Origin of the sequence: Frigoribacterium sp. CFBP 8751, assembly GCF_014841545.1 — a bacterium.
Taxonomy (GTDB): domain Bacteria; phylum Actinomycetota; class Actinomycetes; order Actinomycetales; family Microbacteriaceae; genus Frigoribacterium.
In genome coordinates this window covers 506,068-562,890 of the sequence record NZ_JACYUB010000001.1, presented here as the reverse complement: position 1 = coordinate 562,890, position 56,823 = coordinate 506,068, and the positions used below count along the sequence as shown (strand labels likewise).

General features: G+C 68.3%; 59 protein-coding genes (2 of these 59 cut by a window edge). 2 read left to right on the top strand and 57 right to left on the bottom strand.

Translation table 11 applies throughout. The features are described 5' to 3' along the window. The 9 genes from rplM to infA all read right to left on the bottom strand — a co-directional run. Positions 1–24, bottom strand: the 5' end (the start) of a protein-coding gene (gene rplM / locus IFT88_RS02815) for a 50S ribosomal protein L13 (RefSeq protein ID WP_043593314.1). Its footprint begins 423 nt before the window's first position; only the first 24 of its 447 coding nucleotides appear in the window; its start codon is at positions 22–24; the stop codon falls past the left edge of the window. Between the two features lie 209 nt (positions 25–233). Beyond that, positions 234–1,133 (bottom strand): tRNA pseudouridine synthase A, encoded by a 900-nt coding sequence (locus IFT88_RS02810; protein ID WP_342212056.1) that lies wholly within the window; start codon positions 1,131–1,133, stop codon positions 234–236. 112 nt (positions 1,134–1,245) lie between these two features. Then, positions 1,246–3,963: an ExeM/NucH family extracellular endonuclease gene (locus IFT88_RS02805; RefSeq protein WP_192118757.1), complete on the bottom strand. Its 2,718-nt coding sequence runs from the start codon at positions 3,961–3,963 to the stop codon at positions 1,246–1,248. Between the two features lie 258 nt (positions 3,964–4,221). After that, a complete protein-coding gene (gene rplQ, locus IFT88_RS02800) occupies positions 4,222–4,788 on the bottom strand; it encodes a 50S ribosomal protein L17 (protein ID WP_043593320.1) in 567 nt (188 codons plus the stop codon). Positions 4,789–4,836: 48 nt separating this feature from the next. Continuing rightward, complete coding sequence (locus tag IFT88_RS02795) at positions 4,837–5,832, bottom strand: DNA-directed RNA polymerase subunit alpha (protein ID WP_043593322.1); 996 nt, start codon at positions 5,830–5,832, stop codon at positions 4,837–4,839. Positions 5,833–6,020: 188 nt separating this feature from the next. Beyond that, a complete protein-coding gene (gene rpsK, locus IFT88_RS02790) occupies positions 6,021–6,419 on the bottom strand; it encodes a 30S ribosomal protein S11 (RefSeq protein ID WP_043593323.1) in 399 nt (132 codons plus the stop codon). Positions 6,420–6,464: 45 nt separating this feature from the next. After that, positions 6,465–6,839 (bottom strand): 30S ribosomal protein S13, encoded by a 375-nt coding sequence (gene rpsM, locus IFT88_RS02785; RefSeq protein WP_043593325.1) that lies wholly within the window; start codon positions 6,837–6,839, stop codon positions 6,465–6,467. A gap of 190 nt (positions 6,840–7,029) precedes the next feature. Beyond that, positions 7,030–7,146 (bottom strand): 50S ribosomal protein L36, encoded by a 117-nt coding sequence (gene rpmJ / locus IFT88_RS02780; protein WP_043593327.1) that lies wholly within the window; start codon positions 7,144–7,146, stop codon positions 7,030–7,032. A 68-nt stretch (positions 7,147–7,214) separates the two neighbouring features. Then, the gene (gene infA / locus IFT88_RS02775; protein WP_043593329.1) at positions 7,215–7,436 is read right to left on the bottom strand and encodes a translation initiation factor IF-1; all 222 of its coding nucleotides are present in this window, start codon (positions 7,434–7,436) and stop codon (positions 7,215–7,217) included. A 299-nt stretch (positions 7,437–7,735) separates the two neighbouring features. On the opposite strand from infA, the gene IFT88_RS02770 reads away from it, so the two are divergent. Beyond that, complete coding sequence (locus tag IFT88_RS02770) at positions 7,736–8,932, top strand: LCP family protein (protein ID WP_052505102.1); 1,197 nt, start codon at positions 7,736–7,738, stop codon at positions 8,930–8,932. A gap of 50 nt (positions 8,933–8,982) precedes the next feature. On the opposite strand, the gene map is transcribed toward IFT88_RS02770, so the two are convergent. The 45 genes from map to rpoB all read right to left on the bottom strand — a co-directional run bounded on the left by map (position 8,983) and on the right by rpoB (position 51,600). After that, positions 8,983–9,816: a type I methionyl aminopeptidase gene (gene map, locus IFT88_RS02765; protein WP_192118755.1), complete on the bottom strand. Its 834-nt coding sequence runs from the start codon at positions 9,814–9,816 to the stop codon at positions 8,983–8,985. Between the two features lie 4 nt (positions 9,817–9,820). Next, the gene (locus tag IFT88_RS02760) at positions 9,821–10,441 is read right to left on the bottom strand and encodes an adenylate kinase (protein WP_192118753.1); all 621 of its coding nucleotides are present in this window, start codon (positions 10,439–10,441) and stop codon (positions 9,821–9,823) included. Continuing rightward, positions 10,438–11,760: a preprotein translocase subunit SecY gene (gene secY / locus IFT88_RS02755; protein ID WP_043593336.1), complete on the bottom strand. Its 1,323-nt coding sequence runs from the start codon at positions 11,758–11,760 to the stop codon at positions 10,438–10,440. Before secY ends, IFT88_RS02760 begins: the two co-directional genes overlap by 4 nt. Before the next feature lie 72 nt (positions 11,761–11,832). Further along, complete coding sequence (gene rplO, locus IFT88_RS02750; RefSeq protein WP_082059801.1) at positions 11,833–12,468, bottom strand: 50S ribosomal protein L15; 636 nt, start codon at positions 12,466–12,468, stop codon at positions 11,833–11,835. Then, entirely contained in the window at positions 12,468–12,653 is a 186-nt protein-coding gene (gene rpmD, locus IFT88_RS02745; RefSeq protein ID WP_043593338.1) for a 50S ribosomal protein L30, read from the bottom strand. Before rpmD ends, rplO begins: the two co-directional genes overlap by 1 nt. Continuing rightward, entirely contained in the window at positions 12,653–13,393 is a 741-nt protein-coding gene (gene rpsE / locus IFT88_RS02740) for a 30S ribosomal protein S5 (RefSeq protein ID WP_043593339.1), read from the bottom strand. The genes rpmD and rpsE overlap by 1 nt, the downstream gene beginning before the upstream one ends. Beyond that, positions 13,390–13,761 carry a 50S ribosomal protein L18 gene (gene rplR, locus IFT88_RS02735; RefSeq protein ID WP_043593341.1) on the bottom strand — a complete coding sequence of 124 codons (372 nt, stop codon included), beginning with the start codon at positions 13,759–13,761 and terminating at the stop codon, positions 13,390–13,392. Before rplR ends, rpsE begins: the two co-directional genes overlap by 4 nt. A 2-nt stretch (positions 13,762–13,763) precedes the next feature. Then, positions 13,764–14,300: a 50S ribosomal protein L6 gene (gene rplF / locus IFT88_RS02730; RefSeq protein ID WP_043593343.1), complete on the bottom strand. Its 537-nt coding sequence runs from the start codon at positions 14,298–14,300 to the stop codon at positions 13,764–13,766. A gap of 6 nt (positions 14,301–14,306) precedes the next feature. Beyond that, positions 14,307–14,705, bottom strand: coding sequence for a 30S ribosomal protein S8 (rpsH, locus tag IFT88_RS02725; RefSeq protein ID WP_043593344.1), 399 nt, complete (start codon positions 14,703–14,705; stop codon positions 14,307–14,309). A gap of 141 nt (positions 14,706–14,846) precedes the next feature. Next, positions 14,847–15,434 (bottom strand): 50S ribosomal protein L5, encoded by a 588-nt coding sequence (gene rplE / locus IFT88_RS02720; protein ID WP_043593346.1) that lies wholly within the window; start codon positions 15,432–15,434, stop codon positions 14,847–14,849. Continuing rightward, positions 15,434–15,793 (bottom strand): 50S ribosomal protein L24, encoded by a 360-nt coding sequence (gene rplX / locus IFT88_RS02715; RefSeq protein WP_043593348.1) that lies wholly within the window; start codon positions 15,791–15,793, stop codon positions 15,434–15,436. The genes rplE and rplX overlap by 1 nt, the downstream gene beginning before the upstream one ends. 3 nt (positions 15,794–15,796) lie before the next feature. Continuing rightward, complete coding sequence (gene rplN, locus IFT88_RS02710) at positions 15,797–16,165, bottom strand: 50S ribosomal protein L14 (protein WP_043593350.1); 369 nt, start codon at positions 16,163–16,165, stop codon at positions 15,797–15,799. Positions 16,166–16,199: 34 nt separating this feature from the next. After that, positions 16,200–16,496 carry a 30S ribosomal protein S17 gene (gene rpsQ, locus IFT88_RS02705; RefSeq protein WP_043593352.1) on the bottom strand — a complete coding sequence of 99 codons (297 nt, stop codon included), beginning with the start codon at positions 16,494–16,496 and terminating at the stop codon, positions 16,200–16,202. Next, a complete protein-coding gene (gene rpmC, locus IFT88_RS02700) occupies positions 16,496–16,819 on the bottom strand; it encodes a 50S ribosomal protein L29 (RefSeq protein ID WP_043593353.1) in 324 nt (107 codons plus the stop codon). The genes rpsQ and rpmC overlap by 1 nt, the downstream gene beginning before the upstream one ends. Beyond that, on the bottom strand, positions 16,819–17,238 hold the full coding sequence (gene rplP / locus IFT88_RS02695; protein ID WP_043593355.1) for a 50S ribosomal protein L16: 420 nt from the start codon (positions 17,236–17,238) through the stop codon (positions 16,819–16,821). The genes rpmC and rplP overlap by 1 nt, the downstream gene beginning before the upstream one ends. 2 nt (positions 17,239–17,240) lie before the next feature. After that, on the bottom strand, positions 17,241–18,020 hold the full coding sequence (rpsC, locus tag IFT88_RS02690) for a 30S ribosomal protein S3 (protein ID WP_043593357.1): 780 nt from the start codon (positions 18,018–18,020) through the stop codon (positions 17,241–17,243). After that, complete coding sequence (rplV, locus tag IFT88_RS02685; RefSeq protein WP_043593358.1) at positions 18,020–18,412, bottom strand: 50S ribosomal protein L22; 393 nt, start codon at positions 18,410–18,412, stop codon at positions 18,020–18,022. The genes rpsC and rplV overlap by 1 nt, the downstream gene beginning before the upstream one ends. A 25-nt stretch (positions 18,413–18,437) precedes the next feature. Next, the gene (gene rpsS / locus IFT88_RS02680; protein ID WP_043593360.1) at positions 18,438–18,719 is read right to left on the bottom strand and encodes a 30S ribosomal protein S19; all 282 of its coding nucleotides are present in this window, start codon (positions 18,717–18,719) and stop codon (positions 18,438–18,440) included. A gap of 12 nt (positions 18,720–18,731) precedes the next feature. Beyond that, positions 18,732–19,571: a 50S ribosomal protein L2 gene (rplB, locus tag IFT88_RS02675; RefSeq protein WP_043593362.1), complete on the bottom strand. Its 840-nt coding sequence runs from the start codon at positions 19,569–19,571 to the stop codon at positions 18,732–18,734. 18 nt (positions 19,572–19,589) lie between these two features. After that, positions 19,590–19,889 (bottom strand): 50S ribosomal protein L23, encoded by a 300-nt coding sequence (gene rplW, locus IFT88_RS02670; protein WP_043593363.1) that lies wholly within the window; start codon positions 19,887–19,889, stop codon positions 19,590–19,592. Further along, positions 19,886–20,548, bottom strand: coding sequence for a 50S ribosomal protein L4 (gene rplD / locus IFT88_RS02665; RefSeq protein WP_043593365.1), 663 nt, complete (start codon positions 20,546–20,548; stop codon positions 19,886–19,888). Before rplD ends, rplW begins: the two co-directional genes overlap by 4 nt. A 3-nt stretch (positions 20,549–20,551) precedes the next feature. After that, positions 20,552–21,202, bottom strand: a complete 651-nt coding sequence (rplC, locus tag IFT88_RS02660; RefSeq protein WP_167599061.1) for a 50S ribosomal protein L3 — start codon at positions 21,200–21,202, stop codon at positions 20,552–20,554. 16 nt (positions 21,203–21,218) lie between these two features. Next, positions 21,219–21,527, bottom strand: a complete 309-nt coding sequence (gene rpsJ / locus IFT88_RS02655; RefSeq protein ID WP_043593369.1) for a 30S ribosomal protein S10 — start codon at positions 21,525–21,527, stop codon at positions 21,219–21,221. 397 nt (positions 21,528–21,924) lie between these two features. Beyond that, entirely contained in the window at positions 21,925–22,764 is an 840-nt protein-coding gene (locus IFT88_RS02650) for a DarT ssDNA thymidine ADP-ribosyltransferase family protein (RefSeq protein WP_052505103.1), read from the bottom strand. 101 nt (positions 22,765–22,865) lie between these two features. Next, positions 22,866–23,858, bottom strand: a complete 993-nt coding sequence (locus tag IFT88_RS02645) for a DNA topoisomerase IB (protein WP_056228530.1) — start codon at positions 23,856–23,858, stop codon at positions 22,866–22,868. 90 nt (positions 23,859–23,948) lie between these two features. Then, the gene (locus tag IFT88_RS02640; protein ID WP_043593373.1) at positions 23,949–24,161 is read right to left on the bottom strand and encodes an Rv0909 family putative TA system antitoxin; all 213 of its coding nucleotides are present in this window, start codon (positions 24,159–24,161) and stop codon (positions 23,949–23,951) included. Positions 24,162–24,286: 125 nt separating this feature from the next. Beyond that, positions 24,287–25,477: an elongation factor Tu gene (tuf, locus tag IFT88_RS02635; RefSeq protein ID WP_043593375.1), complete on the bottom strand. Its 1,191-nt coding sequence runs from the start codon at positions 25,475–25,477 to the stop codon at positions 24,287–24,289. 129 nt (positions 25,478–25,606) lie between these two features. Continuing rightward, positions 25,607–27,721, bottom strand: coding sequence for an elongation factor G (gene fusA, locus IFT88_RS02630; RefSeq protein WP_043593376.1), 2,115 nt, complete (start codon positions 27,719–27,721; stop codon positions 25,607–25,609). 85 nt (positions 27,722–27,806) lie between these two features. Continuing rightward, positions 27,807–28,277 (bottom strand): 30S ribosomal protein S7, encoded by a 471-nt coding sequence (gene rpsG, locus IFT88_RS02625; protein ID WP_043593378.1) that lies wholly within the window; start codon positions 28,275–28,277, stop codon positions 27,807–27,809. Then, complete coding sequence (gene rpsL / locus IFT88_RS02620) at positions 28,277–28,651, bottom strand: 30S ribosomal protein S12 (protein WP_043593380.1); 375 nt, start codon at positions 28,649–28,651, stop codon at positions 28,277–28,279. Before rpsL ends, rpsG begins: the two co-directional genes overlap by 1 nt. Before the next feature lie 209 nt (positions 28,652–28,860). Next, positions 28,861–29,436, bottom strand: coding sequence for a DUF6121 family protein (locus IFT88_RS02615; RefSeq protein WP_192118751.1), 576 nt, complete (start codon positions 29,434–29,436; stop codon positions 28,861–28,863). A gap of 156 nt (positions 29,437–29,592) precedes the next feature. Continuing rightward, positions 29,593–30,369 (bottom strand): hypothetical protein, encoded by a 777-nt coding sequence (locus tag IFT88_RS02610; protein WP_192118749.1) that lies wholly within the window; start codon positions 30,367–30,369, stop codon positions 29,593–29,595. Between the two features lie 2 nt (positions 30,370–30,371). Further along, positions 30,372–31,034, bottom strand: coding sequence for a hypothetical protein (locus IFT88_RS02605; RefSeq protein WP_192118748.1), 663 nt, complete (start codon positions 31,032–31,034; stop codon positions 30,372–30,374). Beyond that, the gene (gene pilM, locus IFT88_RS02600) at positions 31,031–32,080 is read right to left on the bottom strand and encodes a type IV pilus assembly protein PilM (protein WP_192118746.1); all 1,050 of its coding nucleotides are present in this window, start codon (positions 32,078–32,080) and stop codon (positions 31,031–31,033) included. Before pilM ends, IFT88_RS02605 begins: the two co-directional genes overlap by 4 nt. 28 nt (positions 32,081–32,108) lie before the next feature. Further along, positions 32,109–32,948 (bottom strand): prepilin peptidase, encoded by an 840-nt coding sequence (locus tag IFT88_RS02595; protein ID WP_342212054.1) that lies wholly within the window; start codon positions 32,946–32,948, stop codon positions 32,109–32,111. After that, the gene (locus IFT88_RS02590) at positions 32,945–34,750 is read right to left on the bottom strand and encodes a hypothetical protein (protein WP_192118744.1); all 1,806 of its coding nucleotides are present in this window, start codon (positions 34,748–34,750) and stop codon (positions 32,945–32,947) included. Before IFT88_RS02590 ends, IFT88_RS02595 begins: the two co-directional genes overlap by 4 nt. Beyond that, positions 34,747–35,439, bottom strand: a complete 693-nt coding sequence (locus IFT88_RS02585; protein ID WP_192118742.1) for a prepilin-type N-terminal cleavage/methylation domain-containing protein — start codon at positions 35,437–35,439, stop codon at positions 34,747–34,749. The genes IFT88_RS02590 and IFT88_RS02585 overlap by 4 nt, the downstream gene beginning before the upstream one ends. Continuing rightward, positions 35,436–36,851 carry a type IV pilus modification PilV family protein gene (locus tag IFT88_RS02580; RefSeq protein WP_192118740.1) on the bottom strand — a complete coding sequence of 472 codons (1,416 nt, stop codon included), beginning with the start codon at positions 36,849–36,851 and terminating at the stop codon, positions 35,436–35,438. The genes IFT88_RS02585 and IFT88_RS02580 overlap by 4 nt, the downstream gene beginning before the upstream one ends. Before the next feature lie 89 nt (positions 36,852–36,940). Then, positions 36,941–37,396, bottom strand: coding sequence for a prepilin-type N-terminal cleavage/methylation domain-containing protein (locus IFT88_RS17570; RefSeq protein ID WP_192118738.1), 456 nt, complete (start codon positions 37,394–37,396; stop codon positions 36,941–36,943). Between the two features lie 295 nt (positions 37,397–37,691). Further along, entirely contained in the window at positions 37,692–38,924 is a 1,233-nt protein-coding gene (locus tag IFT88_RS02570) for a type II secretion system F family protein (RefSeq protein WP_192118736.1), read from the bottom strand. Further along, complete coding sequence (locus tag IFT88_RS17325) at positions 38,924–40,936, bottom strand: type IV pilus twitching motility protein PilT (RefSeq protein ID WP_274604722.1); 2,013 nt, start codon at positions 40,934–40,936, stop codon at positions 38,924–38,926. Before IFT88_RS17325 ends, IFT88_RS02570 begins: the two co-directional genes overlap by 1 nt. A 46-nt stretch (positions 40,937–40,982) precedes the next feature. After that, positions 40,983–42,644 carry a GspE/PulE family protein gene (locus IFT88_RS02560; protein WP_043596501.1) on the bottom strand — a complete coding sequence of 554 codons (1,662 nt, stop codon included), beginning with the start codon at positions 42,642–42,644 and terminating at the stop codon, positions 40,983–40,985. A gap of 165 nt (positions 42,645–42,809) precedes the next feature. Continuing rightward, on the bottom strand, positions 42,810–43,985 hold the full coding sequence (locus tag IFT88_RS02555) for a GNAT family N-acetyltransferase (RefSeq protein WP_192118734.1): 1,176 nt from the start codon (positions 43,983–43,985) through the stop codon (positions 42,810–42,812). Positions 43,986–44,177: 192 nt separating this feature from the next. Further along, positions 44,178–48,059 carry a DNA-directed RNA polymerase subunit beta' gene (locus IFT88_RS02550; RefSeq protein WP_043596503.1) on the bottom strand — a complete coding sequence of 1,294 codons (3,882 nt, stop codon included), beginning with the start codon at positions 48,057–48,059 and terminating at the stop codon, positions 44,178–44,180. A 49-nt stretch (positions 48,060–48,108) separates the two neighbouring features. After that, positions 48,109–51,600, bottom strand: coding sequence for a DNA-directed RNA polymerase subunit beta (rpoB, locus tag IFT88_RS02545; RefSeq protein WP_043596504.1), 3,492 nt, complete (start codon positions 51,598–51,600; stop codon positions 48,109–48,111). A 320-nt stretch (positions 51,601–51,920) separates the two neighbouring features. Here rpoB and IFT88_RS02540 point away from each other — a divergent pair, with 320 nt between their 5' ends. Continuing rightward, positions 51,921–52,778 carry a spermidine synthase gene (locus IFT88_RS02540; protein WP_055975079.1) on the top strand — a complete coding sequence of 286 codons (858 nt, stop codon included), beginning with the start codon at positions 51,921–51,923 and terminating at the stop codon, positions 52,776–52,778. On the opposite strand, the gene IFT88_RS02535 is transcribed toward IFT88_RS02540, so the two are convergent. The 3 genes in view from IFT88_RS02535 to lanKC are tightly spaced (at most 5 nt apart) and all read right to left on the bottom strand, a layout consistent with a single transcriptional unit that may run on beyond the window. Continuing rightward, entirely contained in the window at positions 52,717–54,195 is a 1,479-nt protein-coding gene (locus IFT88_RS02535; protein ID WP_192118732.1) for a hypothetical protein, read from the bottom strand. The two genes, IFT88_RS02540 and IFT88_RS02535, sit on opposite strands and share 62 nt — an antisense overlap. Further along, entirely contained in the window at positions 54,192–54,908 is a 717-nt protein-coding gene (locus IFT88_RS02530) for an ATP-binding cassette domain-containing protein (RefSeq protein WP_192118730.1), read from the bottom strand. Before IFT88_RS02530 ends, IFT88_RS02535 begins: the two co-directional genes overlap by 4 nt. Before the next feature lie 5 nt (positions 54,909–54,913). Then, positions 54,914–56,823: the 3' portion of a class III lanthionine synthetase LanKC gene (gene lanKC / locus IFT88_RS02525; protein ID WP_274604721.1), read on the bottom strand. Its footprint extends 655 nt past the window's final position; the window shows 1,910 of its 2,565 coding nt (coding positions 656–2,565); its start codon lies off the right edge, out of view; the stop codon is at positions 54,914–54,916.

Genomic DNA, 56,823 nt, shown 5'->3' with positions numbered 1-56,823 from the left:
CTTGGGGGAGAAAGTGCGCGTCACAGTAGTGCTGCTTTCTGGTCGAGGTGAGAGGTTCGTGAATCCCGCTCCGTTGCCGTTGTCACCGCAGAGACGATGAGAACGAGTCAGGTGGAGGGCTCAACTTCGGGCGAAAGCGCGCAGTTGCGCAGACACCAAGGCTTCACGTTACCCGACACGAGCGGGACGGTCAACCGCCGCCCGTCGCGCGTCGCCCGCCTCACGCGCGGGCGTCACTCCCCCAGCTGGTCGTGCGACCGCTTCACCTGCGTCAGGGCCACCCGGGCTGCCATCTCGTCGTCGGGCGGGTAGCCGACCTCGACCATCGTGAGCCCGTGGGCGGGCACGACGCGGAACTCGCCGTTGCGCTGGGCCTCGCGCCGGACGCCCACCGCACGATGCGCCTCCATCGCTCCCTCGCCGACGGCCACGCAGGCACCCACGAGGTTGCGCACGAGGTTGTGACAGAAGGCGTCGGCCTGCACCGAGGCGACGAGCACGCCGTCGGCCTCGCGCCGCCACGAGAACTCCTGCAGCTCGCGGATGGTGGTCGCGTAGTCGCGGTGGCGGCAGTAGGCGGCCCAGTCGTGCAGGCCGAGCAGCCCGGACGCCGTCGCGTTCATCAGCTCGAGGTCGAGGCGTTGGTCGTACCAGAGGGTGTGGCTGCGCCTCGTCGGGTCGCGCTCGGCACCACGGTCGGCGATGCGGTACTCGTACCGCCGCCAGAGCGCCCCGAAGCGGGCGTGGAAACCAGGAGGCGCGACTCGCGCACCCGAGATCACGATCTCGTCGGACGCGCCCGCGAGCCCGTTCAGCCGCCTGGCCAGCACGGTCGGGGCGTCGAGCGGGGACTGGTCGCGCATGCCGCGGTGCGGCTTCTGCAGCTGGGCGATCTGGGCGTCGGTGAGGTCGAGGTGCACCACCTGCCCGCGGGCGTGCACGCCGGCGTCGGTGCGACCCGCCACGGTCACGGTCGGCACGTCCCCCAGCCGGCGGAAGAGCGTCTGCAGCGCGGCCTCGATCTCGCCCTGCACCGTGCGACGGCCGGGCTGCTCGCTCCAGCCCGAGAAGCCGGTGCCGTCGTACGCGACCCCGAGACGGAGACGCGTGAGGGCCGGGTCGTCGATCGTCACCCGACGATCCTACGGGGCCGACACCGCGCCTCCTCGGTCTGCCGGGTGGGCGGACGACGACGGCGGCCGCGACCCGGTCACCCGGATCACGACCGCCGTCGGGCGCCTCCGCCTAGCCCATGCGGGAGGCGCGGTGCCGGACCACGAGGACCGTGCCGCCCATCGCCATCAGCACCAGGGCGAGCGCGAGCCACCCCGCCAGGGGCGCGGAACCCGTGAACGCGAGCGAGCCGTCCGCGGTCGGTGCGGTCGTGCCCGGGGTGACCACCCCGGGACCGGCACCCGGCACGGTCGGACCGGCTCCGGCTCCGGGCGTCGTGCCCGGGTCGGTCACCGGCGGAACGGGGTCGACGGGAGAGGCGAGCAGCGACACCCCGACGACGACCGGGTCGTGGTCGCTCGAACGGAACTGGTCGGCCTGGTAGAGCTGCCGCACGTTGTAGTTGAAGCGGCTGTACTCGAGGCCGATGCCCTCCCCCGAGTTGATGTTCCAGATGTCCACGCCCGTGACGGCCTCGGCCGCGGCGGGCGAGGCGAGCACGTGGTCGAGCGAACCGCTGAGGCCGCTGAACACGTAGCTGTACTCGTCGGTCTCGGTGGAGCCGAGGTCGACGTAGCCCGCGGCCCGCAGCACCTGGATCGGGTCCTCCTGGCTGTAGGCGTTGAAGTCGCCCAGCAGGAACACCTTGTCGGTTCCCGCAGCGGCCTCGCGTTCGGCGGCGAAGGCGACCAGGGCGTTCGCCTGGTTGACGCGCGAGCCGTTCGAACCGCCCTGGCCGTCACCCTGGTCGGCGTCCGCGCCCGAGCCGCTGCCCTTCGACTTGAAGTGGTTGGCGATGGCGACGAAGGTCGACTCGGCGTCACCGCCGACGGGACGGAAGGCCTGGGCGAGCGGCTGCCGAGCATTGCTGAAGGCAGCCGATCCGGTCAGGATCGTCGACCCTCCGACGGGCTCGGCGACGGACTTCTTGTAGATGAAGGCGAGACGGATGACGTCCTCGTTGGCGGGCAGCGCCTCCGGTGAGCGGGCATAGTCCCACACCTCGGCACCGGCCGCGGCGTTGAGCGCCCCGACCAGGGTCGCGAGCGCGGAGTCGCGGGGCTCGCCGAAGCGGGCCGAGTTCTCGATCTCCTCGAGCGACACGACGTCGGCGCCGAGGGCGTTGATCGCGGTGACGATCTTCACCTGCTGGCGGGCGAGGTTCTCGGCGTTCGCGGCACCACGAGCGTCGCAGCCGCTGTTCACCGTCACCGGCGCACCCGCGCGGTCGGTGTAGAACGTGCAACCGCGCAGCTGGTCGCCCGTCGTCGTGAAGTAGTTCAGCACGTTGAAGCTGGCGAGCTTCAGGTCGCCTCCCACCTCACGCGGGGCGTCGGTGCGGATGTCCTCGAACGTGACCGGCAGGTCGCCGTAGGCGGTGTCTCCGGTGAGACGGGCAGTCGGCTGGTACTTCCAGGCCGAGTTGCGGAAGTCGAACACGACCGGCTTCGTGAAAGCCACGGAAGCGCCCACCGTCACCGGGTTCTCGTTCGAGAGGTAGGGCACCGGGATCGACTGGTTGGCGGCCGTGAAGAAGTTCGTCGTGGCACCGTCGTCGAGGGTCACGGCACGGGCCGCGTTGTCGGCGACCACCGCCGCGTAGCCGGGCGAGCCCGGTCGGGCGACCTCGGTGGGCTGGATCAGCGGCCGGTCACCCGAGGCGAGCTTGACCTCGCCGTACTGGTTCGTCGTGTAGGTGTCCGCGACGGTGAACTCGCCCTGAGGCAGCACGAGCATGCTCTCGAGCGTCTCGCGCTGGGCGTCCGTGGCGGGCAGGCCGACGGTCGCCGCCCGCGGCGCCACCACGCTCGAGGCGTCGAGCGTCCTGAGCGACGACGCACCGGTGACGGTGATCTGCGTCAGGCCGAAGAACTCGGTGACCGCCCCGTCCACCTCGACGTAGTCGCCGACGGCGACCGAGGAGGCGGTGCTCGCGGAGTACACGAACAGTGCGTCCGACGCGAGGTGCGTCGCCAGGTCGAGCGCGCCTCCTGACCCCGGGGTCTGGATGACGTAACCGTCCAGGCCGCCCGTGGGGTAGGTCGCCGTGACGACGCCCCGCGTGGTCACCGTGCGACCGACGAACGGACTCGTGCCGGTCAGGCCCTGGACCTGCGCGATCGTCACGTCGGCCTCGGGGGTCGGTTCGGGCTGCGGCTCGGGCTCGGGGCCGGGATCGGTGCCCGTGCCGCCGGAGTTCTGCGGGGTGACGGTGGTCTGCGTCGAGAAGTCGGCCGCGTTGACGTCGGTGTCCGCACCAGCGGTGCGGGCCAACGAGTTGGGCGTCGGGTTCGTTCCGGTCACGGGAGCGACGGTCGTCTCGAAGGTGTTCGAGGCGCCGTAGCCGAGCAGGTCGACCACGCCCGGCGTCCCGGCGGGGATCGAACCGGGTGCGAGCGTCAACGGAACGGCGCCGTTCGACAGCAGGACCGTTCCCGTCGTGCCGCTCGGGTTGAGCGAGGCACTCGCGTCGGGGGCGGGCAGGTCGGCGCCCGTGGTGCCGTTGCCCGGGATCGCCACGAGGAAGTAGCCACCGGCCGCGATGGTGCCGGCGATTTCAGCGGCGGAGAACTCCCCGGCGCCCGTCGCCGAGCGGTACTGCAGGGACCAGCCGGCCAGCGACACCGACGCCGCCGTGGGGTTGTACAGCTCGACGAACTTGCGGTTGAAGGGAGCGTTGGCGCTGCCTCCCTTGAGGTAGGCCTCGTTGATGACCACCGACGAACCGTCGGGCGCGGCGAGGGCGGGCGCGGCGGTCACGAGAGGGGCGAGCCCGAGTGCGAGGGCCATGCCCGTCGTGAGGGCGAGGGCCTTGAGTGGCCGGGGGCGTGGGCGTGGGCGTGGCGACATGACGTCCTTCGTGATCGGGTCGGGCTCCGGTCACCGTAGGCGGCACAGGTGCACCACAGGTGTCGCAGAACAATCGCCAAGGTAAACGACCCCCGCCCGGGGGGCCAGTCCTCTCTTGTGCGGACCGCCTCCTGCTCCCTGCACGACGGAGGGCCCATCACCTCACGGTGACGGGCCCTCCGGGTGGTGCTGGTGGGACTACTTGGCTGCTTCGTCGTCCGACTTCGCAGCGGCGTCGGCCTCGACCTCGTCGGCGGCAGCCGTCTCGGTCTCGGTCTCGACGGGAGCCGACTCCTCGACGGTCTCGGTCTCGTCGACGGGAGCCTCTGTGGGCTCCTCGGCGACGGGCTCGGCGACCGGAGCCGCCGCGGCGGTGGTCTTCGAGTTCTTGACCTTGGGGCTCACGGGCTCGAGGACGAGCTCGATGGACACCATCGACGCGTTGTCACCCTTGCGGAAGCCGAGCTTCGTGATGCGGGTGTAGCCGCCGTCACGGTTCTCGACCAGCGGAGCGATCTCGGTGAAGAGGATGTGTGCGGCCTCTTTGTTGTTGCGCAGGGTCTGCATGGCGCGACGACGCGAGTGCAGGTCGCCACGCTTCGCGAAGGTCACGAGGCGCTCGGCGACGGGACGCAGGCGCTTGGCCTTCGTCTCGGTCGTCTTGATCGTCTTGTGCTCGAAGAGCGAAGCGGCCAGGTTGGCCAGCATGAGGCGCTCGTGCGCCGGGCCGCCTCCGAGGCGGGGTCCCTTGGTGGGCTTGGGCATTGTCTGTTCCTAAGTGAGTCGAGAGTGGAGGGCGTCGGGCGGAGAGACCTAGTTGGTGGTCTCTTCTTCGTCGTAACCGCTGTAGAAGTGGGCTCCGTCGAACCCGGGGACCGTGTCCTTCAGCGAGAGGCCGAGCTCGACGAGCTTGTCCTTCACCTCGTCGACCGACTTCTGACCGAAGTTGCGGATGTTCATCAACTGGGTCTCGGAGAGGGCGACCAGCTCGGACACCGTGTTGATGCCCTCGCGCTTCAGGCAGTTGTAGCTGCGGACCGACAGGTCGAGGTCCTCGATCGGGGTCTGCAGCTCGCTCGACAGGACGGCGTCGACCGGCGCGGGGCCGATCTCGATGCCCTCGGCGGCGGTGTTGAGTTCGCGGGCCAGACCGAACAGCTCGGTCAGCGTGCGACCGGCCGACGCGATGGCGTCGCGCGGCGAGATCGACGGCTTCGACTCGACGTCGACGACCAGACGGTCGAAGTCGGTGCGCTCACCGGCACGCGTCGCCTCGACGCGGTAGGTGACCTTGAGCACGGGCGAGTAGATCGAGTCGATCGGGATCTGACCGGCTTCGCTGAACTCGCTGCGGTTCTGCACGGCCGACACGTAGCCGCGGCCACGCTCGATCGTGAGCTCGAGTTCGAACTTCGCCTTGTCGTTCAGCGTGGCGATGACGAGCTCGGGGTTGTGGATCTCGACACCGGCCGGAGCCGAGATGTCGGCGGCCGTGACCTGGCCGGCACCCTGCTTGCGCAGGTAAGCCGTGATGGGCTCGTCGTGCTCGCTGGCGACGACCAGCTGCTTGATGTTGAGGATGACCTCGGTGACGTCTTCCTTCACACCGGGGACGGTCGTGAACTCGTGCAGCACGCCGTCGATGCGGATGCTGGTGACAGCAGCGCCGGGGATCGACGAGAGAAGCGTGCGGCGCAGCGAGTTGCCGAGGGTGTAACCGAAGCCGGGCTCGAGGGGCTCGATCACGAAGCGGGAGCGGAACTCCGAGATGTTCTCCTCGGTGAGGGTGGGGCGCTGTGCAATGAGCACTGTTTATTCCTTTCGGCGAAGAGTCCGCTATATGACTCTTGGCGGTACGACAGGTGGCTGGCCCGTCGGGTCTGTTGAGTTGTGGCACCTCGGGCGAACACGCAGGAGGCGGTGCTGACGCGGGGGAGCCCGCCGCACCGGCGGACCCCGAAGAGGGGCCCGTGCCGGTGTGGCGGGCGGTAACTCAGTTAGACGCGACGACGCTTCGGCGGGCGGCAGCCGTTGTGCGCCTGAGGGGTGACGTCGTTGATCGAACCGACCTCGAGGCCTGCGGCCTGGAGCGAACGGATCGCCGTCTCGCGACCCGAACCCGGGCCCTTGACGAAGACGTCGACCTTCTTGACGCCGTGCTCCTGCGCCTGACGGGCGGCGGACTCGGCGGCGAGCTGCGCGGCGAAGGGGGTCGACTTGCGCGAACCCTTGAAGCCGACGGCGCCGGACGAGGCCCAGCTCAGGACGGCGCCCGAGGGGTCGGTGATCGAGACGATCGTGTTGTTGAACGTGCTCTTGATGTGGGCCTGACCCACGGCGACGTTCTTCTTCTCTTTGCGGCGGGGCTTACGCGCGGCCGTCTTCGGTGCTGCCAATTTTTTCTCCTACAACCTTGAGGGGCGTACGGCGGGAGCCGAGGCCTATCGAGCCTTCTTCTTGCCGGCGACGGTGCGCTTCGGGCCCTTGCGGGTACGAGCGTTCGTCTTGGTGCGCTGGCCGCGGACGGGGAGGCCGCGGCGGTGGCGGATGCCCTCGTAGCTGCCGATCTCGACCTTGCGGCGGATGTCGGCGGCCACCTCGCGGCGGAGGTCGCCCTCGACCTTGTAGTTGCCCTCGATGTAGTCGCGGAGCAGGACGAGCTGGTCGTCCGTGAGGTCCTTGACGCGGATGTTGCCGTCGATCTCGGTCTCGGCGAGAGTCTTGAGCGCGCTGGTGCGGCCGACTCCGTAGATGTAGGTCAGTGCGACTTCGACGCGCTTGTCGCGCGGGATGTCAACGCCTGCTAGACGTGCCATGATGGCCTCTTTTCAGAGATGGTGGAGGTCTGTCACAGCACCGGTGCCCGGGCCTCCGACCCGGGGTGTCCCCCGCCTCCGTCCACCCTGTCGGGCGTCCGTGACGAGTTCTGGTGCTGCTGGGAGGGTGTTGCTGTGTGACCCGGCTCGGCCGGGTCGGCATCGGCACGCCGCCGGAGCGGCGGACGAGTCAGCCCTGGCGCTGTTTGTGGCGCGGGTTGCTCTTGCAGATGACCATGACGTTGCCCTTGCGGCGGATGACCTTGCAGTGCTCGCAGATGGGCTTGACGCTGGGGTTGACCTTCATTGCTGATTCCTTGATCTCGCTGGCTTCGTGCCCCACGGGTGCGTGGGGCCGTTCCTTTCCAGCACGCCCTACTTGTAGCGGTAGACGATCCGGCCGCGGGTCAGGTCGTAGGGGCTGAGCTCCACGATCACACGGTCTTCGGGCAGGATGCGGATGTAGTGCTGCCGCATCTTGCCGGAGATGTGCGCGAGGACCCTGTGTCCGTTGGTCAACTCAACGCGGAACATCGCGTTGGGCAGAGCTTCGATCACTGCGCCTTCGATTTCGATGACACCGTCTTTTTTGGCCATAGCCTCACTGTCGCTAAGAATAGGGGTGTTGGTCGTGCGGGGATGCGATGCCCAGGCGCGCAGAAACGCACATGGAACACCAAAGATCGATCCTAGGTGATGCCGGTATAGTTCAGCAACCCGGCTGGTCAACCCGACACGCCGGAGCACCCGTCGACCTTCGCTGCCCGCCTCAGCCGTGGTCTCGCCGGGGATGCATCACGACTGCCGGGAGCACCATGCCTGACCGCTCGACCACCCCCTCTTCCCCTCGGGGCGTCGCTCGCCACGGTCGACTCCGTCGCCGAGGACCCTTCCGCATGCTGCTGGCGCTCGTCGCCGGGGCGATGGCCGTCGTGCTCGTGAGCGGCGTGTCCGTCGCGGCGATCGCGGTCCGCACCGCGACCTCCGGGGTGAAGACCGTCTCGCTGGGCAACGAGGACGAGGTCGCCGGGGTCGACATCTCGGCCATCGAGGGCGGAGCCAACATCCTGCTGGTGGGCAGCGACGAACGCGACGACGGCAGCCAGGTCGACGCCGGCGAGGTCGACGGCATCCGCAACGACGTGACGATCCTGGCCCACCTCTCGGCGGACCACACCCAGCTGACGGCCGTGAGCTTTCCCCGTGACCTCATGATCGACGTACCCGAATGCGTCGGCGACGACGGCCAGGTGTACCCGGCCGAGGACCACGTGCAGTTCAACACGACCCTCGGACGCGGTGGGCTCTCGTGCACCGTCAAGACGGTCGAGGGCATGACCGGACTGGCGATCCCCTACGCCGGCAAGATCACGTTCGACGGCGTCATCGAGATGTCGAACGCCATCGGTGGGGTCGACGTCTGCGTCACGCGGACGATCCGCGACACCGACTCGGGCATCGACCTGACTGCGGGCACCCACACCCTGCAGGGTGCCGAGGCCCTCGCCTTCCTGCGGACCCGACACGGCGTCGGCGACGGTAGTGACATCGCGCGCATCAGCTCGCAACAGGTCTTCCTGTCGTCGATGATGCGCAAGATCATCTCGGGCGGCACACTCGGCGACGTGACGACGCTCTACAAACTCGCCTCGGCCGCCCTGAGCAACATGACGTTGTCGTCCACCCTCGACTCCCCCGACACGCTCGTGCGCCTGGCCCTCGCGCTGAAGGACATCCAGCCCGCGGGGATCGTCTTCGTGCAGTACCCGGTCGTCGACGACCCGCGCGACTCGAACCGGGTGATCGAGTCCACGACCGACGCCGCAGCCCTGAACGCCGCTCTCAACGCCGACGAGAAGTTCACCCTCGGCGACGACAGCGCGGGGCGTGGCTCCGTCTCGGACGGGACCGCCCCCGCCGAGACCACGGCTCCCGCCGTGCCGAGCGATGCGCCGTCGCCGTCCGATCCGGCTACCGACTCCACGGGCCCGGTCGACCCCTCCACGACGACCGCGCCGACGACCACGTTGCCGTCGACGATCACGGGGCAGTCGGCGGCCGAGGCCACCTGCAGCGTCGGCTCGTCCCGCTGAGCCGCACCGCGCCTCCTCGGCGTCTCCGGCGTGAGCCGAGGAGGCGCGGGTCAGGCGATCGGGACGGGTGTCACTCCCAGCGGTGCCAGCCCCGCGGCTCCGCCGTCGTGCGCCGTGAGCACCCAGATGCCGCCCTCGTGGACCGCGATCGAGTGCTCCCAGTGCGCGGCCAGTGAGCCGTCGCGCGTGCTGACGGTCCACCCGTCGTCGTGGGTGACGGTGTCGATGCCGCCCGTAGTCACCATGGGCTCGATGGCGATGACCAACCCGGGCCTGACGGCGGGGCCACGTCCGCGGACGCGGTAGTTGAAGACCGGGGGGTCTTCGTGCATCGACCGCCCGATGCCGTGCCCGGTGTAGTCCTCGATGATGCCGTAGTCGCCCTGCGCGTCGATGTAGTCCTCGATGGCCCCACCGACCTCGTTCAGGTGCGAAGCCGAGGCCAGGGCGGCGATGCCGTGCCAGAGGGATTGCTCGGTGACCTCGTTCAGGCGGCGGCGCTCGGCCACGACGTCGGGGCGGTCGACGTCGTCCAGGACGAACGTGCGTGCGCTGTCGCCGTTCCACCCGTCGAGTTGCGCGCCGCTGTCGACCGAGACGAGGTCGCCCGGGGCCAGGACGCGAGAGCCCGGGATGCCGTGCACGACCTCGTCGCCGACCGACGCGCACACCGTGTGGCGGTACCCGGGCACCAACATGAAGTTGGGTTCCCCCCCACCGTCGCGGATGGCGGCCTCGGCCACGGCATCGAGCTCGATGGTCGACACGCCGGATCGCACGGCGGCCTGGACGGCATCGAGCGATGCTGCCGTCAGGAGTCCCGGCCCGACCAGACGTCGCAGTTCGTCGGCGGTCTTGTAGATGCCGGAGCGGCGGAACGCCACGACGTCAGGAGGCCGAAGCGACGGACGTGAAGCCGCGGGCGGCGAGGGCCGATTCGATGCGCCCGGCGACCTCGTCGATGCTGCCCAGACCGTCGACCTCGACCAGCAGGCCACGCTCTCGGTACGTCTCGATCAGGGGCGCGGTCTCGCGGAGGTAGACGTCCTGGCGGTGGCGAATGGCGTCCTCGGTGTCGTCGGAACGGCCCTGATCGAGGGCACGCTTGCGGAGGCGCTCGACGATCTCGTCACGGTCGGCGACGAGCTGGACCACGGTCGTCAGGAACTGACCCTGCTCGGCGAGGTGGTCGTCGAGGAACTCGACCTGCTGCAGGGTGCGCGGGTAGCCGTCCAGGAGGAACCCCTCGGCCGCGTCGGCCTGGGAGAGCCGGTCGGAGATGAGCTCGTTGGTGAGGCTGTCCGGGACGTAGTCGCCCGCGTCGAGGATCGCCTTCACCTTGAGGCCGAGCTCGGTCTCGTTCTTGACGTTGGCCCGGAAGATGTCACCGGTCGAGATCGCCGGGATGCCCAGTGAGTCGGCGATGGCCACCGCTTGGGTGCCTTTGCCGGCCCCGGGAGGGCCGACGATGAGGAGGCGCGGGCTGAGTCGGGTCTCAGCGGCACTCATCGGAGCAGACCCTCGTAGTGACGCTGCTGGAGCTGCGAGTCGATCTGCTTGACCGTCTCGAGACCGACGCCCACGATGATCAGGATGCTGGCACCGCCGAAGGGGAAGTTCTGGTTCGCACCGACCGTGGCCAAGGCGATCAACGGGATGAGCGCGATGATGCCGAGGTACAGGGCACCAGGCAGCGTCACACGCGTCAGCACGTAGTCGAGGTACTCGGCGGTGGGGCGACCGGCACGGATGCCGGGGATGAACCCGCCGTACTTCTTCATGTTGTCGGCGACCTCTTCGGGGTTGAAGGTGATCGCGACGTAGAAGTACGTGAACCCGACGATGAGCGCGAAGTACAGCACCATGTAGAGCGGGTTGTCACCCGAGGTGAGGTTCGCCTGCACCCAGCTGACCCACGCGGGCGGAGCCGTGCCGTCGGAGGGCTGGTTGAACTGCGCGACCAGGGCCGGCAGGTAGAGCAGCGACGACGCGAAGATGACAGGGACGACGCCCGCCATGTTGACCTTGATCGGGATGTACGTGTTGTTCCCGCCGTAGGTTCGCCGCCCGACCATGCGTTTGGCGTACTGGACGGGGATGCGCCGCTGGGACTGCTCGACGAAGACGACGAGCGCCATGATGATCAGACCGACGGCGATGACGAGCAAGAAGATCTCGAAGCTGCGCGACTGCGCGATGCTCCAGAGGGCGGTGGGGAATCGGGCAGCGATCGAGGTGAAGATCAGCAGCGACATGCCGTTGCCGATGCCGCGCTCGGTGATGAGCTCGCCCATCCACATGATGAGGCCGGTACCGGCAGTCATCGTGACGACCATGAGCATGACGGCGTACCACGCGTCGTTCGTGATCAGCTGGCTGCACTCGGCGATGCCCGACGAGCCGAACAGGGCGCCGGAGCGGGCCACGGTGATGAGGGTCGTGGACTGGAGGACGCCCAGGGCGATGGTGAGGTACCGCGTGTACTGCGTGAGCTTCGCCTGCCCGGACTGGCCCTCTTTGTAGAGGGTGTCGAAGTGAGGGATGACCACGCGCAGCAACTGCACGATGATCGACGAGGTGATGTAGGGCATGATGCCCAGCGCGAAGACCGACAGCTGCAGCAGGGCGCCACCGCTAAACAGGTTGACGAGCTCGTAGAGACCCGACGTGCCCTGGTTGCCGGCGAGGCACGCCTGGACGTTCTGGTAGTCGACGAACGGTGCGGGGATGAAGCTACCCAGCCGGAAGAGCGCGATGATGCCGAGCGTGAACCCGATCTTGCGACGCAGGTCGGGGGTGCGCATGATGCGCGCGACAGCTCTGAACACGTGGGGCCTCCCGGTATGAAGGATAGACGACTGATGGGGGTGGCCCTGGCGGACCACCCCCTCAGGTGATTTTTACTTGCTGACGGACCCGCCGGCGGCGACGATCTTGTCTTCGGCAGAGCCGGAGACCTTGTCGACCGCGACGGTGAGCTTGACGCTCAGATCGCCCTGTCCGAGGACCTTGACCTTCTCGTTCTTCCGAACGGCACCCTTGGCGACGAGGTCACCGACGGTGACGTCACCACCCTGCGGGTAGAGCTCGTTCAGCTTCTCGAGGTTGACCACCTGGTACTCGACGCGGAACGGGTTCTTGAACCCGCGCAGCTTCGGAGTACGCATGTGGAGCGGCATCTGGCCACCCTCGAAGCCGACCTTGACCTGGTACCGGGCCTTCTGACCCTTGGTGCCACGACCGGCCGTCTTACCCTTCGAGCCCTCACCACGACCGACGCGCGTCTTAGCCTTCTTGGCACCGGGAGCCGGACGAAGGTGGTGCACCTTGAGCACCTGGGGACGCGCGACGTCGTCGGAGGACGTCGTCGAGGCGGGAGCGACCTTGGTGGTCGAGCCCGTCGAAGCAGCGGCCTTGTCGGCTGCCGGCTTCTTGGCTGCGGCCTTGGGAGCTGCAGCCTTGGTGGTCGTCGCCTTGGGGGCGGCGGCCTTCTTCGGGGCGGCCTTGGCGGCGGCCTCGTTCTTCTCGTCAGCCATTAGTCAATCTCCTCGACCTTCACGAGGTGGGCGACCGTGTTGACGTAGCCGCGGTTCTGCTTGGTGTCCTCGCGAACGACCGACTGGCCGATGCGCTTGAGGCCCAGGCTCCGCAGCGTGTCACGCTGGTTCTGCTTCTCGCTGATTACGGACTTGATCTGGGTCACCTTGAGGTTGGCGGCCATCAGGCACCTGCCTTCTCGGTTGCGGCGGTACGAGCTGCCTGCTCGGCACGGACCATGAAGGCCGGCATGACAGCGTCGATGTCGAGTCCACGACGGGCGGCGACGGCGCGCGGCTCTTCGAGCTGCTGCAGCGCCTCGACCGTGGCGTGGACGATGTTGATCGTGTTCGACGAACCGAGCGACTTGCTCAGGACGTCGTGCACGCCGGCGCACTCGAGCACGGCGCGGACGGGACCACCGGCGATGACACCGGTACCGGCCGAAGCCGGACGCAGCATGACGACGCCGGCAGCGGCCTCACCCTGCACGGGGTGCGGGATCGTGTTGCCGATGCGCGGGACGCGGAAGAAGTTCTTCTTGGCCTCTTCGACGCCCTTGCTGATGGCCGTGGGGACCTCGCGGGCCTTGCCGTAGCCGACACCGACCAGGCCGTTGCCGTCACCGACGACGACGAGCGCGGTGAAGCTGAAGCGTCGACCGCCCTTGACGACCTTCGACACGCGGTTGATCGTGACGACGCGCTCCAGGAACTGGCTCTTGTCGTCACGGTCGCCGCGCCCGCGGCCACCCTGGTTGCGGTCACCGCGACCCTGGCCGCCACGGCGGTCGGTGCGACCACCCTCGCGGTTGTTCGACTCCGAGCCGGCAGCGGTCTCGACGGGACGCTCGACGACGGCCTCAGCCGGCGCCTTGGTCGCTTCGGTCTCTGCGGGGGGAGTGGTGTTCGTAGCGTCGCTCACAGGTTCAAACCAGCCTCTCGGGCGCCTTCGGCGATGGCCGCGACGCGTCCGGCGTACTTGTTGCCGCCGCGATCGAACACGACGGCCTCGATGCCCGCAGCCTTCGCACGCTCGGCGACGAGCTCGCCGACCTTGCGGGACTTCGCGGTCTTGTCACCGTCGAACGTGCGCAGGTCGGCCTCGAGGGTCGATGCGCTGGCGACGGTGAAGCCCTTGCTGTCGTCGACGACCTGCACGAAGACGTGCCGGGCCGAACGGGTGACGACGAGACGGGGGCGCTCTTCGGTGCCCACGACCTTCTTGCGCAGGCGGGTGTGACGGCGCTTGGTGGCAGCCGACTTGCTTTTTCCTCGTGTACCGAGACCCATGATTACTTACCTGACTTTCCGGCCTTGCGGCGGACGACCTCGCCGGCGTAGCGGACACCCTTGCCCTTGTAGGGCTCGGGCTTGCGCAGCTTGCGGATGTTGGCAGCCATCTCGCCGACGGCCTGCTTGTCGATCCCGACGACGGTGAGCTTGTTGTTGCCCTCGACCGTGAAGCTGATGCCCGCGGGCGGCTCGACGGTGATGGGGTGCGAGTAGCCCAGGGCGAACTCGACGTTCGAGCCCTTGGCCTGGACGCGGTAGCCGGTTCCGACGACCTCGAGGCCCTTGGTGTAGCCCTCGGTGACGCCGATGATCTGGTTGGCGATCAGGGTGCGCGTGAGGCCGTGGAGCGAACGCGACTCGCGCTCGTCGTCCGGACGGGTCACGACGACCGTGCCTTCTTCGATCTTGGCTTCGATGGGGCTCTTGACGACGAGCGACAGCTCACCCTTGGGGCCCTTGACGCTGACGGCCTGGCCGTCGATCTTCACGTCGACCCCGGCAGGGATCGAGATGGGGAGTCTTCCGATTCGAGACATGACGAGTTACCACACGTAGGCGAGGACTTCTCCGCCTACGCCCTTCTTCTGGGCCTCACGGTCGGTCAGCAGACCGGAGGAAGTCGACAGGATGGCGACACCGAGGCCACCGAGCACCTGGGGGATCTCGGTCGACTTGGCGTAGACGCGGAGGCCGGGCTTCGACACGCGCTTGATGCCCTTGATGGAGCGCTCACGGGCTGGGCCGTACTTGAGGTCGATCGTGAGGGTCTGGCCCACGCGGGCGTCTTCGACCTTCCACGACTCGATGAAACCCTCACGCTTGAGGATCTCGGCGATGTGGGACTTGAGCTTGCTGCTCGGAAGCGACACGGTCTCGTGGAAAGCCGAGTTCGCGTTGCGCAGTCTGGTCAGCAGGTCTGCGACCGGATCTGTCATCGTCATGCGGTTTGTCACTTTCTCGTCCGGTTTCGACATCCGGTACACCGGATGCCGACCTGGGCGATCGATTGGTCTACGAGCGGTTCTCGTCGACCTCAGGGGAACGGCCGGCAACTCTGAGGAAGAGTTGCCGACCGGACGATCTTAGTTGGCCGAGTCGGCCGAACGGAACGGGAACCCGAGCGCCTTGAGCAGCGCGCGACCCTCGTCGTCGTTCTTGGCGGTCGTGACGACGGTGATGTCGAAGCCACGGACGCGGTCGATGCGGTCCTGATCGATCTCGTGGAACATGCTCTGCTCGTTGAGACCGAAGGTGTAGTTGCCGTTGCCGTCGAACTGGCGGTCGCTCAGACCACGGAAGTCGCGGATGCGAGGAAGCGCGAGCGACAGCAGCCGGTCGAGGAACTCCCAGGCACGGTCGCCACGAAGCGTGACGTGCGCACCGATGGGCTGGCCCTCGCGGAGCTTGAACTGCGCGATGGACTTGCGAGCCTTGGTGACCTGGGGCTTCTGGCCGGTGATGGCCGTCAGGTCCTTGATGGCACCGTCGATGATCTTGCTGTCGCGAGCGGCCTCACCGACACCGGTGTTGACGACGATCTTCACGAGTCCGGGCACCTGGTGCACGTTCGTGAAGCCGAAATCGGACTTCAGCTGCTCGATGATCTCGGCGCGGTACTTGGCCTTCAGCCGCGGGAGGGCCGTGGCGGCCTGCGTGGTGGTGTCGGTCATCAGAGGTTCTCACCAGACTTCTTGGCGTAACGGACGCGAACGGTCTTGGACACGCCGTCCTTGGTGACCGTCTCTTCGCGGAAGCCGACGCGGGTGGGCTTCTTGGTCTTGGGGTCGACGACGGCGACGTTCGACACGTGGATGGGAGCCTCGTGCGTCTCGATGCCACCGGTCTTGGAACCACGCTGGGTCTGGCCGACGCGCACGTGCTTGGTCACGAAGTTGACGCCTTCGACGACCACGCGGTTGCGCTCGACGAGCACCTCGAGGACCTTGCCCTGCTTGCCGCGGTCTCCGCCGCGGGCCTGCGAGGCACCGGTGATGACCTGCACGAGGTCACCCTTCTTAATGTTTGCCATGACTTAGATAACCTCCGGCGCCAGCGAGATGATCTTCATGAACTTCTTGTCGCGGAGTTCGCGACCGACCGGTCCGAAGATGCGGGTTCCGCGGGGGTCTCCGTCGGCCTTCAGGATCACTGCGGCGTTCTCGTCGAACTTGATGTAAGAGCCGTCCGGACGACGGACCTCTTTCTTGGTGCGAACGATGACGGCCTTGACGACGTCACCCTTCTTCACGTTGCCGCCGGGGATGGCGTCCTTCACCGTGGCGACGATCACGTCACCCAGGCCGGCGTAACGACGGCCGGAGCCACCGAGGACGCGGATGGTGAGGATCTCTTTTGCCCCGGTGTTGTCGGCGATCTTGAGGCGGGATTCTTGCTGAATCACTTGTGTCTCCTTCTACGCAAGCAGGCCGCGAGGCCTACTTCGCCTTCTCGAGGATCTCGACCAGGCGCCAGCGCTTGGAGGCGCTGAGCGGACGGGTCTCGCTGATCACGACGAGGTCGCCGACACCGGCCGCGTTGGCCTCGTCGTGGACCTTGACCTTGGACGTGCGGCGGATGACCTTGCCGTACAGGGGGTGCTTCACGCGGTCCTCGACCTCGACGACGATGGTCTTGTCCATCTTGTCGCTGGTCACGTAGCCGCGACGCGTCTTGCGGTAGCCGCGGACCTCGACGGCAGCCGAGTCGACCTCGGTCTTGTTCTCGGTGGCCATTACTTGCTCTCCTCGGCGGTCTCGTCAGCCGACTCGGCCGGCTTGTCAGCCTTCTTGGTCGACTTCTTGGCGGCCTTGGGGGCAGCCTCGACGGGGGCGGGGGTGGCACGGATGCCGAGCTCGCGCTCACGCAGGACCGTGTAGATGCGAGCGATGTCGCGCTTCACGGCACGCAGGCGGCCGTGGCTCTCGAGCTGGCCGGTGGCCGACTGGAAGCGGAGGTTGAAGAGTTCTTCCTTCGCCTTCTTCAGCTCATCGACGAGACGCTCGTCTTCGAATGTGTCGAGCTCGACAGGACGGAGCTCCTTGGAACCGATCGCCATTATGCGTCGCCCTCCTCGCGCTTGATGATGCGTGCCTTGAGGGGCAGCTTGTGGATTGCGCGAGTGAGCGCCTCTTTGGCGATCTCCTCGCTCACGCCGCTGAGCTCGAAGAGCACGCGACCCGGCTTGACGTTCGCGACCCACCACTCGGGCGAGCCCTTACCGGAACCCATGCGGGTCTCGGCGGGCTTCTTCGTGAGGGGACGGTCGGGGTAGATGTTGATCCACACCTTTCCGCCACGCTTGATGTGACGCGTCATCGCGATACGAGCGGACTCGATCTGACGGTTGGTCACGTAAGCGGGCGTGAGGGCCTGGATGCCGTACTCACCGAAGCTGACCTTGGTGCCACCAGTGGCCTGGCCACTACGGCCCGGGTGGTGCTGCTTGCGGTGCTTGACACGACGGGGGATAAGCATGGTTACGCCTCAGCTCCTGTGGTGGCGGGTGCCTTCTGCTCGCGGGGAGCGCGGTCGCCCCCGCCGCGGCGGGCGCCGTCACGGTCGTTGCGGCGCTCGGGGCGAGACGACTTCTGGTTCGCCTGCTCGCGCGCGAGCTCCTTGTTGGTGATGTCGCCCTTGTAGATCCAGACCTTGACACCGATTCGACCGAAGGTGGTCTTGGCCTCGTAGAAGCCGTAGTCGATGTTGGCGCGGAGGGTGTGCAAGGGGACGCGACCCTCGCGGTAGAACTCCGAGCGGCTCATCTCGGCGCCGCCGAGACGGCCCGACACCTGGATGCGGACACCCTTGGCGCCGGCACGCTGAGCGCCCTGGAGCCCCTTGCGCATCGCACGACGGAACGCCACGCGAGCAGCGAGCTGCTCGGCGATGCCCTGGGCGACGAGCTGAGCCTCGGCCTCGGGGTTCTTGACCTCGAGGATGTTGAGCTGGATCTGCTTGCTCGTGAGCTTCTCGAGGTCGCCGCGGATGCGCTCGGCCTCGGCGCCACGACGACCGATCACGATGCCCGGACGGGCGGTGTGGATGTCGACGCGGACGCGGTCACGGGTGCGCTCGATCTCGATCTTGGCCACGCCGGCGCGGTCGAGCGAGGTCTTGAGCAGGGTGCGGATCTTGACGTCCTCGGCGACGTAGTCGCTGTAACGCTGTCCCGGCTTGGTGCTGTCGGTGAACCACCGCGACACGTGGTCGGTGGTGATGCCCAGACGGAAGCCGTACGGGTTGACTTTCTGGCCCATTACTTGCTCGCCTTCTTCGTAGCGTCGGCAGCCTCGACCTCATCAGGCGTCGAAAGGACGATCGTGATGTGGCTGGTGCGCTTCAGGATCTTGAAGGCGCGGCCCTGTGCACGCGGCTGGAACCGCTTGAGGGTGGCGCCCTGGTCGACGAATGCACGACTGATGTACAGGTCCTGCTCGTCGAGGTAGCTGTTCGAGGCATCCGCCTTGACCCGAGCGTTGGCCATGGCCGACGCGACGAGCTTGTAGACGGGCTCGCTGGCACCCTGAGGCGCGAACTTCAGGATCGCCAGAGCTTCGGCTGCCTGCTTGCCGCGGATCAGGTTGACGACACGGCGGGCCTTCATGGGGGTGACGCGGATGTGACGCACGCGTGCGATCGACTCCACCATTTCTCTCCTCCTTCACGTCGCCGCGTTAGCGGCGACGACCCTTCTTGTCGTCCTTCACGTGACCACGGAAGGTGCGGGTGGGCGCGAACTCACCGAGCTTGTGGCCGATCATGCTCTCGGTCACGAACACGGGGATGTGCTTGCGTCCGTCGTGCACGGCGATGGTGTGCCCAAGCATGTTGGGGACGATCATCGAACGGCGCGACCAGGTCTTGATGACGTTCTTGGTGCTGGCCTCGTTCTGCGAGACGACCTTGCGAAGCAGGTGGTCGTCAACGAAGGGGCCCTTCTTAAGACTGCGTGGCATCTTCTACAACTCCTACTTACGCTTCTTGCCAGCGTTACGACGACGGACGATGAGCTTGTCGCTCTCTTTGTTGGGGTGACGCGTGCGGCCCTCTTTCTGGCCCCACGGGCTGACCGGGTGGCGTCCACCGGAGGTCTTGCCCTCACCACCACCGTGAGGGTGGTCGACGGGGTTCATGGCGACACCACGCACGGTCGGGCGGACGCCCTTCCAGCGCATGCGGCCGGCCTTGCCCCAGTTGATGTTCGACTGCTCGGCGTTGCCGACCTCGCCGATCGTGGCGCGGCAGCGGGCGTCGACGTTGCGGACCTCGCCCGACGGCAGACGGAGCTGCGCGTAGGGGCCGTCCTTGGCGACGAGACGCACCGAGGCGCCGGCCGAGCGGGCCATCTTCGCGCCTCCACCGGGCTTGAGCTCGATGGCGTGGATGACGGTACCGACGGGGATGTTCTTGAGCGGCAGGTTGTTGCCGGGCTTGATGTCGGCAGCGGGGCCCGACTCGACGACGTCACCCTGCTTCAGCTTGTTCGGCGCGATGATGTACCGCTTGGTGCCGTCCACGAAGTGCAGGAGCGCGATGCGAGCCGTGCGGTTGGGGTCGTACTCGATGTGAGCGACCTTGGCGTTGACGCCGTCCTTGTCGTTGCGACGGAAGTCGATCACGCGGTACTGGCGCTTGTGGCCACCACCGATGTGACGGGTCGTGATGCGGCCGGCGTTGTTACGGCCACCGGACTTCGAGAGCGGGCGCAGCAGCGACTTCTCGGGCGTCGATCGCGTGATCTCCGCGAAGTCGGCGACCGACGAACCGCGGCGACCCGGGGTCGTGGGCTTGTAGTTACGAATTGCCATGATTTATGCCTCTGCTCCCTAGCCGACAGCCGTGAAGATGTCGATGGAACCGGACTTCAGCGTGACGATGGCGCGCTTGGTGTCCTTGCGCTTGCCGGTGCCGAAGCGGGTGCGACGGGTCTTGCCCGTTCGGTTGAGCGTGTTGATGCTGTCGACCTTGACGTCGAAGATCTTCTCGATGGCGAGCTTGATCTCGGTCTTGTTCGAACGCGGGTCCACGAGGAAGGTGTACTTGCCCTGGTCGATCAGGGAGTAGCTCTTCTCGGAGACGACGGGCGCGATGATGACGTCGCGGGGGTCTTTTCCGTAGCCGCTCATGCGGTGGCCTCCTTCTTGGTCTTCGAGGCGACGAAGCCGTCGAAGGCGCTCTTCGTGAAGACGATGTCGTCGCTGACGAGGACGTCGTAGGCGTTCAGCTGGTCGAACGTGATCACGTGGACCGTGGGCACGTTGCGGACGCTCTTGAGGGTCAGCGTGTCGTCGCGGTCGGTGACGATCAGGACGTGCTTGCTCGAGGCAATCGACGCGAGCAGCTCGAGGGCGACCTTGGTCGAGATCGAGTCGGCGACGAAGCTCTCGACGACGTGGACGCGAGCCCCACGAGCGCGGTCGGACAACGCACCGAGCAGGGCTGCGGCGATCATCTTCTTGGGGGTGCGCTGTGCGTAGTCGCGGGGCTGCGGACCGTGGACGATGCCACCGCCGGTCATCTGAGGAGCACGGATCGAACCCTGACGGGCGCGGCCGGTGCCCTTCTGCTTGAACGGCTTGCGGCCGGCGCCGGAGACCTCGCCGCGACGCTTGGTCTTGTGCGTGCCCTGACGTGCGGCGGCCTGCTGGGCGACGACGACCTGGTGGATGAGCGGGACGTTCGTGACGACGTCGAACAGCTCGACGGGGAGCTCGACCGTGCTGGTCTTCTGGCCCTTGGCGTCGACGACGTCGACCGAAGCGGCCGATGCGGTAGTGGTGGCCATGAGCTACTTCCCCTTCACGGCGGTGCGGACGAAAACGATGCGGCCACGAGCACCGGGGACGGCGCCCTTGACGAGCAGCAGACCCTTCTCGGCGTCGACGGCGTGCACCGTGAGGTTGAGGATGGTGACGCGCTCGCCACCCATGCGACCGGCCATGCGCATGCCCTTGAAGACACGGCTGGGGGTCGAGGAGGCACCGATCGAACCGGGCTTGCGGTGGTTGCGGTGCGCACCGTGCGAGGCGCTGACGCCCTTGAAGTTGTGACGCTTCATGACACCGGCGAAGCCCTTGCCCTTGGACGTTCCGACGACGTCGACCTTCTGGCCGGCTTCGAAGGTGTCGACCGTGAGCTCTTGGCCGAGTGCGTACTCGGCGGCGTCGGCGGTGCGGACCTCGGTGAGGTGGCGGCGGGGCGTGACGCCCGCGGCGTCGAAGTGACCCGTGGCGGGCTTGTTCGACTTGCGGGGGTCGATCTGGCCGGCCGCGATCTGCACGGCGGTGTAGCCGTCCTTCTCGAGCGAGCGGACCTGGGTCACGACGTTCGGGGCGATCTCGACGACGGTGACGGGGACGAGCTTGTTGTTCTCGTCCCAGACCTGGGTCATGCCGAGCTTCTTGCCGAGCAGGCCCTTGACGTTCTTGGTGGTGCTGATGGTCATGGTCGCCCCCCTACAGCTTGATCTCGATGTTGACGTCGGCAGGCAGGTCGAGACGCATGAGCGAGTCGACGGCCTTCGGCGTCGGGTCGACGATGTCGATGAGGCGCTTGTGCGTGCGCTTCTCGAAGTGCTCGCGCGAGTCCTTGTACTTGTGGGGCGAACGGATCACGACGACCACGTTCTTCTCGGTCGGGAGCGGCACGGGGCCGACGACCGTAGCGCCCGCGCGGGTGACCGTGTCGACGATCTTGCGCGCGGAAGTGTCGATGACCTCGTGGTCGTACGACTTAAGTCGGATGCGGATCTTCTGTCCCGCCATGTGTGACTCTCTCTCGTTCGGACGTCGCGCACCTCGGGGGCCGCCTGACGCTGTTCGCTGGGCGAACATCTGTTGGCACTACGTGTCTCTCGCGTACCGCTGTTCTTGTGTCAATCCATCTGCCGAAACCGGCCGGTGCCCGCGAGGAAGGACCCGGGGAGGGCCATCTTCGCCACCGCCACCTGCACCCGGGGCTTCGCCCCGGCGCACCGCGACCGAAGGTCACGGCGGTGGTTTCGTTGTGAGATGCGTCCTGCTACCCGCGGCCCAGACGCCTCACGTCTGTGCACTGCCTGGCAGTGATCCGACACCCGGCGCAGAGGCCAGGCTCGAAATGTTGAACTAGACGATTTTGCCACACGCCTGCATTTGCTGCAACCCGGGCGTGTCGCGGATCTCAGACCGCGTCGACGACCGGAGCCGGGCGGAACCACGGCGGGTAGACGGCGACGCGCGGTGCGTCGGCGCCCAGCTCGGCGAGCGTGTCCTTCACGGCGTCACGGACCTTGTCGTTCGGGACGCCCACGAGCGTCACCGAGGAGAAGGGCACCGAACCGGGGACGAGCACCTCCGGCCCGAGCAGGTCGGGGTCCTTCAGGCTGAAACGACGGACCATCGACGACGCGTCGTCGAGGCCCGCGGCCGCGCGGACGCCCTCGACGGCCGCATCGCCCTCGGTCACCACGAAGTCGTCGCCGAGCGACGCGACGGGAACGACGAGCATGACGAAGTCGATGGCGCGGGCCTCACGTGCGGCATCGGACCACTCGTAGCCCTCGGCTCCGGTACGGACGGCGTCCCAGGCGGTCGCGTGGGGCGACAGCGAGAACGGCACGTGCGCGGCGACGGGCTGACCCGACGCGGTCGTGACGGACGCGCGGAGGGCCCGGGTCGCCTCGGAGCTGACGTCGAGCACGGGGGTCGCGCCGGCCTGCAGCGCGCCGGCCTCGAGGATGCCGGGCAGGTTGGACACGTGCGTCCAGTGGTAGGCGCGCTGGGTCGAGAACTCGGGGACGGGGGTGGCGGCCGTCTGAGCGGCCACGGCGACGGCGGCCGAGTCACGGGCGAGTGCGGGGGTGCTGCGCAACGACTCGGGCTTGCGGTTGGAGGGGCGGCGGCGGGTGGTGACCGACCGTGCGGCGGTCGAGGGCATGCCGTCGGCGACGCCCTCGCGCTTGCGGGGAGCACAGATGTCGCACAACTCTCGCTCGAATCCGTGGATGCACTCGTCAGTCACTGCAGTTGTTCCTCTCGGGCGCCCCGAACGGGACGCGACCCTCTAGGTTACGTCACGACGGGGACCGTCCGCAGACCGTGGTCGACGACGTCGCCCGGGACTCAGCGGAACAGCAGCGCCCGGACCTCCGATTCGGCGGCGTGCAGGCGGGCGGGGTCGATGGTCTCCCCGTGCCGGTACGCATCGACCAGGCGGGGATCGACGTACGAGGACTTCGCGATGGCCGGGGTGTTGCCGAGCACGGCGGCGGCGTCCCGCATCGCCTGGGCGAGGCACCTCGACTGGCGGGAGGCCGAGGCCTGCGGCCCGGAGCGGGCCAGGCTGACGGCGGCGGCGACGGTTCCGTGAAGGGTGCGGAAGTCCTTCGCGGTGAACTCGTCCCCGGCCCTCTCCTTGACGTAGTCGTTGATCTCGGTCGCTCGCAGCGGGTGCCATGCCGAGCGCGCCTCCCCCGCTCCCCCACCGTCGGCCTTCCAGGCGAGCAGCCGGGCCCGCCCGCCGCGCCGTTTCAGGCTGCGGACGACGGCCGCGAGGTCGACGTCGCGGATCTCGGAGTCCCAGTCCTGGCCGCTCTTGCCGGGGAAGGCCAGCGACACCGTGTCGCCGGAGACGGTCGCGTGCGCGCAGAGCAGCGTCGAGAGCCCATGGCTGCCGTGTTCCTGCGCGTAGCGCTCGGACCCCACGCGCAGGGAGCCGGTGTCGAGCATGCGGAAGGCGGCGGCCAGGACCCGCTCGCGCCCGGCCCCCGGGACGCGCAGGTCGTGCGTCACGAAGCGACGGGCGGTCGGCAGCGATTCGGCGAGGGCGAGGGCCCGGTCGAACTTGATGCGGTCTTTCTGCTCACGCCACGTCGGGTGGTAGATGTACTGACGCCGACCGGCGGCGTCGACGCCCGTGGCCTGGATGTGGCCGTTCTCGTACGGGGAGATCCAGACGTCGGTCCAGGCCGGTGGGATGGCGAGGTGCTCGATGCGGGCCCGCAGCTCGGTGTCGGCGACGGCCGTTCCGTCAGCGGTGCGGTACGAGAATCCCCGTCCCGCCCGGACCCGGGTCAGCCCGGGTCGGCTGGAATCGGTCCTCCGGAGGCGCGGCATCGGTCGAGTGAACACCGCGCGTCGCCGAGGGGTCTGGGCGGGGTACAGCGAAGCCCCCGCCGAGGAGACGGGGGCTTCGCAGGGGACGACCTACTGGTTGCCGAGCTTCTTGTCGGCCTGTTCTTTCGCCTGGTGGATCTTGTCGGTGTGCTTGCCACCGGTGGCCTTGTCGGCCGCGGCAGCGACGGCGTCGAGGATGTTGTCGCTGACACCCTCGGCCTTCTCGCTCTTGAGCGCGTCCTGCACCTTGCCGTCCTTCAGGAAGGCCTGCGCCTTCTTCGTGATGTCGTCGAAACCTGCCATGACGTCCTCCCGTCGGCGTCGGTCCGTCCGACGTCTCCCCCATCGTGCCCTGCCGACGCGAAAGAGGCCAGGCCCCGAAGGGCCTGACCTCTCTCGTCAGATCAGCAGTTCTGCGTGAACAGGACTTACTTGTTGATCTTGGTGACCGTACCGGCACCGACCGTGCGACCACCCTCGCGGATGGCGAAGCGCAGACCGGCTTCCATGGCGATCGGCTGGATCAGCTGGACGCTGATCTCGGTCGTGTCGCCGGGCATGACCATCTCGGTGCCCTCGGGCAGCGTGATGACACCCGTGACGTCGGTGGTGCGGAAGTAGAACTGCGGACGGTAGTTCGCGTAGAACGGGTTGTGACGCCCACCCTCGTCCTTCGACAGGATGTAGACGTTCGCCTCGAACTCGGTGTGCGGCGTGACCGAACCGGGCTTGACGACGACCTGGCCGCGCTCGACGTCCTCGCGCTTGGTGCCGCGGAGGAGGAGACCGGTGTTGTCGCCGGCCTGGGCCGAGTCGAGCAGCTTGCGGAACATCTCGATGCCGGTGACGGTGGTCTTGACGGTCGGGCGGATGCCGACGATCTCGACCTCTTCGTTGACGTTGAGCTGACCGCGCTCGACACGACCGGTGACGACGGTGCCACGACCGGTGATCGTGAAGACGTCCTCGATGGGCATGAGGAAGGGCTGGTCGGTGGCGCGAACGGGCTCGGGCACGTTCTCGTCGACGGCGTTCATCAGCTCGGCGACCGTCTCGGCCCACTTCTCGTCACCCTCGAGGGCCTTGAGAGCGGAGACCTGGACGATCGGGGCGTTGTCGCCGTCGAACTCCTGGCTCGAGAGGAGCTCGCGGACCTCGAGCTCGACGAGCTCCATGATCTCTTCGTCATCGACCATGTCGGCCTTGTTCAGGGCGACGACGATGTAGGGCACGCCGACCTGGCGGGCGAGCAGGACGTGCTCACGCGTCTGGGGCATGGGACCGTCGGTGGCGGCGACGACGAGGATCGCGCCGTCCATCTGAGCGGCACCGGTGATCATGTTCTTGACGTAGTCGGCGTGGCCGGGAGCGTCGACGTGAGCGTAGTGGCGCTTCTCGGTCTGGTACTCGACGTGCGAGATGTTGATCGTGATGCCGCGCTGCTTCTCTTCAGGCGAGTTGTCGATCTGGTCGAACGCCGACGCCGTGTTGAGGGTGGGGTACTTGTCGTGCAGGACCTTGGTGATCGCTGCGGTGAGCGTGGTCTTGCCGTGGTCGACGTGACCGATGGTTCCGATGTTGACGTGCGGCTTGGTCCGCTCGAACTTGGCCTTAGCCACTGTGGGTCCTCCTCAGGACTCGGTTGCAGTGCGGCCCGGGGGCCGGGTCGATGACCCGGCCTACCGGTCGCCCTGCGGATTGGTGTGTGTACATGTTACGCGGTCGTCGGACGACCACGCGGTTCAGGACTATTCGCCCTTGTTCTTCTGGATGATCTCTTCGGCGACGGCCGAGGGCACCTCTTGGTACGACTCGAACGTCATCGAGTAGACGGCCCGGCCCGAGGTCTTCGACCGCAGGTCTCCGACGTAACCGAACATCTCCGACAGCGGCACGCTGGCCCGAACGACCTTCACACCACTGGCGTCTTCCATCGACGAGATCTGCCCGCGTCGCGAGCTGAGGTCGCCGATGACGTCGCCCATGTATTCCTCGGGCGTACGGACCTCGACCGCCATGAGCGGTTCGAGGAGAACGGGCTGGGCCTTGCGAGCCGCCTCTTTGTAGGCGATCGACCCAGCGATCTTGAACGCCATCTCGGACGAGTCGACGTCGTGCGCCGCACCGTCGAGCAGCAGCGCGCGGACGCCCACCGTCGGGTAGCCGGCGAGCACGCCGACCTGCATGGCGTCCTGGATGCCGGCATCGACCGAGGGGATGTACTCGCGGGGGATGCGGCCACCGGTGACCTTGTTGACGAACTCGTAGGTCGACTCGGCCGTGACCTCGAAGGGCTCGAGAGCGATCTGCACCTTGGCGAACTGACCCGAACCACCGGTCTGCTTCTTGTGGGTGTAGTCGTAGCGCTCGATGCCCTTCTTGAGGGTCTCGCGGTACGCGACCTGGGGCTTGCCGACGTTGGCCTCGACGTTGAACTCGCGCTTCATGCGGTCGACCAGGATGTCGAGGTGGAGCTCGCCCATGCCCTTGATGACCGTCTGGCCCGTCTCGGCGTTGAGCTCGACGCGGAACGTCGGGTCTTCTTCGGCGAGCTTCTGGATGGCCAGCGACAGCTTCTCTTGGTCGGCCTTCGTCTTCGGCTCGATCGCGACCTCGATGACGGGCTCGGGGAACGTCATCGACTCGAGGACGATCTGATCGGACGGGTCGCACAAGGTGTCACCGGTGGTGGTGAACTTGAGGCCGATGACGGCGTAGATGTGACCGGCGGTCACGCTGTCGACCGGGTTCTCCTTGTTGGAGTGCATCTGGAAGATCTTGCCGATGCGCTCTTTCTTGTCCTTGGTCGAGTTGATGACCTGGGCGCCGGACTCGATGGAGCCCGAGTAGACGCGGACGTAGGTGAGACGACCGAAGAAGGGGTGCACCGCGACCTTGAAGGCGAGAGCCGAGAAGGGCTCGGTCGACTCGGGCTTGCGGATGATGATCTTCTCGGCGTCGCGGACGTCGTGGCCCTCCATCGGAGGCACGTCGAGCGGCGAGGGCAGGTAGTCGATGACCGCGTCGAGCATGGGCTGCACACCGCGGTTCTTGAAGGCCGAACCACAGAAGATCGGGTAGAGCTCGGAGTTGACCGTCATCTTGCGGACGGCACCCTTGATCTCGGCGATCGTGAGCTCTTCGCCACCGAAGTACTTCTCGAGCAGCACGTCGTCGGACTCGGCGACGGTCTCGAGGAGCTTGGCGCGGTACTCGGCCGCCTTCTCCTTGAGGTCTTCGGGGATCTCTTCGATCTCGTACTTCGCACCCAGCTCGACGTCACCCTTGGCGTCGCCGCGCCACGTGAGGGCACGCATCTCGACCAGGTCGACGACACCCTCGAAGGAGCTCTCGGCACCGATCGGGAGCTGCATCACCAGCGGCTTGGCGCCGAGGCGGTTGATGATCGTGTCGACCGTGAAGTAGAAGTCGGCGCCGAGCTTGTCCATCTTGTTGACGAAGCAGATGCGCGGGACGTCGTACTTATCGGCCTGCCGCCAGACGGTCTCGGACTGGGGCTCGACGCCCTCTTTTCCGTCGAAGACGGCGACGGCACCGTCGAGCACGCGGAGCGAACGCTCGACCTCGACCGTGAAGTCGACGTGGCCCGGGGTGTCGATGATGTTGATCTGGTTCTTGTTCCAGAAGCAGGTCGTCGCCGCCGAGGTGATCGTGATGCCGCGCTCTTGCTCTTGCGCCATCCAGTCCATCGTGGCCGCACCGTCGTGGACCTCACCGATCTTGTGGGTGATGCCCGTGTAGTACAGGATGCGCTCGGTGGTCGTCGTCTTGCCAGCATCGATGTGAGCCATGATGCCGATGTTGCGGACCTTGTTCAGGTCGGTGAGCACATCTTGTGCCACGGGTTCCTCCGAAGGGATAGGTGGGAAGTGGGGGGACGAGGAGGTGCGGTGCGCGTCGTGCGCACACCGCGCCTCCTCGTGCCGGTTACCAGCGGTAGTGCGCGAAGGCCTTGTTCGACTCGGCCATCTTGTGGGTGTCTTCGCGACGCTTGACAGCGGCGCCCAGACCGTTCGACGCGTCGAGGATCTCGTTCATGAGACGCTCGGTCATCGTCTTCTCGCGACGAGCCTTGGCGTAGCTGGTGAGCCAGCGGAGGGCCAGGGTGTTGGCGCGGTGGGGCTTGACCTCGACGGGGACCTGGTAGGTCGAACCGCCGACGCGACGCGAGCGGACCTCGAGGGTCGGGCGCACGTTGTCGAGCGCCTTCTTCAGCGTGGCCACGGCATCTTGGTCGTTCTTGGCGGTGACGCCGGCGAGAGCACCGTAGACGATGCGCTCGGCGAGCCCCTTCTTGCCGTCGAGGAGGATCTTGTTGACGAGCTGGCTGACGATCGGCGCACCGTAGACCGGGTCGGCGACGACAGGGCGCTTGGGCGCGGGTCCTTTACGAGGCATTACTTCTTGTCCTTCTTCGCACCGTAGAGGCTGCGAGCCTGCTTGCGGTTCTTCACGGCCTGGGTGTCGAGGGCGCCACGGACGATCTTGTAGCGCACACCGGGGAGGTCTTTGACACGACCGCCACGCACGAGCACCATCGAGTGCTCTTGCAGGTTGTGGCCCTCGCCGGGGATGTAGGCGGTGACCTCGGTGCCGTTCGAGAGCTTCACACGAGCGACCTTGCGGAGCGCGGAGTTCGGCTTCTTGGGGGTGGTGGTGTACACACGCGTGCACACGCCACGCTGCTGGGGGTTGGACCGCAGGGCGGGGGCCTTGGTCTTGACGACCTTCGGCGTGCGTCCCTTACGGACCAGCTGCTGAATAGTTGGCACTGGTTCTCCTCATCGGATCTCGGCGTCGTTCTCTCGAACGCGCCGAGTCGCGCTGCTCTCGCATCGCTCTGCTCTGTCCGGCTGATCAGCCGGCATCCTCGTCTCGGTGGCCGAGACGGTCTGCCCGTCTCGGCCGCGAGGTCGAGGGGGCTTTTATTCGGGCGCGCGGTCAGGCGCACACCCGAAAGAGCTTATCTTGCGGTAGTGCCTTAATCAAATGGTCGAGGCTCGGGGCGCCCCGGGTCGACGCGCGACAGGGCGAGGGTGCCCCCGACGACGAGTCCGGCGCAGATCGCCGAGCCGATCACGAACGGCGACACGGCGTACCGGGCGGCGAAGAGCAGCACCCAGACGAGCTCCTGTCGCACGAGGCCGTAGACGACTCCCCCGACGGCGAGCATCAGGACGTACACGAGGGCCGCGGTGACGATCGTCGGGACGAGGAGGTGCGGTGCGGGCACTCGGGGGCCGGCCACCTCGTCACCGGTGCCGGAGCGCGTCCCACCCGAGGCGCCCGGGCGGGCGAGGACGGCGGGCTGGGCGGGGAACGTGCCCCGCACCTCCGGAGCCCTGTCGTCGCGGGCGTCGGAGAGCGCCGCCGACCGCAGCAGCGACAGCAACACGACGAGCACGGCGGCGGCGACCATCAGCGGGCCGAGCAGCGTGCCGGCGTCGGGCTCGTCGATCGGGTCGCGGTCGAGCAGCAACGCCTCGAAGCCCGCGACCATGATGACGAGCGCACCGAACAGGACGGTGCCCATGACGGCGTAGACGGCTCGGGACATCCTTCGAGGCTACGCGCCCGCGGTGGGCGCGGTGGCCCGCGGATGCGCCACCCCGCCACGATGTGGACACGCCGCCACGTTTTCTCGTGGCGGCGTGTCCAGATCGTGGCGTCCTGGGGCCGGCGGCGGGCGGGGCCCGGCCCGGGAGGTCTCGCGCTACTGGCCGGCGGCGGTGTCCGAGCTCGTGCCGTCGGTGCCCTCGGCCGTGGCCGCGGGGGTCTCGGCGGCCTGGTCGGCCTGGGTCGCTGCGGCGTCCTGGAGGACGTAGACGAGGCCGCCGACGGTCCACTGGTCGGGGACGCCGGTCGCGTCGCCGGCCTCGGAGCTGCCGGTGCTGGCGAAGGTCGTCACGAGGAAGAGTCGCGACCCGCTCTGCAACTTCGAGAGGAAGTCGCGGGCCTGGGCATAGCTGCCCTGGATGCTGACCGTGATCGGGATCGACGAGAAGTTCGTCGCGGTGACGAGCGGGTCGGTGACGAGCTCGGGTGCGGTGGGCGCGGCCGGGGCGGTGGCGGCCGGGGCGGTCCCGGCCGCGTCGGATGCCGCCGCGTCGGTCGCGGCGGGGGCGGCGACGTCCGTGGTCGTCGGCTCGTAGGCCGTCGCGTCGGACGAGGTGAACCCCGTCACGGTCGTGCCCGAGGCCCCGGCCAGCTGGTCGAGTTCGGTCAGGAACGACGACAGGGCGGCCTGGGACGGCACGGACGTGTCGAGCGTGGCCAGCTCGGACTTCAGGTCGGGGAGCTTGGCGTTGTCGGCCTCGAGGGTCGCGAGGCTCTCGCGCAGGGTCTCGTTCTGCGCCTCGACGCTCTGCTGTTGCGACTCGGCGGACGAAGCGGCGACGAGTTGGGGCTGCACCCCCACCAAGAATCCGAGTGCCAGCACCACGACGGCGGTCAGGGCGGCGGCGATCAGCATCATCCGGTTGCGGTCCATGGTCACTCGCCAGCCTTCTGGTCGAAGCGGCCCGAGAAGGCGTCCGCCGTGATGTGCATCGTGATGTCCGCCTTGTAGACGCCTTCCTCGAGGGTCACCGAGCCCGGCTGGGCGTCGGCGAAGCCGGGGAGCGTCGCGAGCCCGTTCAGCCAGTCGGGCACGGACGGCAGGGTCGGGCTCGACGCCTGGAACGTGAGGGTCGCCACCCGCGAACCCTGCAACGGCGCCGTGGGCTGCGTGTACTGGACGAGCGGCGAGGCCTGGTCGAGCGAGACGCTGACGATGGTCACGCCGATGGGCAGGGTGCCCTGGACCTTCTCGAGGTAGGTCGGCCAGTCGATGTCGGTCGAACCGCCGACCTTCTGGGCGGCCTCGACCAGGTCGAGCTGCCCCTGCGTGGTCTTGAGGTCCGCGTACTTCGTCTGCGACATGAGCAGCGACTGGGTCTCGCCCTGGGCGGTCATCAACCCGTCCTCGGCCTGCATGCGTTGGAGGAACGCCGCACCCGATCCGATTCCGACCACGACGGCGACCACGACGACGCCGGCCCAGACCCGACGGGTCAGGGCGGCGGCGCGACGCTCCGCGCGGACCTCGGGAGGCAGCAGGTCGACGCGGGGCGCGCCTCCCACGGTGATGCCGGTGTCTTTTCCGCGGGTTCTCATGCTGCGCTCCCTAGGGCCAGGCCGAGGGCCACGGTCAGGTCGGTCGACCGCGACCGCAGGGCGGCCTCGTCGAGGTTCTTCGCGAAGCCCACCGTCGCGAACGGGTCGGCGAGGGCCACGGGCAGGCGGGTGACCTCGCTGAGCGCCTCGGGCAGGCCCGGGAGGGCCGCTCCCCCACCGGCGATCATGATGCCCGCGACCGTCTCGGTCGGACGGGTGTTGACGTAGTACTGGATCGTGTTGCGCAACGACCCGAGCAGCTCGTTGACGGACTCGAAGATGGCGGCCGAGGCGGCCTGCTCGTCCGGCGTCGTCACGGTGGTCGCCAGCCCCCGGCTGAACTTGATGCCCTCGGCCACCTGGGCCGAGACCTCGAGCTTCGACGCGACGGCTTGGGTGACGTCGTCTCCGCCCGAGGGGATGATGCGGACGAACTGCGGCACGCCGTCGGCGATCATGATCACCGACGTCGTGCTGTGGCCGATCTCGACGAGGGCGACCGTGCCCGCGATGCGCGGACGAGTGACTAGGAGGCGCGTGTTCGAGAACGGGATCAGGTCGACCCCCAGCGTGGTCAGGCCCGCGAGCTTGCTGGCCTGCACGTTGCCGAGCACGGCATCTTTCACCGCGGCGATCAGCAGCCCGTGGACGACCGGACCGTTCTCGCCGAGTCCCTCGGCGTAGGGGTAGAAGTCGAGCAGCGCGTCGGCCACCGGGACGGGCAGCATGTCCTGCACCTGGAACGGCAGCATCTCGCGGATGCGTTGGCGCGAGGCCTTCGGCACCGTCATGTCGCGGGCCAGCACGCGCTGGTTGCCCATGCCCAGCACGACGCGCTTGCTCTTGAAGCCGCCGGCCGACCACAGCTGCTTCAAGGTGCCCGCGACGGTCTGCGACTCGATCACCTCGCCCCGGCTCGCGGCGCCCTCGGGCAGGGCGACCTCGCTGAACCGGACGATCGTCGGCTTGGACTTGTCGGCGTCGGCGACCTCGACCGCACGCACGAAGCGGCTGCCGATGTCGATGCCCACGATGTTCTTGCCCATCAGTTCTGCTCTCTGTCAGCTCGCCGGGTCATGCCAGGCCGAGGAGGGTGAGGTACGCCGTGGCGACGGTGCCGCCGGCGAAGACGCCGACCCAGGCGCCCGCGAGCATCCAGGGTCCGAAGGGGATGCCGCCCGTGCGTTGGACGCGACGGGTGGCGAGGAGGACGACGGCGAAGAGGCCGCCGAGCAGGAACGCCGCGAAGGCGCCCACGGCGAACTCGCCCCAGCCGAGCCAGGCGAGGTAGAGGCCGAGCACGCCGGCCAGCTTGACGTCGCCCAGACCCATGCCGCCCGGGTACGACAGGGCGGCGATCAGGTAGAAGGCGCCGAGGGCCGCGGCGCCGAGGGCGGCCCTGGCCAGTGCCGACCAGTCCCCCACGAGCAGGCTCGCGACGGCCAACAGCACCCCGCCGACGGCGTACGACGGCAGGACGATGCGGTCGGGCAGACGGTGGTGCTCGAGGTCGATCACCGCGAGCGCGACGCTCACCCCGGCCAGCCAGAGGAAGGCGACGAGCGAGAGGAGGCGCGACACGAGCGGCAGCGCCTCGCTCGGCACGTCGGCGAGCGGCCAGAGGCGGGCGGCCACGAGCACGAAGAAGAGGCCGGTGGCGAGTTCGACGATCGGGTAGCGGGCCGAGATGGACGTGCGGCAGTCGCGGCACTTCCCGCCGAGCGCGAGCCAGCTGAGCACGGGCACGTTGTCGCGGCGGCGGATCGGCGTGGAGCAGCTCGGGCACGAGCTCGCCGGGCGCGCCACGGAGAGGCCTGAGGGCACCCGGTACACGACCACGTTGAGGAACGAACCGATGAGCAGGCCGAAGCATCCCGCGACCAGGACGGCGGTGATCCAGGGCGCGGCGATCACGAGGCTGCTCCCGTCGAGGTGAAGGCCGGCTTGACCTCGGTCTGCGTGGTGACGCCGTACGAGGTCGTGACCGGGCTGAGGAACTTCGGCGGGGCGAGGTAGCGCAGCCGGGTGTCGTACGCGTACGCCTTGACGTAGCCGTTCGAGCCGTTGCGGACGACGCCGCGGTAGGCCTGGGTGATCGAGCCCTTGACGGTGAGGGTGCCGCGGTCCCCGCCACTGGCGTAGTTCTGCACGAGGAAGGAGTGCTGCACCGAGATGATGGCCGCGTCGATCTCGCGGTCGGAGCCGCCCAGCAGCGACTTGCCCTTGGTGTCGACCGGGTTCCAGACCCAGGCCACGCCGTCGCTGGCGAGGCCGAGGATGTTCGTGCTGGCGTTGGTGGCGGAGTAGACCAGGTCGCCCGTGACGTAGACGTAGTTCTTCGCGGCGATGGTCAGCTGGCCCTGGAACGTGCCCTTGACGAACACGTCGCCGCTTCGCGCACCGTAGGCGCAGGCCCCCTTGCCGGGACCCCCCGCGGTGGCCGAGGTCGGGACCGACTCCTTCGAGATCGGGTAGCCGACGTGGTTGTCGTCGCACGAGGTCTCGGTCAGGTCGCCCTTCGACGCCGCAGCGTTCACGTTCTGCGCACCACCACCCACCGTCGGGACGGGGATGTCCTGCACGTAGATGAGGTTGTTGGCCGGGACCGCGATGGTGGCCCCGCCCGGCGAGCCGAGTTGTCCCGGTGCCGTCCCGGGGAGACCGCAGTCCGCGTCGGCGGTGCCCTTGGTCGCGGCGTCGTTCGAGATGCGGGTCATCTTGCTGTTGGGCGACTTCACCGTCATCTTGCCGTCGGCCGAGAAGACGATGTCGGTCGGGCCGGTGTAGAGGCAGCCGGGGCGCGGGACCTCGGTCGGCAGGTCGGTCCGCGTCTCGCGGATCTTGTCGCTGTTGGTGTCGGGCATGGTGACGCTCGCCACCTGGTCGGGCCCGGCCCCCCGGGCCCGCTCCTTGTCGAACACCTGACCGCCGCAGGCCGTGCCGTTCGAGTCGACCTTGGCGTAGGACTTGCCCGGGGTCGGGTCGGCGGTGCTGACCAATTCCTTGAAGGTGGCGGAGCACACGCGCATCGTGTCGTTGGAGTGGGCCGGACCGTAGATCGTGTCACCGCCACTGAAGGAGATCTCGCCGCACTTGTCGGCCTGCGTGCGGGACTCCCAGGCCTTCTTGGTGCAGTTCTTGTTCGTGCTGCCGGTCAGCAGCGGGTCCTGCGACTCGATGTCGGTGAAGTACAGGTAGTCGATGAACCCCTTCTGGCGCAGGTCGGCGATGACGCTGCGCGTGGCGCCGCCGACCTTGCCCGTGGCGCGGATGCGTAAGGCCCCCGAGGCCACGTAGGCGGAGTTGTCGACCTCGTAGCGGAACTGCGCGCGGTCGCCGCTGCCGGGGACGCTCGCCCACGTGCCCGAGACGCCGAACCCGAAGGCCTTGTTGGCCTGGGGCCCGCCGGGCAGGGTCAACTTGCTGCCGGTGGCCTTGCTGAACGGGGCGTTCGCGTCGCCGTACTGCTGGTAGCTGTTGTCGTTCGCCAGCCGAGCCTGGTACTCCTCGACGCCGGCGTAGGCCGCGGCCAGGGCGCCGCCCCAGTCCTGGTCGGCGGCGGACTTCTTCAGTCCGCTCGTGGCGACGGTCAGGGCGGTCGCCGCCATGATGACGAGCACCATGCCGAAGATGAGGACGACGGCCATCGCCATGCCGCCCTCGTGGTCGGACTGGTTGAGTCGGTCGAGCCCCAGGCGTCGTCGGAGGGAGGTCATGTGGTGGCTCCTCCGACGAGGTTGGACAGCGAGACGGTGGTCTGGAGCGTGACGGCCTGGCTCGACCTCGTGGCCGTCCGGTTGATCGTCACGCTCACCTGGACGGCGGCTATGGCCGGCAGCTGCGCCGCGGAGAGCGCGCCACCGGAATCGGGCGCCAGGACGGCGCCCGTGAAGTCGTAGTACGTGAAGAGGGGCGCCCCGCTGCTCGCTGTGGTCACGACGGAGACTCCGAGGGTGCGCTTCGTCGGGGTCGAGACGAACTGCCAGTAGTCGGTCTGGAGCGGGGTGCCGACCACGGTCGTCTCGACCAGGCTGCGGTCGGCGGCCACGCCGAACGTGACCTTGCGGGGCACGGTCGTGAGCGAGTCCGCGCCGTTGACGGCCGTGGTCAGCGTCAGGCTCTCGGTCGTGGCCAGGCTGAACGAGGTCGCCTCGGTACCGCCCGGCGTGGGGATGGTGCGGGCAGCCCGCACCACACGGCTGACCTCGTTCATGACGTTCGACGCGACGCGCGTGTTGGCGTCGACGCCGCGGGCCTGGGCCGTCGCCTTGGTCAACGAGATGAACGTCGTGGTCACGACGGCCACGATGATGCCGAAGACCATCATCGCGACGATCAGCTCGGCCAGGCTGAGGCCGGCGTCGCGCCGTGCGTCGCCGACCACGAGCGCCCGCAGGCGGCTCACGAGGTCGGCCTGGGGTCGAGGGTGACGACGTTCGCGGTGGTGCCGGAGCCGCCGAAGATGCCACCGATGATGCTGCCGATCAGGCCGCTGATTGTGAGCGGGTTCAGGGACGTCGACGACTTGCCCGACGTGATGGCCCACGTGCCGTACGGCAGGGCGATGGTGACCTCGTTCTTCGGTGTCTTGTTCTTGACGTCGAAGGTGTAGGTCTGCGTGGACGCGCAGCCGGGGTCGCCGTTCAGCGCCGTCGTCGAGCGCGCCTGGATGATCGTGTCGCTGCCCGAGTTCAGCTTGACCGTCGTGACGCCCATCGGCAGGGCGTACGCGGCCGCCCCCGCGGACGCAGCCACGAAGGGCTGTCGGGCGGCCGTCTTGCCGGCCGCGTTGGCGGGCCACGCCCCCGGGTCGGGCGACAGGCAGCTGCCCCCGTCCGCGCCCACGGGACGGTAGGTGCCCGCGATCATCTGGTACCCCGTGGTCTTGGGGAAGAGGTAGACGTCGCTGACGGCACCGGTGACCACGTAGGGCTCCGGCCCGCCCAGGACGGTGGTCTTGAGGTCGTTCGGCAGGACGACCGCGCCGCCGCTGTAGGTGGAGGCGTAGGTCATGGCGAAGTCGTCACCGAGGTCGTAGGTGAACGAGACGCCCGCGGAGTCACCCTTGGCGACGACGATGCCCGTCTTGACCGGTGCCGAGGCCTGGTACGCGTCGCGCCAAGGGGCCGCGTCCGCCCGCGACACGGTGACCTTGTAGCTGCCGGGGAGCACCTTGATGGCGACCGAGCAGCCGTCGGCGTTGGTGGGGGCGGGCTTGGAGGCCGAGGTCAGCGCCTTGCCGGGGGCGGCCGACTTGTCGTCGGGCTCGACGGTCACGACGATGCCCGAGACGCCGGCACCGGCGGTGTTCTTGACACCGACGAGGATGGTGCCCGTGTCCTGGTCGTTGAGCCGGTTGTTCGGCGCGAGGATCGTGTCGCTGCGGACGGGCTGCGTGCCCTTGCGCATGCCGGCCCAGGTGATCGAGACCTGCAGGCGCTTGTAGAAGAGGGCGCCGTTGCCCGAGGCTGCGGCGGGGGTGCACGAGGTGTCGACCCCCGTGGTGGTGATGAAGGCCGCTGTCTGGGCCACCGTGAACACCGTGCCGTTGACGGTGGTGGTGGTCGTGCCCGACGAGACGGAGATGACGTCGGCCACGCCGCGCGCGGTGTCGACGGCCTGGGCCGCGAGGTTGGCCGCGACCTCACGGTTGCGGTTGTCGCTCGACATCGCCAGGGTCGTGCCGACCGCGACGATGGAGCCGACCGAGATGATCGCGAAGACCAGGAGGGCGACGACCACCTCGACGATCGACAGACCGGCCTCGCGCGCCTCGGGGTCGAGGGGACGCAGACGGGTGCTGATGCGCTGGAACATGGTGGTTCACCTCCCGGTCGGGTCAGGGGTGGGTGCGAGGGACGCGGGCAGGGTGTCCTAGATCGACACCCTGCCCGCGGTCGGGTTCGTCAGCAGCCGGTCGGCTTGGTGGCCGTCGGGCCCACGACGCCGGCGGAGTCGGTCACGTAGAACTTCTTCGCGGAGTCGCTCGGGGCGTTAGCGACGAGGCAGAAGGCACCGTTGTTCGCCGTGGTGGGGGCAGCGCTGAAGGCCAGCGACTTGGTGTTGTCGCCCAGAGCGAACCCGTACTTGCCGAGCGCGGTCGCGTCGAGGGTCGGAGCCGTGGCCGTCCCGTTGTCGGTCTGGTATGCGATGACCGCCGTCTTGATGTTGCTGAGGTCGGACTTCACGGCGGCGTCCTTGCTGCTGGCTTGCACACCCAGGTACACCGGGATGGCGATCGCGGCGAGGATGCCGATGATGATGACGACGACGAGGAGCTCGATCAGGGTGAAGCCCTTGTCCTTGTCGTCGGAGAGGTTCTGGCGGCGGGCGCTGAGCTTGCCCATGAGGGTGAAGTACATGTCGCTGGTCCTGTTCGGTCGGGTGCGGGAGTGATGCCCGGTGAGGGGGGTGAGGCGGTCACTGAGCTCCCGCCGGGATCGATGGTGCCACCTGGGAAAGTGCCCCAGAATCCCTTGGAAGGGGGGTTTTGGCCCGCGACACGGCCCCAGTTCGGGTATCCCCCGAAAGGCCGAAAGCGCAGGTCAGCGCCCGTATGAGGGGTAGACCGCCCGGTCGCGAGACGCCCGGCACGAGAAGGAGGCGCGAGCCGGCCTCGTGAACCGGCCCGCGCCTCCTGCGGGGGTGCCTGACGCGTTACTTGATCAGCGAGGTGATCTGGAAGATGGGCAGGTACAGCGCCACGATCATGCCGCCGACGACGACGCCGAGGAAGGCGATCAGCAGGGGCTCGATCAGGGCCGTCAGCGACTCGGTCGTCGACTTCACCTCTTGGTCGTAGAAGTCCGCGACCTTCTCGAGCATCGTCTGCAGCGAACCCGAGTCCTCGCCGACCGAGATCATCTGCGTGACCATCGACGGGAAGACCCCCGAGTCGGTCAGCGGGCCGGCGATGGACTCGCCCTGCCGCACCGATTCGGCCACCTTGACCAGCGCCTCCTCGAGGACGTAGTTGCCCGACACCTCGCCCACGATGCGCAGTGCCGTGAGGATGGGCACGCCGGCGCCGATCATGTTCGAGAAGTTGCGGCTGAACCGCGCGATCGCGATCTTCCGGAACAGCGCGCCGAAGACCGGCAGCTTGAGCTTCAGCGGGTCGAGGAACGCCCGCACCTTGACCGAGTTCTTGTTCGTCCGCCACCAGATCGAGAACGCGATGCCCACGACGATGCCGGCCGGCACGACGTACGGCATCGCCCGCGACGCGTAGACAAGGATCATCGTCGGCAACGGCAGCTGGCCGCCGAGGTTGGTGAACATGTCCTGGAAGATCGGGACGATGAACAGCAGCATGATGACGACCGCGACGAGCGACATGACGAGCACGACGACGGGGTAGGTCATGGCCGACTTGATCGTCGACCGCAGCGCCACCTCCTTCTCGAAGTTCTCGGCCGTCGACTCGAGCGCCTTGTCGAGGAACCCGCCGGTCTCGCCCGCCTTGATCATGTTGATCATCAGCGGCGGGAAGTCCTTGTCGTGCTTGCCGACCGCGTCCGAGAACGAGACGCCGGTCTCGACGTCGTCGCGCACCTCGGCCATGATCTTGGCCAGCCGCTTGTTGTCGACCTGGTCGGCGAGGATCGTCAGGGTGCGCAGCAGCGACAGCCCCGAACCGATCATGGTCGCCATCTGGCGCGACATGACCGCGATGTCCTTCATCTTGACCGCACGGTCGCCGAGCCCGGGGATCGACACCTCGCGCTGCAGGCCGGTGCCGGCGCCCGCCTCGCTGATCGAGATCGGCTGCACGCCCATCGTGCGGAGGCGCGTGATGACCGCGCCCTCGCTCGACGCGTCGACCTTGCCCTTGACGACCTTGCCGGCCCCGTCACGCCCCTTGTAGGCGTAGGCGACTGCCCCGGCCATCAGGCGGCCCCGCCAGAGAACGAGTCGCCGAAGTCGATGCCGCTGTCGAGGCCCTGGCTCTCGGACTTGTTGATCACTCGCGTCACGAGGCGGTCGAACCCTTCACGGTCGTGCACCTTCTCCATCGCCGCCTTGTGCGTCACGACGCCGGTGTTCACCAGGTCGGCGAGCTTCTGGTCCATCGTGTGCATGCCGAGGTCACGGCCCGCCTGCATCGACGAGGCGATCTGGTACGTCTTGCCCTCGCGCACGAGGTTGCCGATCGCGGGGGTCATCATCATGATCTCGGTCGCCACGACCCGGCCACGGCCGCTGGCCTTGGGCAGCAGCGTCTGACAGACGACGCCCTGCAGCGTCGAGGCGAGCTGCGTGCGCACCTGGTCCTGCTGGTACGGCGGGAACACGTCGATGACGCGGTCGATGGTCTGCGCCGCGCTCTGCGTGTGCAGGGTCGCGAAGACGAGGTGACCGGTCTCGGCGGCGGTCAGCGCGACCGAGATGGTCTCGAGGTCGCGGAGCTCACCGATCAGGATGACGTCGGGGTCCTGCCGCAGCACGTGCTTGAGCGCCGCCGCGAAGCTGTGGGTGTCGTGCCCGACCTCTCGCTGGTTCACGAGCGACTTCTTGTGCTGGTGCATGAACTCGATCGGGTCCTCGACCGTCACGATGTGGTCGGCCCGCGTGCGGTTGACGAGGTCGATCAGCGCCGCGAGGGTCGTCGACTTGCCCGAACCCGTGGGGCCCGTGACGAGCACGAGACCGCGCGGGAGCTTGGCGAAGGTCGACACCGACTCGGGCACGCCCAGGTCGCCGAGCTGCTTGATCTCGGTGGGGATCAACCGGAAGGCCGCCCCCAACGAGCCGCGCTGCTGGTAGAAGTTCACGCGGAAACGTGACTCGTCCGAGAGCGAGTAGGCGAAGTCCAGCTCGAGCTCCTCGTCGAAGCGCTGCTGCTGCTCGGGCGTGAGCAGGCTCTCCAGCGCCGTGCGGACGATGGCCGCGTCCCAGACGGTGCCGCCGGCGAGGGCGGGTCGCAGGTCACCATCGACGCGGATCGTCGGCATGGCGTCGGTGGTGACGTGCAGGTCGGACGCGTTCTGCAGCACGACCTGGATCAGCGCCGAGACGAGTCCGGCGTGCGCGTGGTCGCGCGGGTGGCGGTGCAGCTCGATGCCGTGGAAGTCGGCCGCGTCCTCGGCCGTCGTGAGGACGGCGGTCGGCGCGTCGGCCGCGACGTGCTGCGGAGCGGGCGCGTCCCAGGGGGCGACCGTGGACGGGGCCGCCGGGGCGCCGGCGGCGGTCGGGAAGACGACGCCCTCGGCGGCGAACGGCGAGGCCGACGTGCTCGTCGCCATCGTCTCGGCCGTCGCCGGGATCGCGACGGTGGGGGCGGTGGCGGCGAGGTCCGTCGAGGAGTCGACCCGCGCCTCCTGCATGGGGGTCGCCTGAGCCCGGGAGGCGCGGATCGGCTCCTCGAAGCGGGGGTCGACCCAGCCGGGTCGCGGCGTCGACGGCAGCACGTGGCCGGCGGGCGGCGGGCTGAGCGGTGCCGGGGAGGCCGCCGTGGGCCCTGCGGTCGCGGGCGACGTGAGCACGGAGGAGGGCGCGGAGACCGACGACGGGGCCGCGGCCGACCGGGGCAGGACGGGCGAGGGGCCCGTGTCGGGGACGAGCAGGGCCTCCTGGTCGGCGAGCGCGGCCTTGTCGACCAGGGCCTCGGCCAGCCGGGCGGCGCGACGGCTCGAGGGGGCACGCGTGGGCGTCCAGCCCATGACCGGGTCCTGGCCTCCGTCGAGGCTGTAGACGGGGCCCGTCGCGGCGCCACCGGGCGACGCGGGAGCGGACGGGAACGGCGACGCGTCGGCCGGAGCCGTCGACGACGGGGTCGCGGAGGCAGTCGCGGTCGCGGTGGCTGACCGGACCTCGTTGCCCGGACGACCCGGCGTCCATCCCGCGAGGGCGGCGGCCTCGGCGGTCGAGTCGTCGGGGAGGTCGTAGATCGAAGCGCTCATGAGAGGGGCTCCTCGTGGTCGGTCCGGGCTCGGCCGGAGACGGGCGTCACGCGACGACCCGCAAGATCTCTTCGACGCTGGTGAGGCCGAGCTTGGCCTTCTCCCAACCGTCCTGACGCAGGCTCAACATGCCCTGCTCGCGGGCGACCCGGCCGATCTCGGCGCTGGACGCGCGGCTGACGGCGAGGCGTTCGATCTCTTCCGAGACGCTCATCACCTCGTGCAGCGCGATGCGACCGCGGTAGCCCGTGTTCGAGCACTGCTGGCAGCCCACCGGCTGGTACACCGTGGGGTTCTCGTCGGGTCCGACGCGGAACTTCAGGTGTGCCAGCTGCAGCGGCGAGTAGGCCGTGGGCGTCTTGCACCGGTCGCAGAGTCGGCGCGCGAGACGCTGGGCGACGACGCAGTCGATGGCCGAGCCGACCAGGAAGGGCTCGATGCCCATCTCGGTGAGGCGGGTGATGGCGCTCGGGGCGTCGTTCGTGTGCAACGTGCTCAGCACGAGGTGGCCGGTCAACGACGCCTCGATCGCGATCTGCGCCGTCTCGTGGTCGCGGATCTCACCGAGCAGGACGACGTCGGGGTCGGACCGCAGGATGCTGCGGAGCGCACTCGCGAAGGTCAAGCCCGCCTTGGGGTTGACCTGCACCTGGTTGATGCCCTTCATGCGGTACTCGACCGGGTCCTCGACCGTGATGACGTTGATCTCGGGACGGGCGACGGCGTTCAGGGTCGTGTACAGCGTCGTCGACTTGCCCGAGCCCGTGGGGCCGGTGACGAGGATCATGCCGTAGGGCTTCGAGTACGACTCGGCGTAGACGTCGAAGTTGCGCTCGAGCAGGTTGAGGTCGCGCAGGCTCATCGAGGTGTTCGAGTTGTCGAGGATCCGCATCACGACCTTCTCGCCCCAGACGGTCGGCAGCGTCGCCACCCGCAGGTCGATCTGTCGTCCGCCGTGGCGCACCGACATGCGACCGTCCTGCGGCTTGCGGCGCTCGGCGATGTCGATCTCGCTCATGATCTTCAGGCGCGAGATGACGCCGTTCTGGATCGCCTTCGGTGCCGGCTGCATCTCGTGCAGCACCCCGTCGATGCGGTAGCGGATGCGCACGTCGGTCTCGGACGGCTCGATGTGGATGTCGGAGGCGTGGTCGGTGATCGCCTGGCTGACGAGCAGGTTGACGAACCGGACGATCGGCACGTCGTCGTCGGGACCGTCGGTGATGTCGGCGGCGGTCTCGTGCGCCCGCTCCTCCTCGAGGGTCGACGTGAGGTCGTTCAGCTCGTCGTCGGCGCGGAGGTAGCGGTCGATGGCGGCGCGGAGGTCGTTCTTCTCGGCGACGACGGGGTCGACGCCCATGCGCAGGCCGGCACGGACGTCGTCGATGGCGAAGACGTCGCCCGGGTCCTCCATGGCGAGGATCAAGGAACCGTCGCGCACCCCGATCGGCAGGACCTTGTGGCGTCGGCACACGGCCGCGGGCACCATCGTCACGGCCGAACGGTCGACGGGGTAGTCGATCAGCTCGACGAAGTCGAGGTCGGCGGCCGTGGCCCGGGCCCTCGCCACCTGCATCTCGGTGACGACGCCTCGCGAGAGGAGGTCGCGGATCGACGCCTCTTCCTCGGCCGGGCCGCGCGGGATCACGTCGAGCTGCTCGATCGGCAACAGCCCGTGCAAGATCAGGATCTCGGTCATGGAAGCCACGCGTACCTCCTCGGAAGTACAGGGCCTCGGGGGTAGGACGACGAGGCCGGTCGACGCTCGGGGTCGGGACCGAGCTTGCCTCACGGTACGGCCGGGACGTCGTCGCCGGCACGTCCCAGAGCGGGTGCCCCTCGAAGGGGTGCGCCGGTCGCCCCCCGGCCGGACTCAGTACGCGCGCACCACCGTGGCGGAGCGCCTCGCGGCGACGAACCCGGCCCGGTCGTAGAGCCCGAGTGCGCCCGTCGGGCTCACGGAGTCGACGTCGAGCACGGTCACCTCCAGCCCCTCGGCGACGTGTGCTTCGAGCGTCGACGCGAGCAAGGACTGCGCGAGGTGCCGTCCGCGCCAGGAACGCCGGACGCCGACGTACTCGACGTAGGCGCACCGCCGCCCGAGGGCCGCCCAGCCCTCGGGGTCGACGTCGCTCAGGACGAACGCCACGACCTGTTCGGCCGCCTCGGGATCGTCGAGCGGACGGGCGACGGCGAGCAGCGAGAGGTCTTGTCGGAACGTGCCGGCCCCGACCATCCGACCCCAGCGGTCCTCGCTAGTCGGCTGGCTGCCCCAGTGGTCGCGGAAGGAGTCGTTGCGGGCCTGCCGTGTCGCCTCGACCCACTCGTCGGTCATCGTGACAAATCGGACGGCCGGGTCGAGCGCGACGCGTTCGATCGGTTCCGCCAGGTCGCGCCGCAGCTCGGTCCACCACCGCGACTCGTCGAACCCCGCACGACGGAGCGCCGCCCGAGCGTCGAGGGCGTCCTCGTCGACGTCGGTCACGAGACCGGCCGGCAGGACCTCGTCACAGGCGGCCAGGTGCTGCTCGCCCCGAGCCCGTTGCCAGTCGAGGAGACGGCGACCGAGACCCTCGCCGCGTCGGCCGGGGTCGACACCGCCGGGGACCCCCACCCGCACGAGGCTGACCCGGGTCGGGCCCAGGTGGCTGAGTCCCCAGGCGACGAAGCGGCCGTCGGCGTCGACCCCGACGATGCTGTCCCGCGCGAGGTCGATGCCGGGCGACGTGAGGTCGTCACGCACGACCTCGAGGGCATGGCCCCGGTCGGGGTGGTCGACGGCCCCGATGCGGGCACAGAGTGCGTGCAGGGGCACGAGGTCGTCGAGCGCGAGCGGTCGCCAGGTGACACCCGCGACGGACTCCGGCGGCAGCACGACGTCGGGCGCGGCCACCCGCTCGTGGACGGGACGGTCGGCCGTGCCGACGCTGACGCCCTCGGCGGCCTCGCCCCGGGCGACGACGGCCGGGGCGGAGGTGGCGGGTGATCCGGCGGTTCCGCCGACGGCGGAGGTCACGGTGGCGGTCTCTTCGGGCTGGTCCTCAGGCATCCGTCCATCCTGCCGGGTCTCCTCTCGCCGTCGCCTCAGCCCGGCGGGGGAACGACCCGCCGGCGTCACCGCTCGGTCCGGGGACGGCGAAGGGCCCCGGTCCGCACGATGTGCGAGCCGGGGCCCTTCGAGGCGAGGCCTTCAGGAGGCGCGGTGCGGGTCAGACCCTCACCGCGCCTCCCGACGGGGTTCTCAGTTGTAGGTGCCGGGGGTGAAGTCGTCCGACGAGAACGAGTCGAAGTCCACGAAGCTCAGGTCGGCTTCGTTGAACGACGCATCGTCGGTGAAGACGCGGTTGGGGTACCGCTCCGCCTTCGCCTCTTCCGTCGCCTCGACCGACACGTCGCGGTAACGCGACAGGCCGGTGCCCGCGGGGATGAGCTTTCCGATGATGACGTTCTCTTTCAGACCGACCAGCGGGTCGCTCTTGCCTTCCATGGCCGCCTGCGTGAGGACGCGGGTCGTCTCTTGGAAGGACGCGGCCGACAGCCACGACTCGGTCGCCAGCGAGGCCTTCGTGATGCCCATGACCTCTTGGCGAGCGGACGCGGTCCGCTTGCCCTCGGTCAGTGCCGCACGGTTGATCTCGTTGTACTTCGACCGGTCGACGAGCTCACCGGGCAGCAGGTCGGTGTCGGCGTGGTCGACGACGGTGACCTTGCGGAGCATCTGACGGACGATGACCTCGATGTGCTTGTCGTGGATCGGCACACCCTGCGAGCGGTAGACGTCCTGGACGCCACCCACGAGGTGCTGCTGCACCGCACGGACGCCCTTGACGCGCAGGACCTCTTTCGGGTCCACCGCGCCGGCGATGATCTGCTCACCGAGCTCGACGTGCTGACCGTCCTCGACGAGGAGGGTCGAACGCTTGAGCACGGGGTAGATCACTTCTTCGTCGCCGTTGTCGGGCTGCAGGATGACGCGGCGAGCCTTGTCGGTGTCCTCGATGGTGATGCGACCGGCCGAGTCGGCGATCGGGGACGCACCCTTGGGGGTGCGCGCCTCGAACAGCTCGGTCACGCGGGGCAGACCCTGCGTGATGTCGTCGGCCGAGGCCGAACCACCGGTGTGGAAGGTACGCATGGTCAGCTGCGTGCCGGGCTCACCGATCGACTGGGCCGCGATGATGCCGACGGCCTCACCGATGTCGACCAGGTTGCCGGTGGCCAGCGAGCGGCCGTAGCACTGGGCGCAGACACCGACCGCGGCCTCACAGGTGAGGACGGAGCGGACCTTGATGGTCTCGACGCCGGCCGCCACGAGCTCGTCGATCAGGACGTCTCCGACGTCGGCGCCGGCCTCGGCCAGCACCGTGCCCCCGGCGTCCACCGCGGCTGCCGCGAGCGACCGTGCGAACACGGTGTTCTCGACGGTCGCGTCGCGCACCATGACGCCGTTGGCGTCGGGTGCGGCGATCGGCATCTCGAGGCCACGCGAGGTACCGCAGTCATCTTCACGGATGATGACGTCCTGCGACACGTCGACCAGACGACGGGTCAGGTACCCCGAGTCGGCCGTACGGAGGGCCGTGTCGGCCAGACCCTTGCGGGCACCGTGCGTCGCGATGAAGTACTCGGCCACCGACAGACCCTCGCGGTACGAGGAGATGATCGGGCGGGGGATGATGTCACCCTTCGGGTTGTTCACCAGGCCTCGCATGCCGGCGATGTTGCGCACCTGCAGCCAGTTACCACGGGCCCCCGACGTCACCATGCGGTTGATGGTGTTGTCGATCGGGAAGTTCGCCCGCATCTCGGCGGCGACCTCGTTCGTGGCCTCCGTCCAGATCTTGATCAGGTCGGCACGACGCTCGGCGTCGGAGATGAGGCCCTTGTCGAACTCGGACTGCACCGCCGCGGCCTGCTTCTCGTAGCCCGCGACGATCTCGGGCTTGCGCGGAGGCGTGAGCACGTCGGACAGCGCGACCGTGACACCCGAACGCGAGGCCCAGTAGAAGCCCGCGTCCTTGATGTTGTCGAGGGCTGCGGCGACGGCGACCTTGGGGTAGCGCTCGGCGAGGTCGTTGACGATCGTCGAGAGCATGCCCTTGTCGGTCACCTGCTGGACGAACGGGTAGTCCGCCGGCAGGTTCTCGTTGAAGAGCGCACGACCGAGGGTCGTCTCGAGCAGGATGTCCTGTCCGACCTCGTAGCCCTCGGGAGCCTCGCCCTCGGCGAAGTGCACGCCGTTCATGCGGATCTTGACCATCGCGTTGAGGTCGAGCGAGCCCTGGTCCTTCGCGAGGATCGCCTCGGCGACCGACGAGAAGGCACGGCCTTCACCCTCGGCACCTTCGGTGACCGTCGTGAGGTAGTGCAGACCGATGATCATGTCCTGTGCGGGCAGGGTCACCGGACGGCCGTCGGACGGCTTCAGGATGTTGTTCGAGGCGAGCATCAGGATGCGCGCCTCGGCCTGGGCCTCGACGGACAGCGGCAGGTGCACGGCCATCTGGTCACCGTCGAAGTCGGCGTTGAACGCCGCGCAGACGAGGGGGTGCAGCTGGATGGCCTTGCCCTCGACCAGCTGGGGCTCGAACGCCTGGATGCCGAGACGGTGCAGCGTGGGCGCACGGTTCAGCAGCACGGGGCGCTCGCGGATGATCTCTTCGAGGACGTCCCAGACCTGCGGGCGCGAACGCTCGACCATGCGCTTGGCCGACTTGATGTTCTGAGCGTGGCTCAGGTCGATCAGGCGCTTGATGACGAACGGCTTGAACAGCTCGAGGGCCATCTGCTTGGGCAGACCGCACTGGTGCAGCTTGAGCGTCGGGCCGACGATGATGACCGAACGACCGGAGTAGTCGACGCGCTTGCCGAGCAGGTTCTGGCGGAAACGACCCTGCTTTCCCTTGAGCATGTCGCTCAGGGACTTCAGGGCGCGGTTGCCGGTACCGGTGACGGGACGACCGCGACGACCGTTGTCGAACAGGGCGTCGACGGCCTCTTGCAGCATGCGCTTCTCGTTGTTCACGATGATCTCGGGAGCACCGAGGTCGAGCAGGCGACGGAGGCGGTTGTTGCGGTTGATCACGCGACGGTAGAGGTCGTTCAGGTCGCTGGTCGCGAAGCGACCACCGTCGAGCTGCACCATCGGGCGCAGCTCGGGCGGGATGACCGGGACGACGTCGAGGACCATGGCGGCCGGCGAGTTGCCGGTCGCCAGGAACGAGCTGACGACGCGCAGGCGCTTGATGGCGCGGATCTTCTTCTGACCCTTGCCCTCGGAGATCTGCAGGTGGAGGTTCTCGGCCTCGGTGGTGAGGTCGAAGGCCTCGAGGCGCTTCTTGATCGCCTCGGCGCCCATGTGGGCCTCGAAGTAGATGCCGAAGCGGTCCTGCAGCTCGTGGAAGACGGCGTCTTCCGGCTTGAGGTCGCCGACCTTGAGGTTGCGGAAGTCCTCCCACACGCGCTCGAGGCGGTTGATGTCCTCGTCGAACGACTTGCGCGTCTGCGACATCTCTTTCTCGGCGCCGTCCTTCGCACGACGCTTCTGGTCGCTCTTCGCGCCTTCTTCCTCGAGGACGGCCAGGTCGTCCTCGAGCTTCTTCAGGCGGTCGGCGATGCGCGTGTCGCGCTGCGACTCGAGCTGCTTGATCTCGAGGCGGAGCTCGTTCTCGAGCCCGGGCATGTCGGCGTGACGGCCCTCTTCGTCGATCGAGATGACCATGTAGGCCGCGAAGTAGATGACCTTCTCGAGGTCTTTCGGGGCCATGTCGAGCAGGTAGCCCAAGCGCGAGGGGACGCCCTTGAAGTACCAGATGTGCGTGACGGGGGCGGCGAGCTCGATGTGGCCCATGCGCTCACGACGCACGGACGACTTCGTGACCTCGACGCCGCAGCGCTCGCAGACGATGCCCTTGAAGCGGACGCGCTTGTACTTGCCGCACGCGCACTCCCAGTCACGCGAGGGCCCGAAGATCTGTTCTCCGAAGAGACCGTCCTTCTCGGGCTTCAGCGTGCGGTAGTTGATGGTCTCCGGCTTCTTGACCTCACCGTGCGACCAGGCGCGGATGTTCTCGGCAGTGGCGAGGCCGATCCGCAGCTCATCGAAAGTTGTTGCTTCGATCAAAATTTAATCCCTTGTCAGATGTATCGACGTGTCGTTGTGGGAAGGGGGCTTAGATCTCGTCGACGTTCGACGATTCGAAGCGGGAGGAGATGTTGATGCCGAGCTCTTCGGCGGCACGGAAGACCTCGTCGTCCGTGTCGCGCAGGCTGACCGTCTGGCCGTCGGCCGAGAGGACCTCGACGTTCAGGCACAGCGACTGCATCTCTTTGATGAGGACCTTGAAGCTCTCGGGGATGCCGGGCTCCTGGATGTTCTCGCCCTTGACGATGGCTTCGTACACCTTCACGCGGCCAAGGATGTCGTCCGACTTGATGGTCAGGAGCTCTTGCAGCGCGTACGCGGCGCCGTAGGCCTCGAGGGCCCAGACCTCCATCTCACCGAAGCGCTGGCCACCGAACTGTGCCTTACCACCCAGCGGCTGCTGCGTGATCATCGAGTACGGGCCCGTCGAACGCGCGTGGATCTTGTCGTCGACGAGGTGGTGCAGCTTCAGGATGTACATGTAGCCGACCGAGATCGGGTTCGGGAACGGCTCACCCGAGCGACCGTCGAACAGGCGCGCCTTGCCGGACGAACCGATCAGACGCTCACCGTCGCGGGTCGGCAGGGTGGAGTCGAGCAGACCCTCGATCTCGCGCTCGGCGGCACCGTCGAACACCGGGGTGGCGACCTTCGTGCCGGGAGCGGCGCTGAGCGCCTCTTCGGGCAGGTTCTTCGCCCACTCCTGGACGCCCTCGACGTTCCAACCCTGCGCCGCGATCCACCCGAGGTGGATCTCGAGCACCTGGCCGAAGTTCATTCGACCGGGAACGCCCAGCGGGTTGAGGATGATGTCGACCGGGGTGCCGTCCGCGAGGAAGGGCATGTCCTCGACGGGGAGGATCGTCGAGATGACGCCCTTGTTGCCGTGACGACCGGCGAGCTTGTCACCCGCGGTGATCTTGCGCTTCTGGGCGATGAACACGACCACGCGCTGGTTGACGCCCGAGCCGAGCTCGTCGTCTCCGTCCTGCGAGTCGAACACCTTGACGCCGATGACCGTGCCCTGCTCGCCGTGGGGCACCTTCAGGGACGTGTCGCGGACCTCACGGCTCTTCTCGTTGAAGATCGCACGCAGCAGGCGCTCTTCGGCGCTGAGCTCGGTCTCGCCCTTGGGCGTGACCTTGCCGACGAGGATGTCGCCGGGGCGCACCTCGGCACCGATGCGGATGATGCCGCGCTCGTCGAGGTCGGCCAGCAGGTCGGGGCTGACGTTGGGGAGATCACGGGTGATCTCTTCCTTGCCGAGCTTCGTGTCGCGGGCGTCGACTTCGTACTCTTCGATGTGGATCGACGAGAGCGTGTCGTCCTTGATGAGGTTCTGCGACAGGATCATCGCGTCCTCGTAGTTGTAGCCCTCCCACGGCATGAACGCGACGAGGAGGTTCTTGCCGAGCGCGAGCTCGCCGTTCTCGGTCGCGGGACCGTCGGCGATGACCTCGCCGACCTCGACGCGCTGGCCGGCGTCGACGATCACACGGTGGTTGTAGCTGGCGCCCTGGTTCGAGCGGTCGAACTTGCGCAGGAAGTAGTCCTGCGTGCCACCGTCGTCGAGCTGCACGGTGACGACGTCGGCCGACACCTCGGAGACCACGCCGGCGGCGTCGGCGGTGACGACGTCACCGGCGTCGATCGCGGTGTAGCCCTCCATGCCGGTGCCGACGAGGGGGCTCTCGCTGCGGACGAGCGGGACGGCCTGACGCTGCATGTTGGCACCCATGAGGGCGCGGTTCGCGTCGTCGTGCTCGAGGAACGGGATCAGCGACGTGGCCACCGACACCATCTGGCGCGGCGAGACGTCCATGTAGTCGACCTCGGCCTTGTCGACGAGCTCGACCTCGCCGCCCTTCTTGCGGACGAGCACCTTGTCGTCGACGAAGTCGAACTTGTCGTCGAGGGGGGCGTTCGCCTGGGCGACGACGTAGTCGTCTTCTTCCGACGCGGTGAGGTAGTCGATCGTCGTGGTGACGTTGCCCTTCTCCACGCGACGGTACGGCGTCTCGATGAAGCCGAACGAGTTGATGCGCGCGAAGGACGCGAGCGAACCGATCAGACCGATGTTCGGGCCTTCAGGGGTCTCGATCGGGCACATGCGGCCGTAGTGCGAGGGGTGGACGTCGCGGACCTCGACGCCGGCGCGCTCACGCGACAGACCGCCGGGGCCGAGCGCGCTCAGGCGACGCTTGTGCGTCAGGCCCGAGAGCGGGTTGTTCTGGTCCATGAACTGCGACAGCTGCGAGGTGCCGAAGAACTCCTTGATCGCGGCGACGACGGGGCGCACGTTGATCAGGGTCTGCGGCGTGATCGCCTCGATGTCCTGCGTGGTCATGCGCTCACGGACGACGCGCTCCATGCGCGACAGACCGGTGCGGACCTGGTTCTGGATCAGCTCGCCGACCGCGCGGATGCGACGGTTGCCGAAGTGGTCGATGTCGTCGACGTCGAGGCGCAGCTGGACGGGCTCGCCGTCGCGCGTGCCGTTCATCGACTTCTCTTCGGCGTGCAGCGACACGAGGTACTTGATCGTCGCGACGATGTCGTCGACGGTCAGGACCGAGTCACCCAGGGGCGCGTCGATGCCGAGCTTGCGGTTGATCTTGTAGCGACCCACCTTGGCCAGGTCGTAGCGCTTGTGGTTGAAGTAGAAGTTGTCGAGGAGCGCACGTGCGGCCTCGGCAGCGACCTGCTCGCCCGGACGGAGCTTGCGGTAGATGTCCTTGAGCGCCTCTTCCTTGGTGAGGATGGCGTCCTTCTCGAGGGTGGCCTCGATCGAGGCGAAGCCCTTGAACTCCTCCATGATCTCTTCGCTCGTCAGGCCGAGGGCCTTGAGGAAGACGGTCACGCTCTGCTTGCGCTTGCGGTCGATGCGGACGCCGACCTGGTCGCGCTTGTCGATCTCGAACTCGAGCCAGGCACCGCGGCTCGGGATGACGCGAGCCGAGTAGATGTCCTTGTCGCTGGTCTTGTCGGAGGCGCGCTCGAAGTAGACGCCCGGGCTGCGGACGAGCTGCGAGACGACGACACGCTCGGTGCCGTTGATGATGAACGTGCCGCGCTCGGTCATGAGCGGGAAGTCACCCATGAAGACCGTCTGGGTCTTGATCTCACCGGTGAGGTGGTTCATGAACTCGGCGTTCACGTAGAGCGGCGCGGCGTAGGTCTTGCCACGCTCTTTGCACTCGTCGATCGTGTACTTGGGCTCTTCGAGCTCGGGAGCCGTGAACGAGAGCTGCATGGTCTCGCCGAGGTCTTCGATCGGCGAGATCTCTTCGAAGATCTCTTCCAGGCCCGAGTGGAGGGCCAGGTCGGTGCGGCCCTGCTCGGTCGCCTCGGCGAGGCGGTCCTTCCAGATGTCGTTGCCGACGAGCCAGTCGAAGCTCTCGGTCTGGAGCGCCAGCAGGTCGGGGACCGTCAGCGTGTCGGTGATCTTGGCGAACGAGAGCCGCGATGCGTTGCGACCGTTCTTGGGTGAGTTGGTGGATGCGTTGTTCGCAGCAGCCAAGGAAGTAACCTCCGTGGACCCCGTCGGGTCATCACTGTCGGACAGTATGTGGTGAGTGAGTGAACGGCCCTACCCGGCGGACACCATCCACCCCGCCGTCATATTCGGGGGTGGGTGTCTCGAGACGTTGTCGACCGCAATATGACGACAGGACGCACGGGGAGCGCAAAGGTCCATACTAGGTCGCCCCGGACACGCCTGGCAAGCCCTGTCGTTGACCTTTCGCCCGAGCTTCGGTATAACCCGGGCGCATGCACAGGCATTCCACGGGATCGGGGGCCGCGCGCGCCTCCTCGTCCCCGGGATGGGAGGCTTGGGGCATGGCCGCACAGCACGACGAACCGCCCGTCGAGATCTCGATCGGGGCGGGTCTCGCCCGCGTGGACGAGGACCGGCACCGCCCCGGTTCGTACACCCTCGTCGTCGACGGCACGCCCCAGTCGCACGTCGACCTCGACGACCCGACGCACCTGGCCTTCGAGTACGTCCGGCGGATCGGGCACGCCGTCGACCTGCTGCCCGAGGGGCCGGTCACCGCGCTGCACCTCGGCGCCGGCGCCCTGACCCTGCCGCGCTACGTCGAGGCGACCCGACCGGGCTCGCGCCAGCAGGTGATCGAGCTCGAGGCCGACCTCGTGGCCCTCGTGCGCGAGACGCTGCCGCTGCCCCGCGGGGCCTCGATCCGGGTGCGCTACGGCGACGCCCGCGAGGTCATGGTGAAGCTGCCCGCCGGACTGCGCGGCACGGTCGACCTGCTGATCGTCGACGTGTTCGGCGGTTCTCAGATCCCCGCCCACGTCACGTCGCTCGAGTTCTACACGGCGGCGGCCGAGTTCCTGTCGCCGACCGGCATGCTGATCGTCAACTCTGCCGACGGCGCGGGGCTGGCCTTCGCCCGCGGCCAGGCGTCGACCCTCGCGACCGTGTTCGAGCACGTCGTCGCCGTGGCCGACCCCGCGACGCTCAAGGGCCGTCGCTTCGGCAACGTCGTGCTGATCGGTTCGCCGTCGCCGCTGCCGACCGACCGCATGCCCCGGCTCTACTCGTCGGACCCGCTGCCGGCCAAGGTCGTCCACGGCCGTGAGCTGCGCGACTTCGTCGCCGGGGCGCCCGTCGTCACCGACGCGACGGCCGTGCCCTCTCCCGAGCCGTCACGGAGCGTGTTCGGGGCGCGCTGACGACGCCCCGGTCGAGCCAGTGGGCCGCCCCCGTGGCACCCACGACGGCGGCCGAGGCGAGGGCCGTCGCGACGACGACGGGGACGACGTCGGGCAGGGTGGGGATCACCTGCACTCCGGTGGACACGGCGAGCGCGATCGAGAGGCCCGTCGACGTCGCCACGACGAGTCCGACGGGCAGTGTGGCCGTGAAGATCACGACCAACCCCTCTGCCAGGGCGATCCGTCGGGCGACGGCGGGTCGGGCCCCGTGTGCGGACAAGTGGAGTCGGTCGGGGTCGCGGCGAGGGCCGCGGAGCAAGGTGGAGGCGGCCGCACCCGCGAGCGCCACGGCCGATGCAGGCCCGAGGGCCAGAGCCGTCTGACGCCACTGTGGCGCCGAGGCTCCGGCGGGTGACACTCCAAGCATGACAGCCAGGTCGAGTGCGGACCCGGTCGCCATGACGAGACCGACGAAGAGGCCGACGGTCACCGTAGTCGACACGGCGGACACGGTCCCGTGGACGGCACGGGCCTTCGTGATCCGCCAGACGATTCCTCTGCCAGGGGGCACCAGCCGTGTCCATCGGCGGACGAACCAGGGCACGAAGGACGGGTACAGGAGCACCACACTGGCGACCGACACGACACCCGCCGTCGACTGCAGCGCGAGCAACCGAAGGGCAGGCGTGAAGAACGCGAGCTCGGAGAACGCGGCGACGTCGGCCTGGTCGAAGAACTCCGCGCCGGACGTGACGGCCGCCGTCAGTCCGTCCCAGACGAGGACGAGGGCCGCGACGGGCAAGACGAACGCGAGCCACATCGCGGCGACGACGCCGATGCGACCTGCGGGCGGGGCGGCAGCCACCGTGTGATCCGCCCCCTCGCCGCGGAGGACCCGAGCCGGGAGGCGCGTCGAAGCCCTGGAGGCTGCCGAGCGCGTCGACAGCAGGGACAGCCCCACGACGGACGCAGCGCTGCACGTCCACGACAGGCTGCCGCCGACCAGCAGCACGAACGAGGGGACGACGGTGTCGAGGGCAGGACGGACCAGCACCAGGACGAGGACGTGGGCGAGTGGCGCGGCGAACACCGACCCGAGGACGGCGCAGCCCCCTGCCCGGGCGAGCGCGAGACGAACGACGTGCCTCGGACCCAGCCCTGCGGTCGACAGGAAGGCGCTCTGTACCTCGTCGCCGCGCACGGCGAGTGCGTGCACGCGGATCAGGACGACGACCGTCGCCATCGCCGTGGCGACGACGACCGGGCTCACGTCGGCGTCCACCGGATCGGGCTCGACCCACCGCATGATCTCGGATGACACCGCGATTCCCAGCGCGAAGGTCAGGGCCGAGGTCGAGACGAAGGCGACGATCGTGGCGGCGAGGGCCGCCCGGGGGTCTGCACGGATCGACCTCCAGGCCAGCCAGACCGTCATGCCGTGCCAGCCGAACGGAAGATGGCCTCGAGCCCTTCCGGAGTCGGACCGGTCACGTCATGGCGCACTCGGCCCCGGTCGACGAAGACGACGCGATCGGCAGCGGACGCCACCCTCGGATCGTGTGTCACGACGAGGACCGCCGCGCCGGCACGGGCACGGATGCGGATCATCTGGACCACGGCGTCGACCGATCTCGGGTCGAGCCCGTCGGTCGGTTCGTCGAGCAGCGTGACGTGCGGCGGCTGGACGGCGACCCGGGCCAGTGCGACCCGGCGCCTCTCGCCACCCGACAGACCCTCGGGCAGTTCGTCGGACCTGTCGGCGAGTCCGACGCGACGAAGGGCGTCGTCGATCACGTCAGCCGGGGGCCGCTCGCCGCGGATGCGATGGAGGAGTTCGACGTTCTCCCGGACCGTCAGAGCCGGCAGGAGGTCGTCCCCCTGGAGGAGGAGGGCGACGTGGTGAGCCCGGACCCACGCACGGCCTGCGGCGTCGAGCGCCTGGATGTCGCCACCGAGGACGTCGACGCGACCCGTCGAACAGTCCTGTAGCCCGGCCACGCACCCGAGGATCGACGACTTGCCGGACCCGGAAGGCCCCATGAGCGCCACGGTCTCGCCCCTCGCCACGGTGAACGAGATCTGCTCGAGGACGGGGCGCCGCGCACCCTTGGTGTCCACCACGTCGTGGCCGACCCCCCACAGCGACACGGCCGTCATCTGGTGCCTCCGCGGAGGAACAGGTAGTCGGGCAGGGCCCGCAGCGCGTCTCCACCGGCGACGGTACGCGCCGCGGCATCCAACCCGATCACGACGCCGGCGGCGCCATGAGCCAGACCCGGCGACGTGGCATCGAGATCCCGACTCGGAAATGTCACCCCACCCTCGACGCGCAGCGCGTGCCATTCGAGTCGACGGACATGCCTCACCATGGTCGACGTCAAGTCCGGTGAGCCGCGGCCCGATCGTGCCAGTTCGGCCAGGAAGACCATCATCCCCGCCCGACCGTCGCTGAGTCCCGCATGGACGACGAGTTCTGCGCTGCACGCCCGCTCGATGCCCGGAAGGACTGCCTCGAGTTCGTCGTCGGCCGCCATCTCGAGATAGGCCAGGATCGCTACGCCGAGACCCGCAGAACCCGCACCGAGGAAGGGCAGGGTCCGCGGCCCGTCCCGCACCTCGAGTCGACCATCGTCAGTCGATGCGCAGCGTCTCAGCGCCGCGACGAGCAGCTCTCGCGCCTTGACCAGGGGTGCGGCGTCCCCGATGAGACCCGCGTGCGCGACGTGGAAGATGGCGATTCCGGCCGCGCCGTCGAGCAGTCCGACGTGCCACTCGTCCGTCATCGAACACTGGCCGCCGAGCCGACGCGAGATCTCACGAATGGCCTCGCCCGTTCGCTCGGACGGGTTACGGGCGTGCTCGACGATAACGGCCACGCCCATCCCGGCGAGACCGTCTCGCAGCCCGAGGTCGACGGTCTCGTCGACCTCGTCCACGAGCTCGCCCACGAGGGCGTCTGCGCCAGGCAGGCGGAGGCGGGCGACCAACAAGGCCTTGCTCGCCAGCCCGCCGAGCATGCCTTTCGTCAGACACGGACGCCGTGCGTCCTGCAGCAGGGCCATCTGCTCGTCGGGCGAGAGCATCCCGGTAGCACTGAGAGCCTGGAGATGACCGATGCACCCCTCGTCGTTCGTCGGCGCGACCTGTGGACCGAACCTGGCCGGCACGCGGGAGCCGCCGCCCTCCGGGTTCGCGACAAGGGCTGAAAGTCCGGACCTCGCAGCCTGGAGGAGCCCGGGAGGCGTGGCCGTCGGGTTCTGCCCCACACACGAGTCCACCCGCGACTTCTCGATGGTCGAGGAGGCGACCTTCCACACGGACAGACGCCCGGCCAGCTCGGTACAAAGATCGCCATCGAGCAGAAAAGCCTCTCGAGCTGCCTCGATGTGCTCGTCGACGAGCTCCGGGTCGAGGCCGTGCAAGAACGACAGGGGCACGAACGCATTCAGCGTCATGGCCGCGAGGGAGTACTCGTCTCGGGCCGCCCCCCGGACCGTTGCCGGGGCGGCATAACCGTGAGCACCGATGAGGTCCGTTCGCGACACCTCGGTCGACACCGGGGCGGCCGACTCGAAGTCGACGATGACCGGACGGTCGCTACCGTCCACCATCACGTTCCCCGGATGGAGATCCCCGTGGACCATGCCCAGGTCGTGGAGTCGACGAACCGTCTCCGCGAGTTGCCCCATCACGGATAGGACGCGATCCCTGTAGGCCACTCGAGTCCGCTCGTCGGAATCGGGCGCAACCAACGGGTTACTGGAGTAGACGGCGCGGTTCAGCGTGTCACCCTCGATCGCATCGAGCTCGAGGAACGAGTGCCCTCCAGCCTCGAACGCTCTGACCTTGGTGACGATCCCTCGGACGCGCGAGAGGTCCTCGAGCACGGCGCCCTCGTGGACAAGTCGCTCGGGAGCCTGGCCCGACCCGACGGTGATGAGCGGTCGGGCCTCTTTCAGGACCACCGGCACACCGTCGGCACGCCGCCGAGCGCGGTAGATGCCACCCGCGGCCGTCACCGTGATGGCCGATTCGAAGGCATAGTCGGCCAGCGATCCCGGGT

Bases quoted from the DNA above. Each gene is read 5' to 3' on its own strand.
- IFT88_RS02770 (WP_052505102.1), top strand. From the start codon at position 7,736: ATGCTGCTGGCGCTCGTCGCCGGGGCGATGGCCGTCGTGCTCGTGAGC.
- rpmC (WP_043593353.1), bottom strand. From the start codon at position 16,819: ATGGCGATCGGTTCCAAGGAGCTCCGTCCTGTCGAGCTCGACACATTC.
- IFT88_RS02760 (WP_192118753.1), bottom strand. From the start codon at position 10,441: ATGAGTGCCGCTGAGACCCGACTCAGCCCGCGCCTCCTCATCGTCGGC.
- rpsQ (WP_043593352.1), bottom strand. From the start codon at position 16,496: ATGGCCACCGAGAACAAGACCGAGGTCGACTCGGCTGCCGTCGAGGTC.
- IFT88_RS02645 (WP_056228530.1), bottom strand. From the start codon at position 23,858: ATGCCGCGCCTCCGGAGGACCGATTCCAGCCGACCCGGGCTGACCCGG.
- rplR (WP_043593341.1), bottom strand. From the start codon at position 13,761: ATGGGTCTCGGTACACGAGGAAAAAGCAAGTCGGCTGCCACCAAGCGC.
- IFT88_RS02605 (WP_192118748.1), bottom strand. From the start codon at position 31,034: ATGAGAACCCGCGGAAAAGACACCGGCATCACCGTGGGAGGCGCGCCC.
- IFT88_RS02580 (WP_192118740.1), bottom strand. From the start codon at position 36,851: ATGTTCCAGCGCATCAGCACCCGTCTGCGTCCCCTCGACCCCGAGGCG.
- rpsH (WP_043593344.1), bottom strand. From the start codon at position 14,705: ATGACGATGACAGATCCGGTCGCAGACCTGCTGACCAGACTGCGCAAC.
- rplW (WP_043593363.1), bottom strand. From the start codon at position 19,889: ATGAGCGGCTACGGAAAAGACCCCCGCGACGTCATCATCGCGCCCGTC.
- rpsS (WP_043593360.1), bottom strand. From the start codon at position 18,719: ATGCCACGCAGTCTTAAGAAGGGCCCCTTCGTTGACGACCACCTGCTT.
- infA (WP_043593329.1), bottom strand. From the start codon at position 7,436: ATGGCCAAAAAAGACGGTGTCATCGAAATCGAAGGCGCAGTGATCGAA.
- rplE (WP_043593346.1), bottom strand. From the start codon at position 15,434: ATGACCGACACCACCACGCAGGCCGCCACGGCCCTCCCGCGGCTGAAG.
- rpmJ (WP_043593327.1), bottom strand. From the start codon at position 7,146: ATGAAGGTCAACCCCAGCGTCAAGCCCATCTGCGAGCACTGCAAGGTC.
- rplP (WP_043593355.1), bottom strand. From the start codon at position 17,238: ATGCTTATCCCCCGTCGTGTCAAGCACCGCAAGCAGCACCACCCGGGC.
- pilM (WP_192118746.1), bottom strand. From the start codon at position 32,080: ATGGGCAAGAACATCGTGGGCATCGACATCGGCAGCCGCTTCGTGCGT.
- IFT88_RS17325 (WP_274604722.1), bottom strand. From the start codon at position 40,936: ATGAGCGCTTCGATCTACGACCTCCCCGACGACTCGACCGCCGAGGCC.
- IFT88_RS02555 (WP_192118734.1), bottom strand. From the start codon at position 43,985: ATGCCTGAGGACCAGCCCGAAGAGACCGCCACCGTGACCTCCGCCGTC.
- IFT88_RS02640 (WP_043593373.1), bottom strand. From the start codon at position 24,161: ATGGCAGGTTTCGACGACATCACGAAGAAGGCGCAGGCCTTCCTGAAG.
- rpsM (WP_043593325.1), bottom strand. From the start codon at position 6,839: ATGGCACGTCTAGCAGGCGTTGACATCCCGCGCGACAAGCGCGTCGAA.
- rplO (WP_082059801.1), bottom strand. From the start codon at position 12,468: ATGGCTGACGAGAAGAACGAGGCCGCCGCCAAGGCCGCCCCGAAGAAG.
- IFT88_RS02535 (WP_192118732.1), bottom strand. From the start codon at position 54,195: ATGACGGTCTGGCTGGCCTGGAGGTCGATCCGTGCAGACCCCCGGGCG.
- rplF (WP_043593343.1), bottom strand. From the start codon at position 14,300: ATGTCTCGAATCGGAAGACTCCCCATCTCGATCCCTGCCGGGGTCGAC.
- rpsG (WP_043593378.1), bottom strand. From the start codon at position 28,277: ATGCCTCGTAAAGGACCCGCGCCCAAGCGCCCTGTCGTCGCCGACCCG.
- IFT88_RS02805 (WP_192118757.1), bottom strand. From the start codon at position 3,963: ATGGCCCTCGCACTCGGGCTCGCCCCTCTCGTGACCGCCGCGCCCGCC.
- rpmD (WP_043593338.1), bottom strand. From the start codon at position 12,653: ATGGCCGCCAACCTCAAGGTGACCCAGATCAAGTCCGTAATCAGCGAG.
- rplD (WP_043593365.1), bottom strand. From the start codon at position 20,548: ATGGCCACCACTACCGCATCGGCCGCTTCGGTCGACGTCGTCGACGCC.
- rpsJ (WP_043593369.1), bottom strand. From the start codon at position 21,527: ATGGCGGGACAGAAGATCCGCATCCGACTTAAGTCGTACGACCACGAG.
- IFT88_RS17570 (WP_192118738.1), bottom strand. From the start codon at position 37,396: ATGTACTTCACCCTCATGGGCAAGCTCAGCGCCCGCCGCCAGAACCTC.
- IFT88_RS02540 (WP_055975079.1), top strand. From the start codon at position 51,921: ATGGCCGCACAGCACGACGAACCGCCCGTCGAGATCTCGATCGGGGCG.
- rplV (WP_043593358.1), bottom strand. From the start codon at position 18,412: ATGGTGGAGTCGATCGCACGCGTGCGTCACATCCGCGTCACCCCCATG.
- IFT88_RS02615 (WP_192118751.1), bottom strand. From the start codon at position 29,436: ATGTCCCGAGCCGTCTACGCCGTCATGGGCACCGTCCTGTTCGGTGCG.
- rplX (WP_043593348.1), bottom strand. From the start codon at position 15,793: ATGGCAAACATTAAGAAGGGTGACCTCGTGCAGGTCATCACCGGTGCC.
- rplB (WP_043593362.1), bottom strand. From the start codon at position 19,571: ATGGCAATTCGTAACTACAAGCCCACGACCCCGGGTCGCCGCGGTTCG.
- IFT88_RS02590 (WP_192118744.1), bottom strand. From the start codon at position 34,750: ATGACCTCCCTCCGACGACGCCTGGGGCTCGACCGACTCAACCAGTCC.
- rpsC (WP_043593357.1), bottom strand. From the start codon at position 18,020: ATGGGCCAGAAAGTCAACCCGTACGGCTTCCGTCTGGGCATCACCACC.
- IFT88_RS02570 (WP_192118736.1), bottom strand. From the start codon at position 38,924: ATGGCCGGGGCAGTCGCCTACGCCTACAAGGGGCGTGACGGGGCCGGC.
- rplQ (WP_043593320.1), bottom strand. From the start codon at position 4,788: ATGCCCAAGCCCACCAAGGGACCCCGCCTCGGAGGCGGCCCGGCGCAC.
- IFT88_RS02610 (WP_192118749.1), bottom strand. From the start codon at position 30,369: ATGGACCGCAACCGGATGATGCTGATCGCCGCCGCCCTGACCGCCGTC.